The following is a 57,201-nucleotide window of genomic DNA, read 5'->3' as shown; positions in this document are numbered from 1 at the left end:
GCCCTCATGTTGTCAAGCTGCTCATCCCTCTCCTACTACACCCAGGCCGCGCAAGGCCAGCTGCAATTGCTGACCAATGCGCGTCCGATCGACGACTGGATCGCCGACAGCAACACCAACGTCAAGCTGCGTCATCGCCTCGAGTCGGCGCGCCAGATCCGCCGCTTCGCCATCCAGGAAATGAAGCTGCCCGACAACGGCAGCTATACCAACTACACCCATCTCGGCCGGCCCTACGTGTTGTGGAACGTGGTCGCCACGCCCGAGCTGTCGCTCAAGCCAGTCCAGTGGTGCTTCCCGGTGGCCGGCTGCGTGAACTATCGCGGCTACTACAGCAAGGCCGAGGCCCAGGCGTATGCAAAGAAACTGCGTGCGCAGGGCAACGACGTCGAGGTCGGGGGCGTGAGCGCCTATTCGACCCTGGGCTGGTTCAGCGATCCGCTGATGTCGACCTTCATCAATTATCCGGACGCCGAGCTGGCGCGCCTGATCTTCCATGAACTGGCGCACCAGGTGGTCTACGTGGCGGGCGATTCGCAGTTCAACGAATCGTTTGCCAGCGCGGTGGAGCAGGCCGGCGTGGAAGCCTGGCTCGAGCGCTTCGGCAATCCCCAGATGAACGAAGCGTACGAGCGCTACAAGAACCGCAAGAGCGACTTCCTGGCCTTGCTGCTGCGCTATCGCGGCGAGCTGGAGCGTACTTACAAGAGCATGGAGCCCGACAGCGTCAAGCGCGCGGCCAAGGCGCGCCTGTTCCTGGGGCTGCAGGATGATTACCTGGTGCTCAAGGCGAACTGGGGCGGCTACGCCGGCTACGACCGCTTCTTTGCCGAGCCGCTGTCGAACGCCCATCTGGCTTCGGTGGCGACCTATAATGATTTCGTGCCGGCGTTTCGCGTTTTGCTGCACCGCGAGAAGTCGTGGCGCGGCTTCTACAAGGCCGTCAACCAGCTGGCCAAGCTCGGCAAGGAAGAGCGTCATCGCGTACTCAAGCGCCTCGGCGCGAAGGCCACGCCGGGCACGCTGGTGGTGCAGCGCACCATGGGAGCCTCTCCGTAGAGGGCCGGTTCCAATCGCCGCAAAACCGCTTGCGTACAGGGGCGCTGCCCGATAGCATCACCACCAGCGATGGCAAAGGCATAAGCCACGTGCACAGGCGCGCCCGGCAAGCCCCTCCGGCCGCCCGACCAAAACGATAAAAATCGAGACAGAGGTGAGCGATGGACAAAATTTGGCTGCAGTCGTATCCCCCGGGCGTGCCTGCGGAGATTGATCCGGATCAATACCGCTCCTTGGTGCATTTGCTCGAAGAATCCTTCAGCAAGTATGCGGACCGCAAAGCCTATGTGTGCATGGACAAGTTCCTTACCTATGGCGAACTCGATGCGTATTCGAAGCGGCTCGCCGCCTGGCTGCAGAGCCGCGGCCTGGCCCCGGGCGCGCGCGTGGCGATCATGATGCCGAACGTGCTGCAGTATCCGATCGCACTGGCCGCCGTGCTGCGCGCCGGCTACACCGTCGTCAACGTCAATCCGCTGTACACCGCGCGCGAACTGGAGCACCAGATCGGCGACTCGGGCAGCGAAGCGATCATCGTGCTGGAGAATTTCGCCCACACCGTGCAGAGCGTGATGGGCAAGACCCCGCTGCGCCACGTGGTGGTGGCCAGCATGGGCGAGATGCTGGGCGGCGTAAAGGGCATGCTGGTCAACTTCGTGGTGCGCAACGTCAAGAAGATGGTGCCCGAGTTCTCGCTGCCGAACATGGTCACCTTCAAGGAAGCGCTGGCCCAGGGCGAGCGCATGCCGTTCAAGCCGGCCGAACTCAGAGGCGACGACGTCGCCTTCCTGCAGTACACGGGCGGCACCACCGGCGTCTCGAAAGGCGCCACGCTCACCCACCGCAACGTGATCGCCAACGTGCTGCAGACCGAGGCCTGGGCAGAGCCGTGCATGAAGCAGACCGCTGGCGAGCAGGTCACGATCGTGTGCGCGCTGCCGCTGTACCACATCTTCGCGCTGACCGCCTGCGCGATGTGGGGCATGCGCATGGGCGCCCTGAACGTCCTGATCGTCAATCCGCGTGACATTCCCGCCTTCGTCAAGGAACTGGCGAAGTACCGCGTCAACATGCTGCCGGCCGTGAACACGCTGTACAACGCGCTGGCCAACAATCCCGAATTCGCCCACCTCGATTTCTCGTCGCTGCGCATGTGCAACGGCGGCGGCATGGCGGTGCAAAAGCCGGTGGCCGACAAGTGGCGCGAGCTGACCGGGGTGGCCATCGTCGAAGGCTACGGCCTGTCCGAGACGTCGCCAGTGGCCACCTGCAACCGTGCCGACAGCAAGGAATTCACCGGCACGATCGGCCTGCCGGTGCCGTCGACCGACATCGCGATCATCGACGACGAAGGCCGCCACATGGCGCCGGGAGAGATCGGCGAGATCGCCATCCGCGGCCCGCAGGTGATGGCCGGCTACTGGAACCGTCCCGACGAAACCGCGAAGGTGATGACCGCGGACGGCTTCTTCCGCTCGGGCGACGTCGGCATCATGGACGCAGCCGGCTTCGTGAAGATCGTCGACCGCAAGAAGGACATGATCCTGGTCTCGGGCTTCAACGTCTATCCGAACGAGCTCGAAGGCGTGATCGCCGGCCATCCGGGCGTGCTCGAATGCGCCGTGGTCGGCGTGCCCGACGACCATTCGGGCGAGGCGGTCAAGGTATTCGTGGTAAAGAAAGACCCTGACCTTACGGCCGAGCAGCTGATGGACTACTGCAAGCAGCAGTTCACCGGCTACAAGCGACCGAAGTACATCGAGTTCCGCGACGAGCTACCGAAGACCAACGTCGGCAAGATCCTGAGGCGCGCGCTGAGGGACGAGAAAAAGCAGGCGGAGACCGTGACGTAAGCATTGTGATGGGACTGACCCGGCGAAAGCCGCCCCGTCGGGCGGCTTTCGCGTTTTATTGGAACCAACAAGGAAGGCAGGACAGATGGACAAATTTTGGCTCTCGTCGTACGAGAACGGCGTGGCGGCTCAGATCGATCCGACCCAGTACCGCTCGCTGACGCATCTGCTGGAGGAGGCGTTTCGCAAGTACGCCGACCGCAAGGCCTATGCCTGCATGGGCAAGTCCATCACCTTCGCGGAACTGGATGCGATGTCGCTGCGCATGGCTGCCTGGCTGCAGGCGCGCGGCCTGAAGCCAGGCGCGCGCGTGGCGATCATGCTGCCCAACGTGCTGCAGTATCCGGTGGCGCTGGCCGCCGTGCTGCGCGCAGGCTACGTGGTCGTCAACGTCAACCCGCTGTACACGCCGCGCGAGCTGCAGCACCAGCTGGTCGATTCCGGCGCCGAGGCGATCGTGGTGCTCGAGAACTTCGCCCACACGCTCGAGCAGGTGGTGCGCCAGACGAACGTCAAGCACGTTGTGCTGGCCACCATGGGTGACCTGCTGGGCGGCCTGAAAGGCACGCTGGTCAATCTGGTGGTGCGCAAGGTCAAGAAGATGGTGCCGGCCTATTCGCTGCCGGGCGCGGTCGGCTTCAACACGGTGCTGGCCGACGGCGCGAGCGAGACGCTCAAGCCGGTCGCGGTCGGCCACGACGACATCGCCTTCCTGCAGTACACGGGCGGCACCACCGGGGTGTCGAAGGGCGCGGTGCTGCTGCACCGCCACGTGATCGCCAACGTGCTGCAGAACGAAGCCTGGTTCGGGCCGACCCTCGCCAAGCTGAAGGCCGGCGAACAGCCGCAGTTCGCCTGCGCGCTGCCGCTGTACCACATCTATGCGCTCACGGTCTGCGCACTGCTGGGCCTGCGCACCGGCGGCATGAACCTGTTGATCCCGAACCCGCGCGACATCAATGGCTTCATCAAGGAGCTGAAAGGCTATCGCATCAACATCTTCCCGGCCGTGAACACGCTGTACAACGGCCTGCTCAACAACGACGATTTCGCCAGGCTCGATTTCTCGGGCCTGATGGTGTGCCCGGGCGGCGGCATGGCGGTGCAGAAGGCCGTGGCCGACAAGTGGCTCAAGACCACCGGCATCCCGATCGTCGAGGGTTACGGCCTGTCCGAGACCTCGCCGGTGGTGACCGCCAATCGCTGCGACATTACCGAATTCACCGGCACCATCGGCCTGCCGCTGCCCTCGACCGAGCTGCGCATCCTGGACGAGGCGGGCGCCGAAGTCCCGTTCGGCACCGCCGGCGAGATCGCCGTGCGCGGCCCGCAGGTGATGGCCGGCTACTGGCAGCGCGACGACGAGACGGCCAAGGTCATGACCGCGGACGGCTTCTTCAAGACCGGCGACATCGGCATCATGGACGACAAGGGCTATACCCGCATCGTCGACCGCAAGAAGGACATGATCCTGGTCTCGGGTTTCAACGTCTATCCGAACGAGGTGGAGGGCGTGGTGGCCGCGCACCCGGGCGTGCTGGAAGTGGCGTGCGTGGGCGTGCCTGACCAGAACTCGGGCGAGGCCGTGAAGCTGTACGTGGTGAAGAAGGACGCCGATCTCACCACCGAACAGCTCAAGGAATTCTGCAAGGACCAGCTGACCGGCTACAAGCGGCCCAAGTTCATCGAATTTCGCGAGTCCCTGCCGAAGACGAACGTCGGCAAGATCCTGCGGCGCGAACTGCGCGACGAGAAGAAGAGCGCGTGATCGGCGATTGCGCGATCATGCGCAACGCCGACAATTTACGTTAGCCCCCGCACGTCGTTCCCGCGCAGGCGGGAACCTAAGTACTGCGTGCGTTGCGATAACGCGGGCAAACTTGGGTTCCCGCCGAGGCGCCCGGCGAGGGCGGGAACGACGTTTTTGGGCTAACAAAAAGGGGAAACTTAGCGGTGCGCCACCAGCGACTCGAGCGGCGGCAGCTGGCGCGGCTTGCGGTCCGGGCCGGTGGCGACATAGGTCAGCGTCGCCTCGGTCACCTTGACCACCTCGGCCGCCAGGCGGTTGCGCTCGGCGTACACCTCGACGAAGACGGTGACCGAGGTGTTGCCGACCTTGGTGATGTCGGCGTAGAACGACAGCAGGTCGCCCACGAACACCGGGTTCTTGAACAGGAAGGAGTTGACGGCGATGGTCGCCACGCGGCCGTTGGCGCGGCGGGTGGCCGGCAGCGAGCCGGCCAGGTCGACCTGGGCCATGATCCAGCCGCCGAACACGTCGCCGTACACATTGGCGTCGGACGGGGCGGGCATGACGCGCAATTCGGGCATTTTTCCTGCCGGCAGACGTACCGTGGTCGGGATGGTGGGTGGGGCGTTTTCGGGCGTGGTCATCGTGAATTCTCGGTAAAAGCTACAATCGACCCGAATTGAACCATAAATCCAGAAGCCCCGTCATGCGCCGTAACTCCGCACCGCTCCCTCCCGATACCCAAGCTGGCCCCCGTAACGACTGGGCCACGCTGACAACGCTGTTCCCCTACCTGTGGGTCTACAAGTGGCGGGTGATGGCCGCCATGGCCGCGCTGGTCGGCGCCAAGATGGCCAACGTCGGCGTGCCGCTGGTGCTCAAGAAGATCATCGACGGCCTGGCGATCGACCCGGCGCACCCGCATGCGCTGCTGGTGCTGCCGCTCGGCCTGCTGGTCGGCTATGGCCTGCTGCGCCTGTCGATGACGGTCTTCACCGAGCTGCGCGAATTCCTGTTCGCGCGCGTGACCCAGCGCGCGGTGCGCACCATCGCGCTCAAGGTATTCCGCCACCTGCATGCGCTGTCGCTGCGTTTCCACCTGAACCGCCAGACCGGCGGCATGACGCGCGACATCGAGCGCGGCACGCGGGGCGTCAATTCGCTGATTTCGTATTCGCTGTTTAACATCTTGCCGACCCTGGTCGAGATCACGCTGGTGCTGGTCTACCTGGTGTTCAACTACGACATCTGGTTCACGATCATCACGGCGGGGGCGCTGGCGTCCTACATCACCTTCACGGTGATCGTGACCGAGTGGCGCACGCACTTCCGGCGCACGATGAACGAGCTGGAGTCAAAAGCCAGTACCCGTGCAATCGACTCGCTGCTCAACTACGAGACGGTCAAGTACTTCGGCAACGAGGACTACGAGGCGCGGCGCTACGACGAAGGCCTGAAGAACTACGAGAACGCCGGGGTGCGCTCGCAGACCTCGCTGTCGTTCCTGAACACCGGACAGTCCTTGATCATCGCCACCGCCGTCACGCTGATCCTGTGGCGCGCGACCGAGGGCGTCATTGCCGGCACCATGAGCCTGGGCGACTTGGTGCTGGTCAATACCTTCATGATCCAGCTCTACCTGCCGCTCAACTTCCTGGGCGTGATCTACCGCGAGATCAAGCAAAGCCTGGCCGACATGGAGCGCCTGTTCGGCCTGCTGGACCAGAACCGCGAAGTGGCCGACAGTCCCAAGGCCCAGGCGCTGGTGACGAAAGGCGCCGAGGTCGCGTTCTCGCACGTCGAGTTCAGCTACGAATCCAAGCGGCAGATCCTGTTCGACGTCGACTTCACGATTCCCGCCGGGACCACGACCGCGGTCGTGGGCCATAGCGGCTCGGGCAAGTCGACCCTGTCGCGGCTGCTGTTTCGCTTCTACGACGTCAACGGCGGCGCGATCCGCATCGACGGCCAGGACCTGCGCGACGTCACCCAGGAATCGCTGCGCGCCGCGATCGGCATCGTGCCGCAGGACACGGTGCTGTTCAACGACACGATCGAATACAACATCGCCTATGGCCGGCCCGGCGCCAGCCGCGCGGACATCGTGGCGGCGGCGCGCGCGGCCTCGATCCACGACTTCATCGAGAGCCTGCCGGACGGCTACGGGAGCATGGTGGGCGAGCGCGGCCTGAAACTGTCGGGCGGAGAGAAGCAGCGGGTGGCGATCGCGCGCACCTTGCTCAAGGATCCGGCGATCCTGATCTTCGACGAGGCCACGTCGGCGCTCGATTCGCGCTCGGAGCAGGCGATCCAGGCGCAACTGAAGGAGATCGCGAAGAACCGCACGACCCTGGTGATCGCGCACCGCCTGTCGACGATCGCCGATGCGCAGCAGATCATCGTGCTCGACCACGGCAGGATCGTCGAGCGCGGCACGCATTATTCGCTGCTGGCGGAGCAGGGCCTGTATGCGCAGATGTGGGAACGGCAGCTGGCGCGGCCCGACGAGGACGTGGCCTCGCCGCCGCTGGAAATGATGGAGGGCATGGACGGCGCGCCATCCATGCCGAAGGCGCACTCCTGACGGCTCAGGGCTTCTTGTAGACCACGCCGTCCTTCATCACGAACTTGACCTGCTCGAGCACCTTGACGTCCTTGAGCGGGTCACCCTCGACCGCGATGATGTCGGCCGCGAAGCCCGCTTCGATCGCGCCCAGGCGCTTCGGCTGGTCGAGCAGGATGGCCGCGTTCACGGTGGCCGCGCGGATCGCGTCGAGCGGCGTCATGCCCGCTTCGACCATGTAGCCGAATTCCTTGGCGTTCTCGCCGTGCGGGAACACGCCGGCATCGGTGCCGAAGGCGATCTTCACGCCGGCTTGATAGGCGCGGCCGAAGGTGGCTTGCAGCTGCGGGCCGATCGCGGCCGCCTTCGGGCGCACCAGGGCCGAATAGTAATTCGGATCCTTGGCCTTGTCCGCCACGTAGCGGCCGGCCGAGATGGTCGGCACGTACCAGCCGCCGCCTTTCTTGAACAGCGCGACGACCTCGTCGTCCATCAGGGTGCCGTGTTCGATCGAGTCGACGCCGACGCGCAGCGCGCGCTTCATGCCTTCGGCGCCGTGGGCGTGGGCCGCGACGCGGAAACCGTAGTCCTTCGCGGTGCTCACCACGGCGCGCAGCTCGTCCTCGGTGTACTGCGAGTTCTGGCCGCTGGCCGCCTGGCTCAGCACGCCGCCGGTGGCGGTGACCTTGATCAGGTCGGCGCCGTCCTTGTAGCGGGTGCGCACCGCCTGGCGCGCTTCCTCGGGGCTGTTCAACACACCCTCGACCGGGCCGGGCGTGCCGATCTTCTCGGACAGGAAGTGCGACAGGTTGTTGGTCGGGTCGGCGTGGCCGCCGGTGGTGGCCAGCGATTTTCCGGCGGTGAACATGCGCGGGCCCGGCACGTCGCCGGCGGCGATGGCGCGCTTGAGCGCGATGTTCAGGTTGTCGGCGGCGCCCAGGTCGCGCACCGTGGTGAAGCCGGCCATCAGGGTGCGCTCGGCGTATTTCACCGAACGGAAGGCCATGTCGGCCGGGTTGGCGGTCAGGCGGTCGCGGTAGGCGTCGACCGCCGGCTGGGTTTCGCTGGTCAGGTGCACGTGCATGTCGATCAGGCCCGGCAGGCAGCTGTGGCGCGACAGGTCGATGTTGCCGGCGGCCTGCGCCATCGGCCCCACCGACACGATGCTGCCGTTCTCGATCACGATGCTGACGCGCTCGCGCCATGCGCCTTTCTGGACGTCCAGCAGCCGGCCGCAGTCGACCGTCTGGGTGGCGGCGTGCGCGCCGTTCAGGGCCAGCAGCATGCCGGCGGCAACCATCTGTTTCATCTCTCGCTCCCTTTTTTCATTATTGACGCATAAAAAAAGGCCCTCCATCGCTGGAAGGCCCCGTTACTACAAGCAGCCGTTCGCCGTCTTCATCGCAGCGGCGAGACGGCCGGTTCCTTGTTCGGTTCCCCCAGGTCGCCCTCCCACTTGGCGACGACGGCGGTGGCGATGCCGTTGCCGATCACGTTGGTGGCCGAGCGCGCCATGTCCAGGAAGTGGTCGATCGCCAGCAGCAGCAAGAGGCCCGCTTCCGGGATGTCGAACTGGTTCAGCGTGGCCGCGATCACGACCAGCGAGGCGCGCGGCACGCCGGCCATGCCTTTCGAGGTCAGCATCAGCACCAGCATCATGGTGATCTGGGTGCCCAGCGACAGCTCGATGCCGTAGGCCTGGGCGATGAAGACGGCGGCGAAGGTGCAGTACATCATCGAGCCGTCCAGGTTGAACGAGTAACCGATCGGCAGCACGAACGAGGCCAGGCGGTTCTTGACGCCGAAGCGCTCCAGGCTTTCCAGGGTTTTCGGGAAGGCGGCTTCGGACGAGGCGGTCGAGAAGGCCAGCACGGTCGGGCCGCGCAGCTCCGAGATCAGGCGCAGGATGCGCGGGCCGATCACGGCCATGCCGATGCCGATCAGGACGATCCACAAGAGCGCGATGCCGAAGTAGAACTGGGCCATGAAGATGCCATAGGTCGACAGCACGCCCAGGCCGCTCTTGGCGATGATGCCGGCCACCGCCGCGAACACCGCGATCGGCGCGAAGTTCATCACGTAGCCGGTCAGCTTGAGCATCACGTGGGCGACGCCGTCGATGACGTCGATCATCGGCGTGGCGCGCGCGCCGACGGCGGCGGCGGCGGTGCCGAAGAACAGCGAGAACACCACGATCTGCAGGATCTCGTTCTTGGCCATGCCGTCGACGATCGAGGTCGGGATCAGGTGGGTGATGAAGTCCTTCAGCGTCAGGCTGCCGCTGGTGATGCCCGATTGCGCGTCGACCGGCGGCATCATGCCCGCCGCGAACAATGCATCGCCCGGGCGGAAGATGTTCACCAGGACCAGGCCCAGCGACAGCGAGATGATCGAGGCGATCACGAACCAGCCCAGCGCCTTGACGCCGATGCGGCCGACTTCCTTGGCGTCGCCCATCCTGGCGATGCCGACCACCAGGGTCGCGAACACCAGCGGCGCGATGATCATCTTGATCAGGCGGAGGAACATCGTGGTAATCAGCGACATCGTGTCGGAGAAGCTCGTCGCGCCCGCCGTGTCCGTATTGGCGTTGACCAGGTAGCCGACCACGATGCCGATCACCAGGGCGATCATGATGAAGGTAGTCAGGCGGTTTCGGTTGTTCATAAAGCTTCCTGTCGTGTGGACCTGTGCAGGGCCGGCAACGGCGGATCGCGCTGTCGCGGGCGGATTGTTCGGGCAGTGACCGGTTTTCGAGGACCGAAGGCCGGGCGATTCTGAAGATTATGGCAAGTTCCGCAGTATCCTAGGCACTGTTAGTGCTGTCAAGCATGCTTACAAGGTTGACGTAACGGCATGCCGGCTACCCCGTCGGTATTCTCGGGCGGTCAACGCCGATGCTCTTGCGTGGTGGATGAAACGCACCTCCGGGCCCGCCGCGCGGGTAAAATACGCCATTCGTTTTTCGAGATCCGCCATGTCCACCATCGAGACCCCAGACACCATCACCATCACCCGTCCAGACGACTGGCACCTGCACCTGCGCGACGGCGCGGCGATGGCCAGCGTATTGCCGCACACCGCCCGCCAGTTCGGCCGCGCGATCGTGATGCCGAACCTGAGGCCGCCCGTGACCACGGCCGCCGCCGCCCTGGAGTACCGCGCCCGCATCCTGGCCGCGCTGCCGGAGGGGATGCGCTTTACGCCCTTGATGACGCTGTACCTGACCGACAATACCGATCCGGACGAGATCCGCCGCGCCCAGGACACCGGCTTCATCCACGCGGTCAAGCTGTACCCGGCCGGCGCCACCACCAACTCGGACGCCGGCGTCACCGACCTGAAAAAGTGCTACAAGACGCTGGAAGTGATGCAGGAAGTGGGCATGCCGCTGCTGGTGCATGGCGAAGTGACCGACAACGAGATCGACCTGTTCGACCGCGAAGCCGTGTTCATCGAGCGCGTGATGCGCCCGCTGCGCCGCGACATGCCGGCCCTGAACGTGGTGTTCGAGCACATCACCACCAAGGACGCTGCCCAGTACGTGGCCGAGGCCGAAGGCCCGATCGCGGCCACCATCACCGCCCACCACCTGCTGTACAACCGCAACGAGATCTTCCGCGGCGGCATCCGCCCGCACTTCTACTGCCTGCCGGTGCTCAAGCGCGAAGAACACCGCCTGGCGCTGGTCACCGCCGCCACCAGCGGCGACGAGCGCTTCTTCCTGGGCACCGACTCGGCCCCGCACGCGGTGCACACCAAATACGCCGCCTGCGGCTGCGCCGGCTGCTACACCGCGCTGCACGCGATGGAGATGTATACCGAAGCCTTCGCCCAGGCCGGCGCGCTCGACAAACTGGAAGCCTTCGCCAGCTTCAACGGCCCGGCCTTCTACAACCTGCCGCGCAACGAGGGCACGATCACGCTCAAGCGCGAAAGCTGGACCCTGCCGGAATCGGTGCCGATGGGCGAACACCAGCTGGTGCCGCTGAACGCGGGCGAGAGCATCAACTGGAAGATGGTGTAAGCCGTACCGTGCTGCCGCCGATCGACTGGGCGCAGCGGTGGTACGACGCGGTGCGCCCGGCGTTCGAGCGCGCCGCGCCGCCGCCGGATGGCTTCGTCGAGGCCTTCAACGCGGCGGCGCGCGCGCTCGACCTGCGTAACGGCGCCGGCATGCCGCTGTCCTTCGTGCCGCAGGCCGCGCTGCCGGAAGGGGCGGCCTATGAAGAATTCATCGGCGCCACCGGCCAGGTGCCGACCCGCGACAACCTGCACGACTTCTTCAATGCGTTGGTGTGGCAGACCTTCCCGGGTATCAAGCGCGCGCTGAACGCGCTGCAGGCGGCGCAGATCGCGCAGGCCGGCGTCGGCAAGTCGCGCGGGCCGGCGCGCGATGCCGCCACCATCTTCGACGAGAACGCGGCCTTGCTGGTGGTGCGCGACGATGAAACCGGGCGGGCGCTGGTCGAGGACTTGCGTGCGCACCGCTGGCTCGCGGCCCTGTACGATCGGCGTGACGCGTTCGGCAAGGACGTCGAGGTCTGGCTGTTCGGCCACGCGCTGATGGAAAAGCTGGTGGCGCCGCGCAAGGCGATCACCGCGCATACGCGGGTGGTGTTCGCCGGCGACGATTACTTCGCGCTGGCGTGGGACGCGCGCCGCGCATGGCTCGACCGCGAGGTGGCCGCCAGCCTGGCGCATCAGGAACTGACGCCGGGCGCCTTCACGCCCCTGCAGGTGCTGGGCATTCCAGGCTGGTGGCCTGGGCAAGACCCGGAATTTTATCTGGATACGACTGTGTTCCGTCCGAAGCGGACGGCTTGAATTGGGAGCAGCCAATGGCTGAAACGGTACGCTGGGGAATACTCGGCACGGGCAAGATTTCGCGTGCCTTTGCCAATGCACTGAAGGACGTGCCGGGGGCCGTGCTGGCCGCCGTGGGCTCGCGCAGCCAGGACAAGGCCGCGGCTTTCGCCGCGGAATTCGGCGCGCTGGCCAGCTACGGCTCCTGCGAGCTGCTGGCCGAGGCCAAGGGCATCGACCTGATCTACATCGGCACGCCGCATCCGGAACATGCCGGCAACGCCTTGATGGCGCTGCGCGCCGGCAAGGGCGTGCTGTGCGAGAAGCCGTTTACGATGAACCTGCGCGAGGCCGAGCAGGTGGTGACCCTGGCGCGCTCGAAGCGCCTGTTCCTGATGGAGGCGATGTGGACGCGCTACCTGCCGGCCTACCTGGAAGTCAAGCGCATCCTGGCCTCGGGCGAGATCGGCGCCCCGCGCCAGATCGTCGCCGACTTCGGCTTCGCCGCCGCCTTCGGTCCCGAGCACCGCGTGTTCAACCCCGATCTCGGCGGCGGCGCGCTGCTCGACCTGGGCATCTATCCGCTGTCGGTCGCGGCGGGCCTCTTGGGCCCCGTGCTCGAGGTCCGTGCGCAAGCCCAGATGGGCCCGACCGGCGTCGACGTGCAGACCGGCTTCATGCTCAAGCATGAAGGCGGCGCCATGTCGGTGTGCAGCTGCTCCTTCCTGGCGCGCTCGCCGGCCGAACTGACCGTGTCGGGCGAGCGCGGCCAGGTGCGGATGAACACCATGTTCCACCGCGCGACCTCGGTCACCGTCAAGCTGCACGACGGCAGCGAGCGCACGATCGAGACCCCGTATCTCGGCAACGGCTACGTGCACGAGGCGATCGAAGCCCAGCGCTGCTGGCGGCAGGGGCTGCTGGAAAGCCCGTCGATGACGCAGGACGAGACGCTGGCGCTGATGGGCGTGATGGACGAGATCCGGCGCCAGATCGGCCTGCGCTACGCGGCCGACCGCGCCTGAGGGACGCGCCATGAAGCTCGGGAGCGTTACGCCGATCCTGCGCATCTTTGATGAGGCCAGGGCGCGCGAATTCTACGTCGACTACCTCGGCTTCACGGTCGACTGGGACCACCGCTTCGGCCCCGGCATGCCGCTCTACCTGCAGGTCTCGCGCGGCGGCTGCGTGCTGCACCTGAGCGAGCACCACGGCGATTGCTGCCCCGGCGCGGCGCTGCGCATCGAGGTCGACGACATCGATGGCCTGCATGCCGAGCTGGCCGCCAGACAATATGGCTATGCGCGGCCCGGGATCGAGGACACGCCGTGGGAGGCGCGCGAGCTGAGCGTGAAGGATCCGTTCGGGAACCGGCTGACGTTCACCGGCGGGTGATGGTGCCGGGCGGCCTGCGGCAGTGGTGAGGAAGCGCGCATATTGATGCGTAGCGGCTCTGCTACAGTAGGTCGACCTGTAGCGCCGGAGACGCCATGACGAATGAAACAAAAGTCGCTGTCCTGCTCGACTGCGACAACACCAACCCGGCAGTCGTCGCCCATGCCATGCGGATCGTCCCCAAGCTGGGAAGGGTCGTGATCAAGCGCGGTTACGGCAACCACGCCACCCTGGCCAATAAATGGCAAGAGACCCTCGTCCAGCAGGCGTTTACGCCTTGCCTTCAATACCAGTACGCTGCCGGCAAGAACACCTCGGATATCGCGCTCGCGCTCGACGCGCTGGAAGCCTTGTTCGATCATCGCGCCGACTGCTTCTGCGTCGTGACGAGCGACTCGGATTTTGTCTACCTGTGCCGCAAGTTGCGTGAGCGCGGCGCCACCGTGCACATCGTCGGCGAAGCGAAAACGCCGCTAGCGCTGCGCAACGCCAGTGACCAGTTTCACGAATGGACGCCAGAATCGCCGGCGTCCGAGCCGGTTCCAGGGGCGGCCATGGCGATCGAACCGACGCGCAAGGCCGGTGTGCCGCCGCCTGCACAGGGGAAGCGTCGTCCGAAAATGGTGGTCGAGGCCGTGGCGCTGCTGGCTGGCGATTCGTCTGAGGGCAAGGTCCATCTCGGCACGCTCGGGCAGTACCTGCGCCGCATCGACCCCGGTTTTTCTCCGGACGGTCATGGCTACTCCGGCTTGCTCGACATGCTGCGTGCCTACAACCGGCTTGCGCTGACCAAGGAAGACGGTGGTCATTACACCGTCAAGCTGGCGCCGGCGCAGTAAATCCAGCGCCCTTTCGTCACCGGACGGGGGCACTGCTACAGCCTCGCTACTTGTGTTGCGATTTCATGTCGGCGGCGTGGCGGCATCCAGCCGCCTGAACAGGTCACGATGCAGTTCCCGCGTGTGTTTCTCCATGTGCGTGCGCGCATGCCGGATTTCTTTCAACTCGCGCTGCGCCACCGCCTCCTTGCCATTGGCGAGCGCCCACAGCGCCAGTTCGACGCGCGCCTCGACGCTGCCGAAGCGGTCGACGACCGCCTCGAACTCGGCGCCTGCGTCTTCTGGCCGGCCGGCAGCGGCATAAGCCCGGCCCAGCGCCAAGCCGACTTCGTCGGCGCGAAAGTTCGGATGCTTCGACTGCAGCGGCGCCAGCAGCGCGATCGCCGCCGCCGGCTGCCCATGCGCCGCATTGGCGCGCGCCGCGCCCAGGATCACCTCGGGATCGCCCGCGAACGGTCCGTTCAGGCAGGCGTCGAAATGCCGCACCGCTTCCTCGGATTCGCCGGCGTCCAGCAGGGCGGCGGCCAGGCGCATCCGGTTGTGGGCGGTCGGGGTCAGGTCGAAGGCGTGCCGGGCTGCGCGCACGTCGCGGCCCGGGTCGAGGCTTTGCTGGAGCGCGCGACCGGCGATGCGCCCGCGGCGCTCGAGGCGCGAGGCCGGCAGGTATTCCACGACGAAGTAGGCAAGGCTGCCGAGCAGCGGGAAAGAGAAGAGGATCAGCAGCCAGTACAGCTGGCGGCGGTTGCGTACGGCATGGACCGCGAAGAAGAGGGCGATGAGGAAGTGCAGGCCGAGTCCAAGAAAGGGCATTGTCGGTTCCGTGTCGGGTGATGAACGAGTGACGCGACTTGCTGAGCGTGATATCGCGCTGCCGCCACGATAGCCGGAATCGACGGTGAAATTTCTAACCGATTGTCACGGCGCCCGCCTGTGAGATGGTTATCCAGCCTGGTTATCCACCACGGTTATCCACCGCAGCAGGTTCATCAGTCGGCCACCGGCGCATCCACGATGTGCCGCGCATCGAGCGCGCGGATGCGCGGCTCGACGTAGTAGCCGCCCGCCTCGACATAGGTGAGGCAGTAGCGCAGGCATACGGTGCATTGCTGGACCGCGCAGCGGTTGTAAGGAAAATGGTGGATGGCGATCGGCGCGTCCGGCGACCAGTAATTGGTCCCGTGCGGATGGTATTCGGCGAAGGTCGGATCACAGTACGGATCGCCGGCCAGCGTGCCGGCCGGGCGCATCTGCGCCTGTGGGAACGAGACCGGCGTGCGCGTCCACCCGGGGTAGCTGGCGACCTCGCACGTGCAGTCCTGCGTCACCCGCGCCATGGCCTGGGCCAGGGCAGTCAGTTCGTCGATGTTCAGCGCCTGTTCCTGCTTCATTGCGTGTCTTTCCTTATGTTGAACCGTCAGACCTTCAAGAACTCTTCCCGTCCGCCCAGCCAGCGCGCCAGGTGCGCATCGACCACCGCGATCTTCTCGGGCTTTTCGCCGTCGAGCAGGTATTGCGCCACGTCGCGCGCCCGGTCGACAAGCCAGCCATCGAGCTCCAGGTCGGCAAAGCGCAGCATCGCCTGGCCCGACTGGCGCGCGCCCAGGAACTCCCCCGGCCCGCGGATCTCCAGGTCGCGCCGCGCGATCTCGAAGCCGTCGGTGGTCTCGCGCATCGTCATCAGGCGCTGCTTGGCCACCTGGCCCAGCGGGCTCTGGTACAACAGCAGACAGACCGACGCCGCCGAACCCCGCCCCACGCGTCCGCGCAGCTGGTGCAGCTGCGACAGGCCGAAGCGCTCGGCATGCTCGATCACCATCAGGGACGCGTTCGGCACGTCGACCCCGACCTCGATCACGGTGGTCGCCACCAGCACGTGCACCTGGCCGGCCGTGAAGGCGTCCATCACTTCCTGCTTTTCGGCCGGTTTCATGCGGCCATGCACCAGCCCCACCTGCAGTTCGGGCAGCGACTCGGCCAGGGTTTCGTAGGTCTCGGTCGCGGTCTGCAGCTGCAAGGCTTCGGATTCCTCGATCAGCGGACAGACCCAGTACACCTGGCGGCCTTCGAGCGCCGCCGCGTAGACGCGCTCGATCACCTCGTCGCGCCGCATCTGGTCGATCGCGCGCGTGACGATCGGGCTGCGCCCCGGCGGCAGCTCGTCGATCACCGACACTTCGAGGTCGGCGTAATAGGTCATCGCCAGCGTGCGCGGGATCGGCGTGGCCGACATCATGAGCTGGTGCGGCACCAGGCCGTCGCTGCCCTTGTTGCGCAGGGTGAGGCGCTGGCCGACGCCGAAGCGGTGCTGCTCGTCGACGATCACCAGGCCCAGTTTCGCGAACTGCACCGTGTCCTGGATCAGCGCATGGGTGCCGATCACCAGATTCGCCTGGCCCGACTCGATCAATTCGTTGGAGGCGGCCTTTTCTTTTTTTTTGAGGCTGCCGGTGAGCCAGGCCACCTTGACCCCGAGCGGCTCCATCCAGGCCGCGATCTTGCGAAAATGCTGCTCGGCCAGGATCTCGGTCGGCGCCATCAGCGCCGCCTGGTAGCCGCTGTCGATCGCCTGCGCCGCGGCCAGCGCCGAGACCACGGTCTTGCCGCTGCCGACGTCGCCCTGCAGCAGGCGCTGCATCGGATAGCCTTCGCGCAGGTCGTTGCGGATCTCTTGCACCACGCGCTGCTGGGCGCCGGTGAGCTTGAACGGCAGCGCCGCCAGGAAGGCTTCCGACAGCCGGCCCACCGCTGCCAGGATCGGCGCGCCTTTGTCGCGCCGCGCGCGCTGCGCGCGCTTGAGCGACAGCTGCTGCGCCAGCAGCTCGTCGAACTTCATGCGCTCCCAGGCCGGGTGCGATTTTTCGCCCAGCGCATGCTCGTCGACGTCGGCCGGCGGATAGTGCAGCAGCTTCACGGCCGGCTCGAAGTCGATCAGCCCCATTTTCGTGCGGATGCCCGCGGGGACGGTATCGCTCCAGTCGATACGCTTCATCGCATCGGCGATCGCGCGCCGCAGCACCGTCTGCGACAGGCCTTCGCCGGCCGGATACACGGGCGTGAGCGAGGAGGGGAGCGGCGCGCCCTCGTTGACCACTTTATAGGCAGGGTGCACCATCTCGGCCCCGAAGAAGCCGTGTTTCAGTTCGCCGCGCGCGCGAATCCGCACGCCTTCGGCCATCTGCTTGACCTGGCTGCCGTAGAAGTTCATGAAGCGCAGCAGCAGGTCGCCCGATTCGTCGGCGATGGTCACCAGGAGCTGGCGCCGCGGTTTGAACGAGATTTCGTTCTTGGTCACCACGCCTTCGACCTGCGACACGTGGCCGCCGCGCAGGCAGGCCTCGCGGATCGACACGATCCGGGTCTCGTCCTCGTAGCGCATCGGCAGGTGCAATACCAGGTCCATGTCGCTGCGCAGTCCAAGGCGGGCGAGCTTGCTTTCGAGGGTCTTGGGTGGATTTGTGGTCTTGGAGGCGGGCATATCGCGGCAAAATGGCGCTCGCTGGCGTAAAATAGAAGGTTCGCCATCAGCGCTGGAGCCTGTATTGTAAAGCTGGCAGCGCTTATTTTCCCAGAATTGAGAATAATGTACTCGCTTTCCGATTTCGACTTCGAGCTGCCCCCCGAGCGCATCGCGCAATTGCCGCTGCCTGACCGCAGCGCCTCGCGCCTGCTCCAGCTCGACGGTGACCAGATCACCGACCGCCACTTCGCCGACATCGTCGGCCAGCTCCAGCCGGGCGACCTGCTGGTGATGAACAATACCCGCGTGCTCAAGGCGCGCTTCTTCGGCGTCAAGGAAACCGGCGGCCAGGTCGAGGTGCTGGTCGAGCGCGTGCTCGACAGCCGCTCCGTGCTGGCCCAGGTGCGCGCCTCCAAATCGCCCAAGCCGGGCAACCGCATCCGCCTGGCCGACGCCTTCGACGTCACGGTCGGCGAACGCGCGGGCGAATTCTTCACCTTGCAATTCGAAGGCGATGTGTTCGAACTGATCGACGCCCACGGCCGCCTGCCGCTGCCGCCCTATATCGAGCACACCGCCGACGAATTCGACGAGCAGCGCTACCAGACCGTGTACTCGAAGGAGCCGGGCGCGGTCGCCGCGCCGACGGCCGGCCTGCACTTCGACCAGCCCCTGCTCGACAAGTTGGCGCAAAAAGGCGTCAAGTTCGCCTATGTCACCCTGCACGTCGGCGCAGGCACTTTCCAGCCGGTGCGGGTCGAGGATTTGAGCGAGCACAAGATGCACACCGAGTGGTACACCATTTCGCAAGAGACGGTGGATGCGGTGCGCGCCGCGAAAGCGGCGGGCCGCGACGTGGTCGCCGTCGGCACCACCAGCTTGCGCGCGCTGGAATCGGCCTCGCAAAGCGGCGAGCTGGTCGCCGGCAGCGCCGATACCGCGCTGTTCATCACGCCCGGCTATCGCTTCAAGACTGTTTCGCGCCTGATCACCAACTTCCACCTGCCCAAGTCGACCCTGTTGATGCTGGTGTCGGCCTTTGCCGGTTTCGATCCGATCCGCAAGGCCTATGCCCATGCGATCGCCAACGAATACCGCTTCTTCAGCTATGGCGACGCCATGCTGCTGACGACGCAGTCACGCTGAACCCTACGTTAAAGAACACGATGCTCGAATTTACCCTGCTCAAGAAAGACACCAGCGGCCTGTCGCACGCCCGTCGCGGCCGCCTGAAGCTGAACCACGGCACCATCGAAACGCCGATTTTCATGCCGGTCGGCACCTACGGGTCGGTCAAGGCGATGTCGCCGGTCGAACTCAAGGAAGTCGGCTCGCAGATTATCCTCGGCAACACTTTCCACCTGTGGCTGCGTCCCGGCGTGGACGTGATGAACAAGTTCGGCGGCCTGCATCAGTTCATGGGCTGGGACAAGCCGATCCTGACCGACTCGGGCGGCTTCCAGGTGTTTTCGCTGGGCGCCATGCGCAAGATCACGGAAGAGGGCGTCAAATTCGCCTCGCCGATCGACGGCTCGCGCCTGTTCCTGTCGCCCGAGATCTCGATGCAGATCCAGCGCGCGCTGAACTCCGACATCGTGATGCAGTTCGACGAATGCACGCCTTACGAAATCGACGGCCGTCCGGCGACGAGCGAAGAAGCGGCCAAGTCGATGCGCATGTCGCTGCGCTGGGCCCAGCGCTCGATGAACGAGTTCAACGGTGGCGGCAACCCGAACGCGCTGTTCGGCATCGTCCAGGGCGGCATGTACGAGCACCTGCGCGACGAGTCGCTGGCCGGCCTGGAAGACATCAACTTCCCGGGCCTGGCGATCGGCGGCCTGTCGGTGGGCGAACCGAAGGAAGACATGAAGCGCATCCTGGCCCACGTCGGCCCGCGCCTGCCCGAGCACAAGCCGCACTACCTGATGGGCGTCGGCACGCCGGAAGACCTGGTCGACGGCGTGGCGAACGGCGTCGACATGTTCGACTGCGTGATGCCGACCCGCAACGCGCGCAATGGCTGGCTGTTCACCCGTTTCGGCGACGTCAAGATCAAGAATGCGCGCTACAAGGATGACAAGGCGCCGCTGGACGAGAGCTGCGACTGCTATTGCTGCAAGAATTTCTCGCGCGCCTATCTGCATCACCTGCACCGCTCGAATGAAATCCTGGGCGCCCGCCTGAATACCATCCACAACCTGCATTATTACCTCAAGCTGATGCAGGAAATGCGCGACGCCATCGATGCCGACCGTTTCAATGAGTTCCGCATCGCCTTCAATGCGGGCCGCGCACGCGGCGTGTAAGCGCTCGCTCAGTCGCCGAGCCCGGCGCTGTCGTATTGACGGTAGCGCCGGATTTTAATTCCAGCAGGCTCTTGTAATACCTAAAAGCAAGATCACCTATTCCCGGATTTGGTTTTCGGTGACTGGCCGATGCTAGAATACACCGCTTATTTTTTTAACTTCACCATCGGAGTTCCTTGTGTTTATTTCCAACGCTTACGCGCAAACCGCCGCCGCAGACCCGGGCATCATGGGCAGCCTGACGACCTTCCTGCCGCTGATCCTGATGTTCGTGGTCATGTACTTCCTGATGATCCGTCCTCAGCAGAAACGCCAGCGCGAGCTGAAAGCGATGATGGAAGCACTGGCCAAGGGCGACGAAGTCGTGACCGCCGGCGGCATCGTGGGTCGCGTCTCGAAAGTGACCGACGCCTACGTGACCCTGGAAATCGCGGCCGGCACCGAAATCACCGTGCAGAAGAACGCGGTGACCACCCTGCTGCCGAAGGGCACCCTGAAAGCCCTGTAAGAGCAAGCCCGTGCGGCCCGCGGGCCGCACTGCCCAACCTGAACGCCGGAACACTATGAATCGCTATCCCGTCTGGAAATACCTAATGATCGTCATCGCGCTGCTGCTCGGCGCGTTGTACACGGCGCCCAACTACTTCGGCGAAACGCCGGCGTTGCAGGTGACATCGGGCCGTTCGACCCTGAACATCACCAGCGCCTCCACTACCCTGGTCGAGGATGCGCTCAAGCGTGCCGGCATTGCCCATACCGGGATCTCCCTTGAAGGCAGCGGTCACACGACGTCCGTACGTGCGCGCTTTGCCGGTACCGAAGAACAATTCAAGGCCAAGCTGGCCCTGGAACGCGAATTGAACCGCGACCCGGCCAATCCCGATTACATCGTCACCGTCAACCTGGTCACCAATACCCCGGCCTGGATGGAAAAGATCGGCGCGGGGCCAATGAGCCTTGGCCTGGACTTGCGCGGCGGCGTGCACTTCCTGCTGCAGGTCGATACCCGGGCAGTGGTCGACAACAAGGTCAAGGCGCTGCAGGCCAGCGTGCGCAGCAACCTGCGCGACGAAAACGTGCGCCACGCCGGCATCGAGCGCGTGGGCGACACCATCGAAGTGCGCTTCCGCGACGCCGCGACCCGCTCCACCGCACGCAATGTGCTGACCACCCGTTCGAACGAGCTGAACTTTGCCGACGCCGCCGACGGCGCCGACCAGAAGCTGGTCGTCAGCCTCAAGCCCGACGCGATCAAGCGCAGCGTCGAAGAGGGCGTCAAGCAGAACATCGTGACCCTATCCAAGCGCATCAATGAGCTGGGCACCACCGAGCCGATCATCCAGCAGCAGGGCGCCGACCGCATCGTGGTCCAGCTGCCTGGCGTGCAGGACGTGGCGCGCGCCAAGGACATCATCGGCCGCACCGCGACCCTCGAGCTGCGCATGGTCGACCAGACCGTGACCCCGGGCACCGAACTGTCGGCGGCGATCCCGCTCAATTCCGAACTGTTCACCGAAGGCCGCGGCGCCCCGGTCGTGCTGTCGCGCGACATCATCCTGACCGGCGAGTACATCTCGAGCGCCACCGCCAGCTTCGACCAGAACCAGCAGCCGGCCGTCTCGATCGACCTGAACGGCGACGGCGGCCGCCGCATCCGCCAGGCGACCCGCGACAACGTCGGCAAGCGCATGGCCATCCTGCTGAAAGAGAAGGGCGTGTACAACGTCCTGTCTGCCCCGACCATCCAGAGCGAGCTGGGTTCGACCTTCCAGATCACCAATATGGGGACCTCGCAGGACGCCAACGAACTGGCGCTGCTGCTGCGCTCGGGCGCGCTGTCGGCGCCGATGGAATTCGTCGAGGAACGCGTGATCGGCCCGCAGCTGGGCGCCGAGAACATCGAGCGCGGCCTGCAATCGACGATCTGGGGCTTCGTGGCGATCGCGGTCTTCATGGTCCTCTACTACCACCTGTTCGGCGTGTTCTCGGCGCTGGCGCTGGCGGCCAACGTGCTGTTCCTGCTGGCCCTGCTGTCTCTCCTGGGCATCACCCTGACCCTGCCGGGCATCGCCGCGATCGCGCTGGCGCTGGGCGTGGCGATCGACTCCAACGTGCTCGTCAACGAGCGCATCCGCGAAGAGTTGCGCGCCGGGGCGCCGCCGCAGGCGGCGATCGCGGCCGGTTCCAAGCACGCCTGGGACACCATCGTCGACTCCAACGTGACCACCCTGATCGTTGGCCTCGCGCTGCTGATCTTCGGTTCCGGCCCGGTGCGCGGCTTCGCCGTGGTGCACTGCCTGGGCATCCTGACCTCGATGTTCTCGGCCGTCGTCGTGGCCCGCGGCTTCGCCAACCTGTGGTACGGCCGCCAGAAGAAACTGACCAAGATTTCGATCGGCACGGTCTGGCAGCCGGGCATGTCGCCCACCAAGAAGTAAGGACTCGAGACTGACATGGAATTTTTCAAGATCAAACGGGACATCCCGTTCATGCGCCACGCCCTGATCCTCAATGCGATCTCGGTGATCACCTTCGTGCTGGCGGTGTTTTTCCTGTTCAGCAAAGGGCTGAATTTCTCGGTGGAATTCACCGGCGGCACCGTGATGGAGCTGCGCTATCCGCATGCGGCCAACCAGGAAAAGATCCGCGACACGCTGCGCGGCATGGGCTATTCGCACCCCGAGGTGGCCAGCTTCGGCACCGCCCAGGACATCATGCTGCGCCTGCCGATCCTGGAAGGCGCGGAAGCGGCCGGCACCTCGGCGCGCGTCTTCAACGCCATCTGCGCCGCCGAAGGCGGTGCGCCAAAGCAGCGCCAGGTCACGACCGACAAGGGTGAGGTGGTCAATCACACCAGCTGCGCCAGCGCTTCCGGTGAAGAGCTGATCAGCCTGCAGCGGGTGGAGTTCGTCGGCCCGTCGGTCGGCGACGAGCTGGCCCAGAACGGCCTGAACGCGCTGATCATGGTCATCGTCGGCATCATGATCTACCTGGCGATCCGCTTCGAATGGAAGTTCGCCGTCGCCGCCGTGGTCGCCAACCTGCACGACGTGGTCATCATCCTCGGCTTCTTCGCCTTCTTCCAGTGGGAATTTTCGCTGACGGTGCTGGCGGCAACGCTGGCGGTGCTGGGCTACTCGGTCAACGAGTCGGTCGTCATCTTCGACCGGATCCGCGAGATGTTCCGCCGGCAGCGCCGGATGTCGACGGCGGAAGTCATCGACCACGCGATCACCAGCACCATCTCGCGCACCATCATCACCCACGGATCGACCCTGATGATGGTGATGTCGATGCTGTTCTTCGGCGGCTATGCGCTGCACTACTTCGCGATCGCGCTGGCCATCGGCATCCTGTTCGGCGTGTACTCGTCGGTGTTCGTGGCGGCGGCGGTGGCCATGTGGCTGGGCGTCAAGCGCGAAGACCTGATCAAGCCGGTCAAGGAAAAAGACGAGACCGACGGCGCGGTGGTCTGAGCCGCCGTCCCCCGCATGAACATGCCGCCCCGGCCCTGTCGCGGCGGCATGTTGTTTGATGCGACTCCGTTATACGGCGAATTTGACAGTGTTGTGTGTGGCAGCGCACGGATTTGCCTTTCTGGCGCGCCTATAGTGAACCTGTCTCTTTCAGGACATCCCTAGTTTTGGACTTCACCCGCTTCGGTAACGAAGCGGGTTTTTTTTGGCCGGCATTTCTTGCCTTGGATTGAGAATATTAAAAAGACATGTTCAGTGTGAAATGACGCACCGAGGGCCGGGCGCCGCTCGCATAAGATGGACTCGTCTCTTTCAGGACATTCCTAGTTTTGGACTTTACCCGCACCGGCAACGGCGCGGGTTTTTTTTGTCCTAGAGCTGCCAGGGATGCTTGATATCGCCGTCGAGCGCCGCATCCAGATAGGTCGCGGCGCTGATCAAGGCCAGGTGGGTAAACGCTTGCGGGAAGTTGCCGAGCAGCTCAGCCTGGTTGGTAAACTCTTCGGCATACAAGTGGACGTGGTTGCCGTAGGCGAGCAGCTTTTCCATATTGTTGCGGGCCTGGTCGATGCGGCCGGCGCGCGCCAGGCATTCGACGTACCAGAAGGAGCAGGCCGCGAACGCGCCTTCCTGGCCCTCGAGGCCGTCGTCGCGGTCGTAGCGCAGCACCAGCGCATCGTCGCCGAGCTGTTCGCCGATCGCGTCCAGGGTGGCCAGCCACTGCGGATCTGTCGAGCCGACGAAGCGCACCAGCGGCATCATCAGCAGCGCGCCGTCCAGGTCGCGCGAACCCTTGCTGCGCACGAAGTGGCCCAGCTCCTCGTTCCAGAACGTGTCCCAGATATAGCGCGAGATCTCGTTGCGCGTCGCGATCCAGCGCTCGAACGGCGCCCTGAGCGAGCGCTTGCCGGCCAGCCGCACCGCGCGGTCGACCGCCACCCAGCACATGAGTTGGGAATGCAAATGCTCGCGTGGCGGCTCGCGTCCTTCCCAGATGCCGGCATCCGGACGCTGCCAGTTTTCGCAGACAAAATTGACGACCTGACACACGCCGACCCAGTCGGCATGGGAAATCGCCTCGCCATATTTATTGCTGAGGTAGATCGAATCGAGCAGGGCGCCGAAGATATCGAGCTGCAACTGGGTGGCGGCGGCATTGCCGATGCGAACCGGTTTGGAGCCGGCGTAGCCCGCCAGGTGGTCGAGGTCGATTTCCTCCTTCACCGGGCTGCCGTCCAGCGCATACATGATGCGCAGGTGGCTGTCGGTCGAATCGTGCTTCGGCCGTTCGGCCGACCAGCGCGTGAACGCCTTGGCCTCGTCGACGTAGCCGAGCCGCATCAGCGCGTACACGGTGAACGAGGCGTCGCGGATCCAGGTGGCGCGGTAGTCCCAGTTGCGCGAACCGCCCAGCACCTCGGGCAGGCCGAAGGTCGCGGCTGCGACCATCGAGCCGTGGCGGCACGAGGTCATCAGCTTGAGCACCAGCGCCGAGCGGTTGACCGCTTCGCGCCAGCGGCCCTTGTAGGTCGAGCGTCGGGTCCAGTCCTGCCAGCGCCGCACGACTTCGGCGAGCAGGGCGTCGCGTGCGCTGGCATCGAGCGCCGAGTCGCCGTCCTCGTCGAGCACGAAATCCATCACGTCGCCGGCGCGCAAGACGATCGATGCGCCGGCGCCGCCGTCGGTTGCCGTGAAGTTGACCGGCGCCGACAAGCGCAGGCGCAGGCCGCCGGTGGCATCAGGGGTGGCGAATACCACATGGTCCTGCCCCACCGTGACGTCGGGTCGCTGGCGGGCGTAGTCGAAGCGCGGCTGGCAATTGATCCGGATGCGGGCTTCGCCGCTGCCGACCCGCACCCGGCGCACCAGGCGCGCCGCGCCATGGCCGAGTTCCTCGGGACCGGCCATGAAATCGATGAGTTCGACGTTGGACGTCTCGCCCAGCCACTGGGTCAGCAGCACATTGGTGTCGGGCACATAGGTCTGCACCACGCGCATGTCCGGGTCCTCGGGCGCGATGGTGAAGTGTCCGCCCTGCTCGGGGTCGAGCAGGGCGGCGAAGATGCTGGGACTGTCGAAGTCGGGCCAGCACAGGAAGTCGACCGTGCCGTCGAGCGCCACCAGCGCGATCGTGGCCATGTTGCCGATGGCGCCATGGTCGCCGATCGGGCGCGGCGGGCGGGTTGCCTTGAGTTCAGCCATTGTCTTCGAATCCTGGATAGAGCGACATGCCGCCGTCGACGTAGACCGTGGCGCCGGTCATGTAGTCGGCCAGGTCGGACGCCATGAACAGCGCCAGGCTGGCCACGTCGTCGGCCTCGCCGATGCGTCCATACGGAATCAGCTCGAGCAGCTTCTTGCCCGCCTCGCCTTCGGTGGCGTCCTCGTTGATCGGGGTGCGGATGGCGCCGGGCGCGATGCCGTTGACGCGGATGCGTTCCCGCGCCACTTCCTGGGCCAGCGAGCGCATGAACATGCCGATGCCGCCCTTGGACGCGGCATAGTTGACGTGGCCGGCCCAGGGAATCGTTTCATGGACCGAACTCATGCACAGGATGACGCCATTGGCGCGCATGCGGCCACGGTTGCCCTGGCGCCGAAAGCGCCGCACCGCCGCGCGGGCGCACAGGAACTGGCCGGTCAGGTTAACGTCGAGCACGGTCTTCCACTCTTCCAGCGACATGTCGGCGATCCGCGCATCCTTCTGCATGCCCGCGTTGGCGACCAGGATATCGAGGCCGCCGAAGGCCTGGTCGGTCTCGTCGAACAGGCGTGCGACGTCGTCCTCGCTGGACACATCGCACTGCACCGCCAGCGCCTGGCCGCCGGCTTGCTGGATTTGGCGCACGACTTCGTCGGCCTTGTCCTGGCTGCTGTTGTAGTTGACCACCACCTTGGCGCCGGCTGCGGCGAAGGCGATGCAGATGGCGCGGCCGATGCCGGAGTCGCCGCCGGTCACGAGCGCCACCTGGTCGTTCAGGCTGATTTTCATGAAATGTCCTCCAGAGCGTGATTGCGCCGGACGCGCTCTGCAGTCGCGTCCTGGCTGGACGACCTTAGCAGAAAGTAGGGATCGGACATGCACGCCTGGGTGGCGTGTGGTGCACGGCAAATGAAACGCGGAGCCTGGCCGATAGTGTGCGTGAGCGTACGGAGTGCGCCACGCCACCGGCATAAGATGAGGCTGTCTCTTTCAGGACATCCCTAGTTTTGGACTTGGCCCGCTCCTTACCGAGCGGGCGTTTTTTTTGACGCTGTCCTCGTTAGCTGTGGATGAGCATTGAACTGCTGAGCTGACCCGCGGTCCAATCCCGGTCGTCATCGATCGGGAGCGTACGATGAAAGCGCCGCAGTTTACGAAGCTGTTCGCCCAGCTGCTAAAGCTGAACCAGCCGCAGCGCCAGAAGGTGCTCGCCGCCCTGCATCCGGCAGCCGGGCTGGACCGGGTGACCGGCCTTATCGGCGAGATCCGGTCAAAGGGCCGGCGCTGCCCGGGCTGTGCCTGCGAACGTTGCCACCGGCATGGCCAGGCCAATGGTCTGCAACGCTATCGCTGCTGCGCGTGCGGCCGCACTTTCAACGACCTGACCGGCACGCCGCTGGCACGGCTCAGGCTCAAGGGCAAGTGGCTCGACTATCTGGAAACGGTGCTTGATTCCCGCTCGGTCCGCTCTGCGGCCAGGCGTGTCGGCGTGCACCGCAATACCGCCTTTCGCTGGCGTCATCGCTTTCTCGAGCGGGCCAAGGACGACCGCCCGGCGCGTCTTTCAGGCATCGTCGAGGCCGACGAGATGTTCCTGCTCGAATCGCAAAAAGGATCACGCAAGCTCGATCGCCAGCCGCGCAAGCGCGGCGGCAGGGCTGCCCTGCGCGGGATCTCGCATCATCTCGACTGCATCCTGGTGGCACGCGACCGCAGCGGCCAGACCATCGACGCCGTGACCGGACGCGGCGCCTTGAAGGCAGCGCAGCTGGTCAGGCACCTGCTGCCGAAACTCGATCCCCAGGCGCTGCTGGTAACGGACGCCAACGCCGCCTATGCCGCCTTCGCCCGTACCCACGGCATCGCGCATCAAGCGGTCAATCTCAGTGCCGGCGAACGGGTGCGCAAGGGCGTCGAGGGCGCCATCCATGTGCAGAATATCAACGCCTACCACCGGCGCTTCAAGGAATGGCTGGCGCGCTTCCATGGCGTAGCTTCATGCCGACTGCCCAACTACCTGGGCTGGCATTGGGCGCTCGATGGCGGGCGGGTACCATCTGTCGAGCAATTGCTGCGCATCGCATTCGGGGTCATCAACACCTAACGAGCACAGCGCCTTTTTTTTGGGGAACGGACGTCGCTTACAGCAGCGCCGACGTCAGGCTCTTGACTTCCTCGCTTGACTCTTCCAGCACGCCCTTGAGCGTGCCCGCGCCGAACACGAAGTCGATGGTCGCGGCCGCGGTATGGGTGGTGGCGCCGGGCGGCGCGAACAGCGGAGAAGGCAGGGGCGCCAGGTCGTTGGCCAGCAGCAGGGTGTCGCCCAGGGTTTCCGGCGGCAGCGCGCGCATGCCGTCCCACAGCGCCTCGATCGCGCTCATGACCGGCGCCGGGACGCCCAGCTTGTGCAGCACGCCGCGGCCGACGGCCGCTTCGCCATGGTCGAGCCAGGCGTCGAGGTTGTCGTCCAGCAGGCCAGGGAGGGCTTCGGCGCGCGACAGCAGGTAGAAGCCGCCGACCTCGTGCACGATGCCGGCGAACAGCGCGGTGTCGGGATCGACGAAGGACACGCGGCGCGCGATCACCTGGGCCAGCGCAGCCACGTGGGCCGAATGGGCCCATAGCTGGTCGGCCTTGTGACGCAGGCCCGGATCGCGGATCTCGCTGGCCAGCTGGCGCACGATGACCGAGGCCGCCAGGGCGCCCAGGGTGCGAAAGCCCACGCGCTGGACCGCCGCGCGCACGTTGGTGACGTCGTTGCCGCTGCGGTTATAGGCCACCGAGTTGGCGATCGCGACCGTGCGCGCCGCCAGTAGCGGCTCGGCCTGCACCAGGCGGGCGGCGGCTTCGATATGGCAGTCGGGTTCGCCCAGCGCCCGCTGCAGGGTCAGCGAGGCGTTGACGCTGGTGGGGAAGGCAAGTTCGCCGCGGCTGGCTTCGGCGGCAATGCTGTCGAGTGCGGAGACTGGGTCCATGAAAAAATTATACCCTCAACGCAACACCTTGCATGCAAAAATATTGCCCCACAGTATTGATTTCGGTGGGGCCGTGGCATCCAGGCGTCGTTACTCTTCGCTGAAGATGGCGTCGCAGCCTTCCTTCTGTTCTTCGAGGTTTTCCAGCTCGTCGACCAGGCCGAGGTCGAGCAGTTCCTCGACCGCGTTCATGTAACTATTGAGTTTGGTTGCACCGATGAGGCGATAGATCTCGCCCGTCTCGTTGCGCACGCCGATCAGCATCGGTTCCTGGCGCACTTCGTCCAGCGGGGCGACGTCGAGCAGGATGTTGCCGATGATGTGCTTGTCGAAATGGGCCGGCTTCTTGCCGTCGATGAGAGAAGTTTTCAAGGCGTTTCCTTCAGTTGGGAGGGGAATGGCGTCGGGTTGCCGCCCAGGTCGATGCAGCTGCCGTCGCCGTGGATGCGGGTGCGCAGCAGGTCGAGCGCCTGCTCGAGCGCGGCGAAATCGGCATCGCTGTAAGCGGTGAATAATTCTTTTCCACGTGCAATCACTTTTGGGAACACATTGCAGAACACCTGGTCGCCGGCCGGCGTCAGACGCACGAAGAACGATCGCTTGTCGTCGTTGCTGCGCTCGCGCAGCACCAGGCCTTTTTGTTCCAGCCGCTCGATGACGCCGGTCAGGGTGCCTTTGGTGATCAGGGTCCGTTCGCCCAGTTCCTTGTAGCTCATGCCGGTGGTATTGCCCAGGGTGGCGATGATATCGAACTGCGCATGCGTCAACCCGTGCTGGCGTACGGCATCGCCCGAGACGCGCTCGAAGCCCTGCATGCACTCGGCCAGCAGCCGGACGCTTTTTAGATATCGTTCCCCCATGGGCCGGGATTATAGCCGCCCACCGCGCCTTCCGTTGCCCGCTACGCAATATCTCCATGGTGCAACACGCCCGGAACGGCGCTATTGTTCTCCGGTATGATAGACGACCATGTCCAACCACGTCCGCCGCGAATTTGCCTTCCCCGCCATGGCATCGACCGTCCGTTGCGATGCAGCCTGACCTGTCCGTGCTGGCGCAGGAACGGCCGTTGCGCGTCCTGCTGGTCAATGCCGGCGAGCCCGATGCGCTGACCTGGTCCGGGCTGTACCAGCCGCTGCGCCTGGCGGCCAAGGTGCTGGGGCCGGACCGGCTGCACGTCGACGTGCGCGGCCCGGACAAGTTCATGAGCGACGCCGGGCGCCACTGGCACCTGGTGCTGCTGGTGGCCGACGAGGCCGAGGCCGCCCTGCGGCCGGCCAATCTGCGCGCGCTGGTCGAGCGCTGCCGCGCCGCGCCGTATTGGGGCGGGGTGGGGGCCGGGGTACTGTGGCTGGCCGATGCCGGCGTGCTGCACGGCGCCCGCGCCGCGCTGCCCTGGGCGCTGTATCCGGACGTCAATGCCCAGGCCGAGCAAGCCCTGCTCAGTCCCCACCTGTACGAGTTCGACGGCCACCGCCTCACCTGCTGCGGCGGCGCGGCCAGCATCGACTTCGCCCTGATGCTGGTCGAGCTGCTGTTCGGCGCCACGGTCCAGGCCCAGGTCAAGGAAACCCTGTGCATCGACCGGGTGCGCGGCCCGGACGAGCGCCAGCGGGTGGCGCTGCAGGCCCGCTTCGGCGTCCTGCAGCCGAAGCTGTCCGAGGCGGTGGCGCTGATGGAGGCGAACATCGAAGAGCCGCTCTCGACCGACGAGATCGCCCAGCTGGCCGGCGTCTCGCGGCGCCAGCTGGAGCGCCTGTTCAAGCAATACCTGGGCAGCCTGCCGTCGCGCTACTACCTGGAGCTGCGCCTGCGCCGCGCACGCCAACTGCTGCTCGACACCAATCACTCGATCGTGCAGGTGGGGCTGATGTGCGGCTTTTCGTCCGGATCGCATTTCTCGACCGCATTCGGTTCGCTGTTCGGCAATACGCCACGGGAAGAACGGCAGAGAAAGCTTGCTCAATAGTCAAGCAGCGTCAAAAATGAAAATGCCTGTCGCACTTCTAAAAGAAGTTGTCAGGAAGCGTTTCTATAATGGCCCGATCATGCGGTGATTCCATCCCGCGCCACCCACACTGATTGGATGAGGAAAAGAAGCCATGAACGCAAAGCTTGATTCGGGTATCGCCACGCGGCCTGTCACTCGGCAGACCTTCGACGAGGTCCTGGTTCCCACCTATGCTCCGGCCGAGATGGTGCCGGTGCGCGCGTCGGGCCTCGACCTGTGGGACCAGGAAGGCAAGCATTACCTCGACTTCACCTCGGGCATCGCCGTCACCGCCCTGGGCCACGCCAATCCGGAAGTGATCGAAGCGCTGACCAGGCAACTGAACACCCTGTGGCACGTCGGCAACGGCTACACCAACGAGCCGGTGCTGCGCCTGGCCTCGGCCCTGATCGACGCCACCTTCGCCGAACGCGCCTTCTTCTGCAACTCGGGCGCCGAAGCCAACGAAGCGGCCCTCAAGCTGGCGCGCAAATACGCGCACGGCAAGTTCGGCCCGCACAAGTCGCGTATCGTCTCCTGCCTGTCGTCGTTCCACGGCCGCACCCTGTTTACCGTCTCGGTCGGCGGCCAGCCGAAGTACACCGAAGGCTTCGAGCCGCTGCCGCAAGACCTCTCCCACATCCCGTACAACGACATCGAGGCGGCGCGCGCCGCCATCCTCGATGACGTCGCCGCCGTGATCGTCGAGCCGATCCAGGGCGAGGGCGGCGTCATCCCGGGCAACCCGGACTACCTGAAAGCGCTGCGCGAGTTCTGCGACAAGACCGGCGCGCTGCTGGTGTTCGACGAAGTGCAGTCGGGCATGGGCCGCACCGGTTCGCTGTTCGCCTATGAACAGATGGGCGTGGTGCCGGACGTGCTGACCTCGGCCAAGGCGCTGGGCAACGGCTATCCGATCGGCGCCATGCTGACCACCACCGAGATCGCCCAGTACCTGGCGGTCGGCACCCACGGCACCACCTACGGCGGCAATCCGCTGGCGTCGACCGTGGGCCTCAAGGTTCTCGAGCTGATCAACCAGCCGGCCTTCCTGGGCCGCGTCAAGGAAGCCAGCGCCAGGGTCATGGCCAATCTGCAGCAGCTGGCGGCGGATTATCCGAACGTGTTCGGCCAGCCGCGCGGCATGGGCCTGCTCATCGGCCTGCCGATGGCCGAAGGCTTCAAGGGCCGCTCGAAGGACTACACCAAGCTGTGCGAAAAGCTGGGACTGATGCTGCTGATCGCAGGTCCCGACGTCGTGCGCCTGGCGCCGGCGCTGGTGGTGTCGGACGAGCAGATCCTCGAGGCCGACCGCATCATGCGCGCGGCGGTGGCGGAATTCACCGGCGCCTGATCGCCAGGCTCCGGTCGCGGCCGGCCCGCCTGCGAGGGCGGGCCGGCCGCGGGCATCGTCTCCACATATTGTCTCCACCTACGTTTCGCCAGGGAGTACCCATGTATGTTGTCCGTGCGGTAGATCGCGCCGATATCGGCGCGCTGGAAGCGATGGCTGCCCTCTCGATGCCGGGCGTGCACACGCTGCCGCGCACGCGCGAGGGCGTCAACGCGGCGGTCGAGCGCTCGATCGCCTCGTTCGCGGCCCAGGTCGATATCCCGAGCGAAGAATCGTATCTGTTCGTGCTGGAAGACCTGCGCTCGCGCGAAGTGGTCGGCACCGCCATCATCCACGCCTCGGCCGGCTCGAACGGCACCTATTTCGCCTTCCGCAACGACGTGATCCAGCAGGTCTCGCGCGACCTGAACATCAGCCACAGCGTGCATGCGCTGACCCTGTGCTCCGAGCTGACCGCCTATTCGCAGCTGTCCGGATTCTTCCTGCGCCACCGCGACAGCGCCGGCGTCGAGGCCGCGCTGCTGTCGCGCGCGCGCCTGCTGTACGCCATGCTGGCGCCGCACCGCTTCGGCGACCGCTTCTTCGTGCCGCTGGCCGGGCGCCTGGACAGCGACGGCGAGTCGCCGTTCTGGAATGCGCTGGGCCGCAAGTTCTTCAAGATGGATTTCCTCGAGGCCGAGCGCCTGATCGAGGGCGCCCGCAACCGCACCCTGATCGTCGAGCTGATGCCGCACTACCCGGTCTACGTGCCGCTGCTGCCGGGCGACGCCCAGGCCGCGCTGGGCCAGATCCATCCCGGCGGCCAGATGGCCTTCGACCTGCTGGCGCAAGAAGGCTTCGAAGCCGACGAATACATCGACATCTTCGACGGCGGCCCGATCCTGCAGGCGCACAGGAACGCGCTGCGCTCGTTCTGCGCCTCGCACCGGCTGCGCGTGGGCGCGGGGCCCGAATCCGGCCCGCCCTTCGCAGCGGACGTGGAACCGGTCGACTACGCCGTGGCCACCATCGACAATGGTTTTCGCGCCGTGACCGTGCGCACGGCGCCGATCGAACATGCGCACACCATCGCGTTGCCGCGCGACGTCCAGCAGGCGCTGGGCGTGGCGCCGGGCGACGAAGTGGTGTGCGTGCGCATCCAGGGAGAACCCGCATGCTCGTGATCCGTTCCGCCAAGTCCTCCGACCTCGACGCCCTGATCGAGATGGCGCGCCAGGCCGGCAGCGGCATGACGACGCTCAAGCCCGATCCCGCGATGCTGGGCCAGCGCCTGGCCACGTCCGAGGCGTCGTTCGCCGAAACCGTCCCGCCCGAGCAGCGCGACTACATGTTCGTGCTCGAGCACACCGGGCCTGCCGGCGAGGCCCGCAGCATCGCCGGCGTGTGCGCGATCAAGGGCGCGGTCGGCCTGACCGAGCCGTTCTACAACTACCGCATCGGCACCCTGGTGCACTGCAGCCGCGAGCTGAACGTGTTCACCCGGATGGAGACGCTGTACCTGTCGAACGACCTCACCGGCTCGACCGAACTGTGTTCGCTGTTCCTGCTGCCGCAGTACCGCGCCGGCTTCAACGGCAAGTGGCTGTCCAAGAGCCGCTTCCTGTTCATCGCCCAGTTCCAGCACCTGTTCACCGAAAAGATCATCGCCGAGATGCGCGGCTACCAGGACGAAACGGGCAATTCGCCGTTCTACGAAGGCCTGGGCCGCCACTTCTTCAAGATGGACTTCAACCACGTCGACGACCTGACCGCGATCGGCAAGAAGTCCTTCATCGCCGAGCTGATGCCGCGCCAGCCGCTGTACGTCGACTACCTGCCGCAGTCGGCGATCGACGTGATCGGCAAGGTGCACACCTCGACCCAGCCGGCGCGGCGCCTGCTGGAGCAGGAGGGCATGCACTACGAGGGCTACGTCGACATCTTCGACGCAGGTCCGGTGCTGCAGGGCCGCGTGTCCGAACTGCGCGCGGTGCGCGACAGCGTGCTGGCGGTGGCGGCCGAAGGGCTGCCGGTCGAGGATCACGCCGGGGCCGAACCTGCGCCGGACACCGAGCACATGCTGGTGTCGAACACCCGCCTCGGCGACTTCCGGATGATCCTGACCCGCGCCGTGCCGGGCGCCGCCAGCGTCGTGCTCAAGCCCGAGGAGCTGGCCCAGCTGGGCTGCCGCGCGGGCGACAAGGTGCGTACCCTGACACTCAATACCAGGAAGACTTCCCATGGCTAATCTCTCGAACTACATCAACGGCGAGTGGCTCGCCGGCAGCGGTCGCGAACTGGCCACCGTCGATCCCTCGACCGGCCGCCAGACCTGGACCAGCAACGAATCGACGCAAGAAGACGTGGCGCGCGCGGCCCAGGCGGCGCGCGACAGCTTCGAGGCCTGGGCGCTGCGCCCATTGGAAGAACGCATCGCCATCGCCACGCGTTTTCGCGACCTGCTGAAGGAAAACGCCGAGGAACTGGCGGCGACCATCGCCGAGGAGGTTGGCAAGCCGCTGTGGGAAGCGCGCACGGAAGTGGCGACCATGGCCAACAAGATCGACATCTCGGTGCAGGCGTACGGCGCCCGCACGGGAGAGAGCGCCAGCAAGGTCGCCGACGGCAGCGCCGTGCTGCGCCACCGTCCGCACGGCGTGTTCGCCGTCTATGGTCCCTATAACTTCCCCGGCCACCTGCCGAACGGCCACATCGTGCCGGCCCTGATTGCCGGGAACACGGTGGTGTTCAAGCCGAGCGAGTACGCGCCGCGCACCGCGGTGAAGACCGTCGAATTATGGGAGAAAGCCGGCCTGCCGAAGGGCGTGCTCAATCTGGTCAACGGCGGCCGCGAGACCGGTATCGCGCTGGGACGGGAGCCGCTGGTCGATGGCGTGCTGTTCACCGGCAGCAGCCAGACCGGCGCGGCCTTGCATCAACAGTTCGGCGGCCAGCCGGGCAAGATGCTGGCGCTGGAAATGGGCGGCAACAATCCGCTGGTCGTGTGGGATCTCAATGACAACCCGCTCGATATCGACGCCGCCGTCCACCACACCGTGATGTCGGCCTTCATCTCGGCCGGCCAGCGCTGCACCTGCGCGCGCCGCCTGGTGATCCAGGACAACGAGGCGGGGCAGGCCTTCCTGAAGCGTCTGGTCGAGGTCGCGGCGAACCTGCAGGTCGGCCCGTCGAACGCCGAGCCCCAACCGTTCATGGGGCCGGTGGTCTCGAGCGCCGTCGCGGCGCGCCTGGTGCAGGCGCAGGCCGACATGGCGACGAAAGGCGGCACGATCCTGCTGCAGATGCGCCAGCTCGACACCAGGGCCGGTTTCGTCACCGCCGGCATCGTCGACACCACCGATGCCATCGGCATCCCGGATGAAGAATGGTTCGGCCCGCTGCTGCAGGTGATCCGCGTGAACGACTTCGACCACGCCCTGCGCGTGGCCAACGCCACCGAATTCGGCCTGGCTGCCGCGTTGCTGTCGCCGTCGGAAGACTTGTGGAAGCGGTTTGCCGTGCGCGCCAGGGCCGGCATCGTCAACTGGAACCGCCCGACCACGGGCGCGGCCAGCTCGGCGCCGTTCGGCGGCGTCGGCAAGTCGGGCAACCACCGTCCGAGCGCCTATTACGCGGCCGACTACTGCGCCTATCCGGTGGCCTCGATCGAGACGGCCGAACTCGAGATGCCGGCCAGGCTGTCGCCTGGCCTGGTCTTCCCGGCGCAAGGAGCTTGAAGCATGCGTGACGCCCGTGAATTCAACTTCGACGGCCTGGTCGGCCCGTCGCACAACTACGCCGGCCTCTCGTTCGGTAACGTCGCCTCGTTCAGCAACGTGCGCTCGGCCTCGAATCCGCGCCAGGCCGCGCTGCAGGGTCTGGCCAAGATGCGCGAACTGGCCGCGCGCGGCTTCGCCCAGGCGGTGATGCCGCCGCAGGGCCGGCCGAACTTCCGGTTGCTGCGCAGCCTGGGCTTCTCGGGCCTTGATTCCGATGTGTTGGCGCGCGCCTGGCGCGAAGCGCCGGTGATCCTGGCCTGCGCCTGGTCGGCCGCGCCGATGTGGACCGCGAATGCCGGCACCGTCAGCCCATCGGCCGACTCGCTCGACGGCCGCGTGCACTTTACCGCCGCCAACCTGAACAACAAGCTGCACCGCGCCGAAGAGCACCTGCAGGCGACCCGCACCCTGCGCGCGATCTTCGCCGACGCCAATCACTTCGTGGTGCATGACGCCTTGCCGTCGGTGCCGGCCTTCGCCGACGAGGGCGCCGCCAACCACACGCGCTTTGCCGCCAGCCATGGCGCGGCCGGCGTCGAGTTCTTCGTCTATGGCCGCGTGGAGTTCGACCCATCGGCGCCGAGCCCCAGGAAATACCCGGCGCGCCAGACGCTGGAAGCCTCGCAGGCGATCGCGCGCCTGCATGGCCTGGACCCGGCGCGCACCGTGTTCGCCGCGCAGAATCCGGACGTGATCGACCAGGGCGTGTTCCACAACGACGTGATCGCGGTCGGCAATGGCAACGTGCTGTTCTACCACGAGCAGGCGTTCGCCGACGAACAGGGCACCCTGGACGCGCTGCGCCGGGCCCTGGCCGGCGTCGATACCGAGCTGCAGGCGGTGCGCGTGGCGAGCGGCCAGGTGCCGGTGGCCGACGCCGTGGCCAGCTACCTGTTCAACAGCCAGCTGCTGTCCAAGCCGGACGGCCGCATGGCGCTGGTGGTGCCGCACGAATGCCGCGAGAACGCGGCCGTGTCGAACTACCTGGCCGGCCTGGTCGCCAGCGGCGGCCCGATCGACGAACTGGTCGAATTCGACCTGCGCCAGAGCATGCGCAATGGCGGCGGACCGGCCTGCCTGCGCCTGCGCGTGGCGCTGACCGCCGAAGAAGCCGCCGCCATGCACCAGGGCGTGATCATGACCGAGGCGCTGTATGCGCAGTTGGTGGCCTGGGTCGAGCGCCATTACCGCGACCGCATCGAGCCGAAGGACCTGGCCGATCCGCAGCTGGCGCTCGAGTGCGCGACGGCGCTGGAAGAACTCACCCGCATCCTCCGATTGCCGGGGTTATACGATTTGTAACGATGTAGTAGTCGGGCGGGAAGATCCCTGTCCTCGAATGTAAGCCTAGAAAAGCAGGGCCGCGTCGGGCCACGAGCCCGAGACGCACCAGGCACCCAACTTTGGAGAAGCAAGATGAAAGACATGCCCCACGATTTGCGCAACCAGACGCTCGCTCTGGTCGGTGCAAACCAGTCCGCCGACAGCGCGCAGGTCAATACCCTGATCGCCGCCTGGCTCGGTTCGCTCGACGACGAAGACCTGGCCGGCACCGCGCCGCACAGCCTGGCGCCGGTGCTGGTGGAAGGGTTCTCGCAGCTGGCCAGGCGCAGCGGTCCCGGCGCCCAGATCGCCACCATGCGCTACTCGGACGGCCGCGGCGGCATCGCCACCGCGCTCTTGATTCTGAACGACGACCGCCCCTACCTGGTCGACTCCTTCGTCATGGCCTTGCGCCGCGAACGTCTCACCGCCGCCGGCGTGATGAACGCCGTGCTGCCGGTGCGCCGCGACGGACAAGGCGCGGTGGCCGGGGTCGGCGAAGCCGGCAGCCCGCTGGAATCGATCGTGCTGTGCCTGCTGAACGATGAATTGCAGTTCGAAGAACTGGACAAGCTGACCGCGCGCCTGCGCATGGTCGCCAGCGACGCCGCCACCGTGCAGCGCGACGCCGTCGCCATGGGCGACCGCCTGACCGCCGTGGCCGCCGCCGCCGCTGCCGCCGGCACCCCGGAAGGCCAGGAAGTCGCGGCCTTCCTCGAGTGGGCCAAGAACGAGGGCTTCGAGCCGTTCGGCTATGCCTACTACGTCGTCAAGCCGGGCGCGCGCGAACTCGAACGCGACATCCCGAGCCGCATCGGCGTGCTGAAGGATACCGCGCACCCGGTCTACGGCACTTGCCTGGCCAGCATTCCGGGCGACTTCGAGACCCTGTCGCTGCGCGCCGAAAACCTGTCGATCGTCAAGGCCGACGTGGCCGGCACCCTGCACCGCGACGCGCCGCTGGACTTCATCGGCGTGCGCGACCTGGATGCGCAAGGCAAGATCCTGGGCGAGCACTGCTTCATCGGCCTGTTCACCCGCGCCGCCACCTCGACCCCGCTGGCGCGCCTGCCGTTCGCGCGCGGCCGCGTGGCGCGCGTGCTGACGATCGCCGGCGTGCGCCAGGAAGGCTTCCGCGCCGAGAAGTTCATCGAGATCCTCGAGTCGCTGCCGCGCACCGAAGCGCTGGAAGCCGAGCCCGAATGGCTGGCCGAAGTCTGCAGCGCCGTGGTCTCGCTGTACAAGCAGCCGCGCGCGAAGGTCTTTGCGCGACGCGACGTCTACCAGCGCCACCTGAACGTGCTGGTCTACCTGCCGCGCGAGCGCTTTTCGGCCGCGGTGGCCGCCAGCCTGGCCGGCGCCCTGAAGGAAAGCGCGGGCGCGCGCGAGGTCGACGTCCAGACCCTGGTGGCCGACGGCCCGCTGGCGCGCGTCTACCTGATCGCGCACGCCGCGCGCTATCCGCTCGACCTGGAAAGCGACATCCAGCGTCCGCTGCTGGGCGTGCTCGATGGCTGGCACGACCGTTTCGCCGAGTTGATCAACTCGGTCGACGACAGCCGCCAGCGCAGCCTGATGCGCAAGATCGTGCCGACCCTGCCGGTCAACTTCGTGACCGCGACCGCGCCCGAAACGGCGTTTCGCGACGTGCATGCGCTGCTCACCAAATGCCGCCCCGACCGCGTGACCGCGCGCATCGAGAACGAGGACGCCGCCGGCGCCTCGATCCGCCTGTATTCGAGCGAGACCGTGCCGTCGCTGTCGCGCATCCTGCCGGCGCTGCAGAACGCCGGCATCGCGGTCGACCGCGAGCAGACCTTCCGCCACACCGGCCTGGACGGCGTGCGCCGCTACGTGACCGCGCTGACGGTCGATGCCGAGAGCGCGGCCAAGCTGGCCAAGCCGGGCATCGCCCCCGTGGCCGAAGAATTGTTCAGTGCCCTGTTCAACGACGAAGCCGAAGACGGCCGCATGAACGGCCTGACCATCGAAGGCGGCCTGTCGCTGCGCGAAGTGCAGCTGGTGCGCGCCTACATCAGCTACTGGCGCCAGCTGGGCTCGAAGTTCTCGGTGCGCTACATGGCCGAGACCCTGCGCACCCAGCCGGCCCTGGTGAAGGAGTTCGTCGCCGGCTTCATCCAGCGCTTCGACCCGAGCCTGAGCCTTGATCAGCGCAACGAAGGCAGCAGCAGGCTGACCTCCCTCAAGACCGGCTTGCCGAGCGTGAACCACGCCGACACCGAAGAAATCATGGGCGCGCTGGTCGACTTGGCGCTGGCCACCGTGCGCACCAACTACTTCCAGAACAGCGGCGAAAAGATCATCTTCAAGGTCGACACCAGCAACCTGGCGCTGGCGCCGGAGCCGCGTCCCTACCGCGAGATCTATGTGTTCTCGCGCCGCTTCGAGGGCGTGCACCTGCGCGGCGGCCCGGTCGCGCGCGGCGGCCTGCGCTGGTCGGACCGCATGGAAGACTACCGCACCGAGGTGCTGGGCCTGGTGAAGGCGCAGATGGTCAAGAACGCCGTCATCGTGCCGGCCGGCTCGAAGGGCGGCTTCGTGTGCAAGCAGATGCCGACCGGCGCCCCGCGCGAGGTCGTGGCGGCTGAAGGCGAAGCAGTCTATCGCCTGTTCATCGCCAGCCTGCTGGAAGTGACCGACAACCGCGTGCAGGGCGCGATCGTGCCGCCCGCGGCCACCACGCGCCATGACGGGGACGATCCTTACCTGGTGGTGGCCGCCGACAAGGGCACCGCGACCTTCTCCGACATCGCCAACAGCATCGCGGTCGAGCGCGGCTTCTGGCTGGGCGACGCCTTCGCCTCGGGCGGCTCGAACGGCTACGACCACAAGAAGATGGGCATCACCGCCAAGGGCGCGTTCGAGGCGGTCAAGCGCCACTTCTACGAACTGGGCCACGACCTGGCCAACAACCCGATCACCATGACCGGCGTGGGCGACATGTCGGGCGACGTGTTCGGCAACGGCGTGCTGCTGTCGCGCCAACTGAAGCTGGTGGCCGCGTTCGACCACCGCCACATCTTCCTCGATCCGACGCCCGACGTGGAAGTGTCGTTCAAGGAGCGCGAGCGCATGTTCGCGCTGCCGCGCTCGTCGTGGGAAGACTATGACAAGAACCTGATCTCGCCAGGGGGCGGCGTGTACCCGCGCAACGCCCGCTCGATCGCGCTGTCGCCGCAGATCCGCGAAGTGCTGGGCATCGAAGAGACGGCGCTGGCGCCGCAGGAACTGATGCACCGCATCGTCAAGGCCCCGGTCGACCTGTTCTACAACGGCGGCATCGGCACCTACATCAAGGCCTCGACCGAGACGCACGCCCAGGTGAAGGACCGCGCCAACGACGCGATCCGCGTCAACGGCAACGAGCTGCGCTGCAAGGTGGTGGCCGAGGGCGGCAATCTGGGCGCGACCCAGGCCGGCCGCATCGAATTCGCGCTCGCCGGCGGCCGCATCTTCACCGATGCGATCGACAATTCGGCCGGCGTGGATTGCTCGGACCACGAAGTCAACGTCAAGATCTGGCTCGACACCGAAGTCAACGCCGGCAAGCTCCCGGCGTCCGACCGCAACCGCATCCTGAACGAGATGACGGGCGAGATCGAGCGCCTGGTCCTGCGCGACAATACGCTGCAGACCCATTTGCTGACGCGCGAAGTGCAGGCGCAGGCCAATAGCGCGGTGGTCGACGGCTACATGGCCCTGATCGGCAACCTGGAAGCCGAAGGCGCGGTTTCGCGCGAGCTCGAACAACTGCCGCTGGACGCCGAACTGCAGCGCCGCAAGTCGCTGGGCCTGGGCCTGACGGCGCCGGAACTGGCGGTGGTCATCGCCAACGTCAAGAACCGCTTCAAGCGCACGCTGGCGGCGCTGCCGCTGACCGACGAAGTATGGGCCGATTCGCTGCTGCGTCCCTACTTCCCGGCCCAGCTGGTGGCGACCCGCGATCCGCTGGACCATCCGCTGGCCAACACCATCCTGGCCACCGTGCTGGCCAACGAGGCGGTCAACCGCTGCGGTCCCCTGATGCTGCGCGACCTGGCGCTGGAACACCGCATCGACGAGACCGAAGTGGTCAAGGCATGGGCGCGCGCCTGGGCGGCGCTGCACCTGGCGCCGGTATTCGAGGCGCTCGACGCCGACGCGCTGGTGGTGCCGCGCGACGTCTCGGTCTCGGTCGACAACCGCAGCCGCGCCATGCTGCGCGCCACGGTCGAAGGCGTGCTGTCGCTGCCGGCCAATTCGGACGGCCTCAAGGAACTGTCGACCTTGTTCGCCGAGGCCGACCAGAGCCAGGCGCCGCAGATCCGTTCGGAAGCCGACGGCCACACCGGCCTGCCGGCGCCGTTCGCGGCGGCCTGGAAGGCGGTCGAGATCATCGAGTCGCAGGCCTCGTTCCTGTTCGCCGCCGTGTCGGTGCAGCGTCCTGCCGGCATGACCCTGCTGCAGTTCCTGCAGATCGGCACCGTGCTGCGCCAGAAGGTCGGCATCGACACGCTGGAACTGGGCCTGAAGCTGCCGGCGCAGAGCAAGTCGCAGGAACAGCTGCGCAACTACGCGCTGCAGTCGCTGCGCCGCGCCCAGCAGCGTTTGCTGCTGCAGGTGATCGAGCGTGCCGGCAAGGATGGCGAGAGCGGCGGCAATATGGAAGCGGCGGTCGAGGAAGTGATGGCCGCGCGCGGCCTGACCGGCTTCGCCCAGCCGGCCGACCTGGAGCAGGCGATGCTGGACGTGTGGGCCTTGTCCGAAGGCCTGAGCCCCGAACGGCTGGCGGCCTGAGTCATGAGCGCATTGCCTGAAGCAGTGCGCGCGCTGGCCGAGGCGGATTTCGCCGCGGTCGCGCAGCGCTTCGAGCGCGCCGGCTTCGCGGTCGCGCAGCCGGCGTCCGGCGTGCTGACCGTCAAGGCGGCGCTGCCGGATGCCGGCCGTCCCAGCGTGCTGGTGTCGGTCGGCGTGCATGGCGACGAGACCGGGCCGATCGAGATGGTCGCCTGGCTGGTCGAGGCGCTGTCGCGCACGCCGCAAGCGCTGGCGGTGGACTTGATGCTGTGCGTCGGCAACATCGACGCCATCCGTGCGGCCAGGCGCTTCGTCGATGCGGACCTGAACCGCATGTTCCGTCCCGAGCGTGGTGCGCTGGCCGGAACCTTCGAGGCCGGCCGCGCCGACGTGCTGATCGACGTCACCCGCGCCTTTTTCGAAGGCAGCGGGCCGCGGCGCTGGCACCTCGACCTGCACACGGCGATCCGGCCCTCGCACTATCCGATGTTCGCGATCGTGCCCGAGCTGATCGAGGACCGGGCGCGCGACGCCCTGATCGCGTGGATGGGCGAGGCCGGGATCCAGGCCATCATCATGAATCCGGCCTCCGCCGGCACCTACAGCTATTTCACGTCCGAGCACCTCGGCGCGGCCGGCAGCACGGTCGAGCTGGGGCGGGTCGGCACGCTGGGGCAGAACGACCTGTCGCAGTTCGCGGATGCGTCGGGCGCGCTGGAGCGCTTGCTGCGCGGCCAGCCCGCGCAAGCGGCAAAGGCCGCGCCGCACGTGTTCGCGACGGCGCAGTCGATCACCAAGCTGTCCGATGCGTTCAGCATGCGCGTGGGTCGCGAGACCTGGAACTTCACGCCGCTGCAACGGGGCGAGGTGATCGCCGTCGATGGCGACACGGTCTACCGGGTCGAGCACGACGAGGAGCTGGTCGTGTTCCCGAACCCCGACGTGCGCGTCGGTTTGCGCGCCGGGATCATGGTGGTGCGGATTGACTAGCAAGCGCAGTTGGCACAGGCGCGCCGCGGCGCGCCGAGCTGCCTTCTGCACGAATCCGCCCGCCGGGCTAGACTGGTGATTCCCGATCTGCAGGAGTCATCATGAGCAAGCTGTTTTCCCCGTATTCCCTGGGCTCACTCGAGCTGTCCAACCGCATCACCATCGCCCCGATGTGCCAATATTCGGCCGTCGACGGCCTAGCTACCGACTGGCACATGATCCACCTCGGCAGCCTGGCCCTGTCCGGCGCCGCGCTCCTGATCATCGAAGCCACGGCCGTCACCCCCGAAGGCCGCATCTCTCCGGACGACCTGGGCCTGTGGTCCGACGCACATGCCGCCGCCCTGGAACCGGTCATCGCCGCGATCCGCCGCCATTCCCCGATCAAGGTCGCCGTCCAGCTGGCCCACGCCGGCCGCAAGGCGTCGAGCGAAGCGCCGTGGGAAGGTGGGGCGAACATCCCGCCCGACCAGCCGCGCGGCTGGCAGACCGAAGCCCCGTCCGCCGTGCCGCATGCCGACGGCGAGACCGTGCCGCTGGCGCTGGACGACGCGGGACTCGCGCGCGTGAAGGACGCCTTCGTGGCCGCCGCCCGCCGCGCCCAGGCGCTGGGCCTGGACTCGATCGAGCTGCACGGCGCCCATGGCTACCTGCTGCACCAGTTCCTGTCGCCGCTGGCCAACCACCGCGACGACGCGTATGGCGGTTCGCTGGAAAACCGCATGCGCTACCCGCTTGAGGTGCTGGCCGCCGTGCGCGCGGCGGTGCCGGGGATGACGGTGGGGATGCGCATCTCGGCCACCGACTGGGTCGAGGGCGGCTGGGACCTGGAGCAGAGCGTGCGCTTCGCCCACGCGCTCAAGGCCCAGGGCTGCGACTTCATCCACGTCTCGACCGGCGGCGTCTCGCCCCTCCAGAAGATTCCGGTGGGGCCGGGCTACCAGATCGAATTCGCCGAGCGCATCAAGCGCGAGACGGGCTTGCCGACCATCGGCGTGGGCCTGATCACCGAGGCGCGCCAGGCCGAGGAGATTCTGCAGCGGGACCAGGCCGACGTCATCGCCCTGGCGCGCGCCATGCTGTACGACCCGCGCTGGCCCTGGCATGCGGCGGCCGAACTGGGCGACCAGGTGGTCGCGCCGCCGCAGTACTGGCGTTCGCAGCCGCGCGAGCACAAGGAACTGTTCGGCGAAACCCGGCTGGGCCAGCGCTGATCCGTTCGCCCGCGCCTCGAACTCGGGCGCGGGCGGTATCCGCATGGTTGGCCACCCGGCCCGGCGCCGCAGCGGCGGCGCCCCTTCATCCTGATGCATCTTATTAAACAATTTATTGCGGGGGAGGCGGACTCACCTATAATCGCATCTTCGTTTTGAGACTGTTGAGCTGCGGCCGTCGCCGCGATCACTACCGCGCATCGAAGGACTCGCCGTGAACCAGACCCTGGGCCAGAAGCTGTTACGTACCAAATCGGCGGCAAGCCATCACGAGGAGACCGCCAGCGTCGGCGTCGCCGGCGCCGTGCCCGGCCTGCATCGTTCGCTCGGCCTGTTCCCCCTGACCATGATCGGCGTGGGCGCCACGATCGGCACCGGCATCTTCTTCACGATGGTCGAAGCGGTGCCGAAGGCCGGTCCCGCGGTCGTGCTGTCGTTCCTGCTGGCGGCGCTGACCGCCGGCCTGACCGCGCTGTGCTACGCCGAACTGGCCGGCCGCGTCCCGGCCTCGGGTTCCTCGTATTCCTTCGCCTACGCCACCGTCGGCGAATTCGCGGCCTTCGTCGTCGCCGCCTGCCTGCTGCTCGAATACGGGCTGGCGGCGAGCGCGACCTCGATCGGCTGGTCCGACTACCTGAACAACTTCCTGATGAATGCCTTCGGCTGGCAGATACCGGAGCAGCTACGCTCGCCGATGTTCGTCTCGGACCACCATGCCGTGAGCTTCCATCCGGGGAACATCAACCTGCCGCCGATCCTCCTGGTCATCATGTGCGGCTTCCTGCTGGTGCGCGGCGCCAGGGAATCGGCCACCACCAACGCCATCATGGTGATCATCAAGCTGGCGATCCTGGTGTTCTTCGCCGCGATCGCCTTCACCGGTTTCGACGCCAACAACTTCGAGCCCTTCTTCAACACGAACGAGGCCTCGGGCTACGCAGGCATGGCCGGCGTGACCGCCGCCGCCGGCACCGTGTTCTTTTCCTTCATCGGCCTGGACACCATCGCCACCGCCGGCGAAGAAGTGAAGGACCCGCGCCGCAACGTGCCGATCGGGATCCTGGCCGCCCTGATCATCGTGACCGTGTTCTACATGCTGGTCGCGGTGGCCGCCATGGGCGCCCAGCCGGCCCATATGTTCGAAGGCCAGCAGGCCGGCCTGTCGGTGATCCTGCAGAACGTCACCGGCCAGGCCTGGCCGGCGCTGGTGCTGTCGGCCGGCGCCGTGGTGTCGGTGTTCTCGGTGACCCTGGTGACGATCTACGGCCAGACCCGCATCCTGTACGCGATCAGCCGCGACGGCCTGATCCCGCAGGTGTTCCAGAAGGTGAGCGCGCGCACCCAGGCGCCGGTGAAGAACACCATGATCGTGTGCGTGGTGGTCGGGCTGGTGGCCGGCAGCGTCGACGCCACCTTCTTGTGGGATATGGTGAGCATGGGCACCCTGACCGCCTTCATGGTGGTCTCGATCGCGGTGCCGGTAATCCGCAAGCGCCAGGGGCCTGATGCGCCGCCGGGCTTTCGCGTGCCGTTCGGCCCCTACGTGATCCCGGGCCTGTCGGTGCTGGCCTGCCTGTACATCATGAAGGACCTGTCGCCCGCGACCTTCCGCGTGTTCTTCATCTGGATGGCGGTGGCGGTCGTTGCCTACTTCGGATACGGCATGCGCAACAGCCGCCTGAACAAGGCCAGGTAAGTTGGCAACCAGGATGGACAAGTTCGAACGACGGCGCGACCGTTTCGCGCTGTTCGACGGCATGGACAGCCCCGCGGTCAACCTGTGCTTTCCGCTCGAGCTGCCGGACTTTCGCCCGTGGTGCAAGGCGCAGGGCCTGGCGCCCTTCCACGTGCTGCTGTGCGCGGCGCTGCGCTCGGTCCTGAAGATCGAGAATTTTTGCTACCGCATCCACGACGACGACGTGATCCGCATCGAGCGCCTGATTCCGTCGTTCACCGTCAAGAACCGCAACGACGACCTCAATTTCGCCACCTTCGACTGGTCCGACGACCTGCGCGAATTCGTCGCGCGCGGCCGCGCGGCCGGCCTCGAGGCGATGGGCATGACGGGTTTGAACCAGCGCTACGCCACGCTGTCGCCGCGCGACGCCAAGGACCAGGTGTTCGTCACCTGCATTCCGTGGCTCGACTTCACCTCGATCCAGCATCCGACCACGCGCGTCGGCCGCTCGGACATTCCGTCGCTGGCCTGGGGGCGCTTTCGCGACGGGGCGGACGGCAAGCTCGTGCTGCCGTTCTCGGTGCAGGCCCACCACGGCTTCGTCGACGGGTTCCACATCTACCAGCTGGGCCAGCAGATGGCGGCCGAACTGGCGGCGATGATGCGCGCCGCTTCGCCGGCGGCCGCGTAGTCTTTCAGCGCCGAAGGAATAAACTGCGCAACATCCCATGAAAAAGGCCGCGCCCCTTGCGGTGACGCGGCCTGTATGGGATGCAGGAACGATTACTGCACGTTCATCTCTTTGAGCAGATTATCCGCCTTGTCGACTTCCTTCATATTCCACAGCATGTAGCGGCTGTCGACCTGGATCGAGCGGGTCATGGCCTTGTTGAAGTCCCAGTCCGAGATGATCGAATCCAGGGTGCCGTCGAAGGCCAGGCCAATCAGCTCGCCCTTGGCGTTCAGCGCGGCCGAACCCGAATTGCCGCCGGTGATGTCCAGCGTCGCCAGGAAGTTGACCGGCAGGGTCCTGAGTTTCGGGTCCTGATACTTGCCGAAGTTCTTCGCCCGGATCGCGGCCAGCTGGTTGTCCGGTGCGTCGAACTCGCCTTCATCGGTGTGCTTGGCGGTCACGCCGGCCACGGTGGTGAAGGCGGTCCAGCCGGTGGTGCCGTCGGCGCCCACGTCGCGGCCGGCGATCTTGCCGAAGGTGACGCGCAGCGTGGAATTGGCGTCCGGGTAGACGGCCTGGCCACGGCTGTTCATGTAGGCGATCTTTGCCTTCATATAGTTGCCGTAGGCTTGCTGGATCTTGCCGGCGGCTTCCTCGCCTTTTTCCTCGTCCTTGATGTCGGCGTCGTACATCGCGACCGCGGCCTTGATGAAGCTGTCGTTCGATGCCTTGAACTCGGCCGGCGACTTCTTCAGCCACGCGGTGCGCTCTTCCTTGTTGGCCAGCCTGGAGCCGGCATAGATGCGGTCCAGCGCCGACTTCAGCTCGGCTTCGCTCATGCCCGGCTTGATGCCGAGGGCGGCGTCGAACGCCGCGTCATGCTCGGCGGCCGGCTGCGCGTTGTACTGCTTCAGGAAGTTCAGCACCAGCGCCTTGTCGACTTTTTCGTCGTAGGTGCGGTCCTGGCCTTCGATGACCGAGGTCAGGCGCGGCAGGTCGCGTTCCTGGTAGCCGGTCTTGCGCTCGGTGTCCGGCTTGGCGCGTTCGTTGGCCAGGCGGTACAGCGTGCGCGCCGAGGTCAGGAACTTCGGCTGCGAGTAGGTCAGGAAGAAGCCCTTTTTGGTGCCGGCGTCGCGCTCGGCGATCAGCTTTTCGGCCGCTTCGATGTCGGCGCCGTATTGCGCCTTGCGCGATGCATCGGCGTTCACCCAGGCCTTGAGCGCGTTGTGCTCGGCGGTCTTGCGCTGCAAGAAGTCGCTGTTCTGGTACGAGACCAGCATGCCCTTGCGGTTCTTGTAGTAGTTGTTCACGCCGGCGATCTGGCCGGCATATTTCAGGCGCGCGGCCGGATCGTTCCTGGTCTCGCGGTCGATGATGGCCAGGGTCTCGCCGGATGCCCGCACGAAGGCCGGGTAGTTCCAGTCGAAGGTGAACGCCACTTCGGACGGCAGGCGGTGGCGGTTGGTGCGGCCAGGGTAGCCCAGCACCATCACGAAGTCGCCTTCCTTGGCGTGGTCTTGCGCCAGCTTGATGACGTGCTTCGGCTTGTACGGCACGTTGTCCTTCGAGAACTCGGCCGATTTGCCGTCGCGGCTCACATAGGCGCGGTAAAAGCCGTAGTCGCCGGTGTGGCGCGGCCACATCCAGTTGTCGGTGTCGCCGCCGAACTTGCCGACGCCTTCGGCCGGCGCATGCACCAGGCGCACGTCGCGGATCTCGAGCTGCTTCAGGCGGTAGAACTCCAGGCCGCCGTAGAAGCTGGCCACGGTGCAGCGGTAGCCGGCATCCTGTTCGCAGGCCGCCACCAGGGTCTTCTGGTTCTTCTCGATGGCGTCGATGCGGGCCTTGCCGGTCAGCTTGGCAACCACAGGGGTGATGATCTGGTTGGTGACGTTGGTGACCTCGTCGGTGACGAAGATGCGGCTGCCGGGCGCGGCCGGCAGTTCGTCGGCCATGGTCTTGGCCAGGAAGCCGTTCTTGAGCAGGTCGCGCTCCGGGGTCGAATTGACGGCGATGCTGTTGTAGACGCAGTGGTGGTTGGTGACCACCAGGCCTTGCGGCGACACGAACGAAGCCGAGCACCCGCCCAGGCTGACGATGGCGCCCATCGGGAACTCGGTCAGGCGGGTCAGGTTGGCCGGATCCAGCTTGAGGCCGGCGGCTTTCAGTTGCTTGGCTACTTGTGGCAGCTGTTGCGGCATCCACATGCCTTCGTCCGCGTGGGCGGCGAAGCTGCTCAGGATGGCGAGCGAGAGAAGGGTCTTTTTCATGCGCGTGATCTGGTTGGGATGGGATACTCGGATTGGAAAGCGTCCATGAGTATCGTTAATCCCATGATGGATCGTCAACCGCTATTTCGAGCGCGCAATCAAAAACCCTTTTTTCGTCAAATGGCCGTGGTTTGTTCCATCTTTATTACAGCTGCTTGTCCACCAGCGAGGCCGCCCATGTCGCCAGGCGCTGCCACCATGGCCGCTTGGCGAACTTGTGTTCGGTCACTGGCGTCGCCCGGGCCCAGTCGTGTTCGTAGATCTCGCTCATCTGCATGGCGAAGCCTTCGTCCATCACGTTCAGGTTGGCTTCGTCGTTGATGCTGAACGAACGGTTGTCGAAATTGGTCGAGCCGACCGACACCAGCAGCTTGTCGACGATCAGCGTCTTGACGTGGTACATGGTCGGCTTGTACTCCGAGATCTGCACGCCGGCGTCGAGCAGCTCCGGCCAGCGGTCGCGCGAGGCTGCCTTGACCAGGTCGGAATCGATGATCGGGCCGGGCGTGATCAGGCGCACGCGCACACCGCGTTTCGCCGCCGCGATCAGGGTGCGGATGGTCAGGTCGTCCGGCACGAAATAGGCCGCCGACAGGTCGATCGTTTCGCGCGCGGCGGTGATCGACATCAGGTACATCAGGTGCATGCTCTCGCTGCCGCCGGTCGGCGAGCTGGAGAACATCTGCGCCGGCATCGTGCCCTTCGGCTCCAGCGCCGGGAAATAATCGGGCCCGTCCAGCACCACGCCGGTGGCCTTGACCCAGTTGTCGTTGAACACCGCCTGGATCTGGCCGACGACCGGGCCTTCCACGCGGAAGTGGCTGTCGCGCCAGTGATCTTCGTCTTCGGCATTGCCGAGCCACTGGTCGGCGATGCCGACGCCGCCGGTGAAGCCGATCTTGCCGTCGATGACCAGCAGCTTGCGGTGGGTGCGGTTGTTCATGCGCGCCAGCTTCCACCAGACCGGCTTGTGGTAGCGCTGCACGCGTACGCCGGCTTTCTTCATCTCGTCCACCAGCGCATTGTCCATCTTCATGCTGCCCATGAAGTCGAGCATGACGTGGACCTTGACGCCGGCGCGTGCGCGCTCGGACAGCGCTTCGGAGAATTCCTTGCCGATCGATTCCGACCAGTAGATATAGGTTTCCAGCGTGATCGTCTTTTCCGCCTGGCGGATCGCGGCCAGCATGGCCGGGAAGATCTCGTCGCCATTGACCAGGGCATCGACCTTGTTACCTTCGAGAATCGGTGGTCCCAGCAGGACGCCCATCGAGCGCCGGAATTGCGGGTCGTGGGTATCGTACTGCCGCGTCAGCTGCCGCTCGATCTGCTTTTCGCTCGGCATGAAATTCAGCGCCAGCACACCGAGTACCAGCGTCGCGGCGATCGTGATCAACACTGTCCAGAACATTTTTGAGCTCATCAATAAAACCACAGAGGAAAAAAAACCAACGCCGCAGCGTTGGTTTTTAGGAATAGCGCCTTGCCCGCATTAACGAACGCGGCCGCGACGCAGCAGGTTGACGATGGCCAACAGGATGACCGCGCCCAGGAACGATACCAGGAGCGAAGCGACGCTGAAGTCGTCCGAGTTGATGGTGCCGGTGCCAAACAGCGGCGACAGCAGCCAGCCGCCCAGGAAGGCGCCGATGATACCAACGACCACATTAAGAATGATGCCTTGCTCTGCGTCGGTCTTCATGACCATGCTGGCAAGCCAGCCAAGGATGCCGCCGACGACGATCCAGATGATGAATAACATGGTGCTTCCTCCTCAAGTTGAAAGACATACTCCCAGGCCCAACAATTGCCGTGACCATGGGAAAAAGTCTAGAGATGCTCCCCCATCAAGTCGGTGCGGCAACTCACGTTAGATAGCGTTTTTGCATCGCTGTTCATGCACCGGCCCGGTGTCATCTCACTGTTGCTGCGGAATACGGCGGGTCAGCGCCGAAGGGTGCGTGAACGAACAGAGCCATAAGGCAGAGCGGAATAAGGTGGACGTCCCTGGCAGTGCCGCTTCACAGCGCCTGGCCACCCATCTACCAGAAAGGATTCGTCATGAGCAGCTTCGACACCAATCGTCAGAACCAGAACCAGCGCATGGTCACGGGCCTGTTCCCCGACCGCGCCAGCGCCGAGCGTGCCTATGGCACCGTGTCCGACCGCGGCTACAGCCGCGACGACGTCAACCTGATGATGTCCGACGCTACCCGCCAGACCCACTTCGCGGATAAAGATACGGAACTGGGCAGCAAGGCGGCCGAAGGCGCGGGCATCGGCGCCGGCATCGGCGGCACCATCGGCGCCGTGCTGGCCGGTATCGCTGCCGTGGGCACGACCCTGGTGCTGCCGGGCCTGGGCGTGGTCGTCGCTGGTCCACTGGCGGCGGCCCTGGCCGGCGCCGGCGCAGGCGGCATCACGGGCGGCCTGATCGGTGCGCTGATCGGCGCCGGCATTCCCGAAGAACGCGCCGCGCACTATGAAGAAGGCATCAAGAACGGCGGCATCCTGATGGGCGTGCATGCCCGCTCGGACGAGGACGCGGCCCATATCGAGGAAAACTGGACCAAGCAGGGCGGCTCGCACGTGATCGGCGCCGGCCTGGGCATCGCGGGCGGCGCGGCGCTGGGCGCCACGGTCGGCACCGTGGCCGGTCCGATCGGCACCGTGGCCGGCGCCGTGGTCGGCGGCGTGGCTGGCGGCATCGCCGGCAAGGGTGTGGGCGAAGTGGTCAATCCGAAGGCCGGCGACGACCTGGCTGAACACCACCTGGCCAAGGGCGTGGGCGCCGGCACCGGCGCGGCCGCCGGTGCGGCGGTCGGCGCCGTGGGCGGCCCGATCGGGATGGCGGCGGGCGCCGTGGTCGGCGGCCTGGCCGGCGGTGCGGCGGGCCGCGGCGCGGGCGAGGTCGTCAATCCGAAAGCCAGCGACGAACTGCATGACCATAACCTGGCGCAGGGCGTGGGCGCCGGCGGCGGCGCCACCGCGGGCGCGATCATCGGCGCCGCGGCCGGCCCGCTGGGCGTGGCGGCGGGCGCGGCGATCGGCGGCCTGGCGGGCGGCGCAGCCGGCAAGGGCGTCGGCCACATGGTCAATCCGCACGAGGAAAACGAGTACTGGCGCACCCAGTACCAGACTCAGCCGTATTACTCGCCGGGCTACACCTACGACGACTATGAGCCGGCCTATGCGCTGGGCTACAACAGCTATGGCAAGTACGATGGCGGCTATGACGCCAACGAAAGCCACCTGGCCGGCGAGTGGGAACGCTCGAAGGGCAACTCGCGCCTGCAGTGGGACCAGGCCAAGGCGGCCACCCGCGCTGGTTGGCACCGCGTCGAGCGCGCGATTCCGGGCGATTTCGACCGCGACGGACGCTGATCGCACGGCGTTGAAACGCACGTAAAAAAGCCCCGCCGGCTTGTCCGGCGGGGCTTTTTACATGGGGTTTTTTATATGATGCGATCGATTGTGCGACCGATCAGCGCTTGACGGCTTCGACCTGGATCGCCAGCTTCACTTCCGGCGAGAAGTTCGGCAGGCCGAAGCTGATGCCGAAGTCGTCGCGCTTGAAGGTGCCCACCACGTCGGCGCCGCAGGCTTCTTTCTTGAGCATCGGGTGCATGATGCACTTGAACTTGTTGATCTGCAGGGTCAGCGGCTTGGTCACGCCGTGCAGGGTCAGCTCGCCGTCGACCGAGGTCGGCACGTCGCCGGTGTACTTGATCGACTTCGACTTGAAGGTCGCGGTCGGGTACTTGGCGGCATCGAAAATGTCCGGCTTCTTGGCGTGCTCGTTCATCTTTTCATGGCCGAAGTCGATGCTGTTGATGTCGACGGTGATGTCCAGCGAGCCGGTCTTGGCTTCGCGGTCCAGGGTCACGGTGCCGCTCGACTTGTTGAACTTGCCGCGCCATACCGACAGGCCCATGTGGTCGGCTTCGAAGCTCGGGTAGGTGTGGTTCGGCTCGATGTCATAGGTGACCGGCGCGGCGAAGGCGGTGCTGGCGGCGAGGGCGGCGGCGGCCGCGATCAGGTGCTTGATCTTCATGTGGTGATGTTCCCTTTTGTGAGTGGGTGGTGAGGTGTGGTGAGGTGTGTGATTGGGGTCAAGGCGCCGCGGTGACGCGGAACTTGATCACGACTTCGTCGGCGACCATGCTCGTGTCCTTCCACTCGCCTTCGCCGATGTTGAAGGCCAGCCGCCTGATCGGCAACTGACCCTCGAATACCTGTTTGCCGCCTTCGGCCTTGACCGCCAGCGGGAAGCTGACGTCGGCGGTTTTCCCTTTCAGGGTCAGCTTGCCCGACACGGTCAGCTTGCCGGCGCCGTTTGGTGCGATGCTGGTGGACACGAAGCTGGCCTTAGGGAATTGCGCGGAATTGAACCATTCCTTCTTGGCGACTTCCTTGTTGTACATCGGGTCGCCGATGTCGAAGCTGGCGGTATTGATCTCGACGCTCGCTTTCGAGGCGGCCGGCTTGGCCGCGTCATAGTCGATGCTGGCGCTGAAGCTGCGAAACGGCGCTTCCACCGGCACGTTCATCTGCTTGAACACGGCCGAGACGCTGCTCCTGGCCGGGTCGGTCTTGAGCGGGACGGCGGCGGCGATGGCGCTGGCGCCGACCAGGGTTGCCACCAGCAGAGCCTTGAATGGGTTCATCGTTTTTCCTTCGGGGTAGGGATGGGGAGCATGCGCTGCATCACGCCGTCGCGGTCGACCAGCAGGTGCTTGAACGCGGCCAGCACGTGCAGGGCCACCAGGGCGGCCAGCAGCATATTGAGCCAGTAGTGCACGTCGCGCAGCACGGCGCGCAGCGCGGGATCGGGCCCGATCAGCACCGGCAGCGGGATCTCGCTGAAATAGACGACCGGGAAGCCGGCCGCCAGGCTGAAGAAATAGCCCGACAGCGGCACCGCGAACATCAGCACGTACAGCAGGCCGTGCAGGCCATGCGCGGCGCCGCGCTGCCAGGCCGGCATGGCGTCGGCATACTGCGGCGGGTGGTTGAACAGGCGCCACAAGAGGCGCAGCGCCGCCAGGCCGAGCACGGTGACGCCAGCCCATTTATGCCAGTTGGTGTAGCGGATCTTGGCCATGCTGATGCCCTGGATGTCGGTCATGACCAGGCCGAGCGTGAAGGTGCCGACGATGGCGATGGCGATCAGCCAGTGCAGCACGATTGCGGGCATCGTATAGCGGCGCATGTTTGTGTTCAGGCAATTAGTACGAGTTAGAACTAACCAACTATAGCAAAAAAGCGCTCACGCTGCTGCCGGGCTTGAATTTCTGTCGCAACACTAGCACGGACTTGTAAAAAACGCAGTATCCGGCGCGACCGCATGACCAGCCGGCGATGAATTTTTGTTGCTGATTGTTGCCTTGGCCTCGTGTCGGTCACGGGGGCGGCCGCCTGTCTGGCCGGCGGCCGTCGCCATGCCTTCTTGCATGGCGCTGGACGCGCGCGTCGGCGTGATGTACCGCGCGCGGTGCGAGCCGCGGGCGGGTGGGGAGCTGAGGTGGGTTACTGAGGTAGGTTACTGAGGCGATGCCGCCGCAGCGGCGGCATCGATCGACGCGGTGTCAGATATCGGCCGCCAGCTTTGCCGCCAGGCCGGTGTAGTTTGCCGGCGTCATCGCCAGCATCAGGTCCTTGGCTTCCTGCGGCACGGCCAGGGTCTCGATGAACTCGCGCAGTGCGTCGCGCGTGATGCCCTTGCCGCGGGTCAGTTCCTTCAGCTGCTCGTAGGGATTGGCGATGCCGTAGCGGCGCATCACGGTCTGCACCGGCTCGGCCAGCACTTCCCAGTTCGCATCCAGGTCCTGCTCCAGGCGGGCGGCGTTGACTTCGAGCTTGTTCAGGCCGCGCAGGCAGCTGTCGTAGGCCAGCAGGGCGTAGCCGAAGCCGACGCCGATATTGCGCAGCACCGTCGAATCGGTCAGGTCGCGCTGCATGCGCGAGACCGGCAGCTTGTCGGCCATGTGGCGCAGCATCGCATTGGCCAGGCCCAGGTTGCCTTCCGAGTTCTCGAAGTCGATCGGGTTGACCTTGTGCGGCATGGTCGACGAACCGATTTCGCCGGCCCGCAGCTTCTGCTTGAAGTAGCCCAGCGACACATAGGTCCAGATGTCGCGGTTCAGGTCGAGCAGGATGGTGTTGGTGCGCGCGATCGCGTCGAACATCTCGGCCATGTAGTCGTGCGGCTCGATCTGGATCGTGTACGGATTGAAGCTCAAGCCCAGGCGCTGCTCGATCACGTTCTTCGAGAAGCTTGGCCAGTCGAATTCCGGATACGCCGACAGGTGCGCGTTGTAGTTGCCGACCGCGCCATTCATCTTGCCCAGGATCTCGACGTCGGCGATGCGCTTGACCGCGCGTTGCAGGCGCGCGACCACGTTGGCGAATTCCTTGCCGAGCGTCGTCGGGCTGGCGGTCTGGCCGTGGGTGCGCGACAGCATTGGCAGCGCCGCGTTGGCGTGGGCGATCTCGGTCAGTTTCGCGATGATGGCCTGCAGGGCCGGCAGCAGCACGCCGTCGCGCGCGCTTTTCAGCATCATGCCGTGCGAGGTGTTGTTGATGTCTTCCGAGGTGCAGGCGAAGTGGATGAACTCGCTGGCCGCGACCAGTTCCGGCACGTCCTTGACCTGTTCCTTGAGCCAGTATTCGACCGCCTTGACGTCATGGTTGGTGACCGCTTCGATTTCCTTGATGCGCGCGGCATCCTGTTCGCCAAATTGCGCGGCGAGCTTGTCGAGGTGAGCGATCGCGTCAGCCGAGAACGGCTTGATCTCGGCAAAGCCGGCCTGCGACAGCGCCTGCAGCCACGCGATCTCGACCTTCACGCGGTGGTGCATGAAACCAGTTTCCGACAGGATCGGGCGCAGCTTGTCGGTTTTCGAAGCGTAACGGCCGTCGAGCGGGGACAGGGCCGACAAGGTAGGGGACAGGGCGGTAGAGGTCATGGCAGCAGTGGCGGTCAAAAACGCGGATTTTACCACCGGACGGGCGGCGAACCCTTGCGCATGCTGCGGTGCACGACTGTGTTGGGGCGGCGACAGCGCAGGTTTTGCTGCAGGGCCCGATGTTATACTGGGCTTCGATTCCCAACTGCGACCTCCCATGAAACTCATCGGTTCTGTCACCAGCCCCTACGTCCGCAAGGTCCGTGTCGTGATGGCGGATAAAAAGCTCGACTATTCCTTTATTCAAGAGAACGTCTGGGCCGCCGACACCACCATCCAGCAGACGAATCCGCTGGGCAAGGTTCCATGCCTGGTGATGGAAGACGGCAGCACCCTGTACGACTCGCGCGTGATCGCCGAATACCTCGACACGCTCACCCCGGTCTGCAAGCTGCTGCCGCCGAACGGCCGTGACCGGGCCGAGGTCAAGGTCTGGGAAGCCCTGGCCGACGGCGTGCTCGACGCCGGCATCCTGGTGCGCCTGGAAACCACCCTGCGTCCCGAAGCCCAGCAGAGCCCGGAATGGATCGCCCGCCAATGGGGCAAGGTGCACGCCGGCCTGCGCGTGATGTCCGAGCGCCTGGGCGAGTCAAGCTTCTGCGCCGGCAACCACTATTCGCTGGCCGACGTCGCCGTCGGCTGCGCCCTGGGCTGGATCGCCTTCCGCTTCCCCGACATCGACTGGCGCGGCGACTATCCGAACCTGGCCCGCCTGTTCGATAAATTGTCCGAGCGTCAGTCGTTCAAGGACACCGTCCCCTCCCTCGCATGAACGGCGCGCCGGGCATGTCCACTGCCGTGGTGTTCGGCGAAGCGCTGGTCGACGATTTTCAGTCCGAGCAGGTCGTCGGCGGGGCGCCGTTCAACGTGGCGCGCCACCTGGCCGCCTTCATGGCGAGGGTAGCGGTCATTACCCGCATTGGCGAGGACAAGAACGGCCGGCTGGTGCGCGCCGAATTCGAGCGCTTCGCCATGAGCGAGGCCGGCCTGCAGCTCGACCCGCTCGAAGAAACCGGCCGCGTGGTGGTCGAGCGCGGCCCGCGCGGCCACCGTTTCACGATCCTGCCGAACCAGGCCTACGACTTCATCGACCGCGCCGCGGCGGTGGCGAGCATGGACGGTGTCGCGCCGGGCATCGTCTATTTCGGCATGCTGGCCCAGCGCCACGAAGTGGCGCGCGGCGCGCTCGAGGCGGTGCTGGACAGGGGCGCCGGCACGGTCCTGCGCTTCCTCGACCTGAACCTGCGCGATGGCCAGTACGACGAGTGCGGCGTCACCCGCTCGCTGCAGGCGGCGAACGTCGTCAAGGTCAACGAAGAAGAATTGCAGGCGCTGCTCGGCTGGTACTGCCAGATCAAGCCCGACGATCCGCCGCTGGCGGCCGACGAGGTGCATGCCTCGTGCCAGGTTTTGCTGAAGATGTTCTCGCTCGACGCCCTGATCGTCACCCTGGGCCACCGCGGCTCGGCGTACTTCGACAGCGAGGGCCGGGTCCTGTCCCAGC

Annotated in this window: 47 protein-coding genes (2 of these 47 only partly in view); 29 read left to right on the top strand and 18 right to left on the bottom strand. The window is 65.9% G+C overall.

From position 1 onward, the window contains the following. The 3 genes from ACZ9AQ_RS18195 to ACZ9AQ_RS18185 all read left to right on the top strand — a co-directional run. On the top strand, positions 1-1,059 hold the 3' portion of the coding sequence (locus tag ACZ9AQ_RS18195; RefSeq protein ID WP_429205851.1) for an aminopeptidase. 18 nt of this gene lie to the left of the window's left edge; 1,059 of the gene's 1,077 nt are visible here — the last part of the coding sequence; its start codon lies beyond the left edge, outside the window; it ends in the stop codon at positions 1,057-1,059. Between the two features lie 161 nt (positions 1,060-1,220). After that, on the top strand, positions 1,221-2,912 hold the full coding sequence (locus tag ACZ9AQ_RS18190) for a long-chain-fatty-acid--CoA ligase (protein WP_429205834.1): 1,692 nt from the start codon (positions 1,221-1,223) through the stop codon (positions 2,910-2,912). An 85-nt stretch (positions 2,913-2,997) separates the two neighbouring features. Continuing rightward, positions 2,998-4,680, top strand: coding sequence for a long-chain-fatty-acid--CoA ligase (locus ACZ9AQ_RS18185; RefSeq protein ID WP_429205832.1), 1,683 nt, complete (start codon positions 2,998-3,000; stop codon positions 4,678-4,680). 179 nt (positions 4,681-4,859) lie between these two features. Here the strand turns inward: ACZ9AQ_RS18185 and ACZ9AQ_RS18180 are convergent, their stop codons facing one another. After that, on the bottom strand, positions 4,860-5,306 hold the full coding sequence (locus tag ACZ9AQ_RS18180; RefSeq protein WP_429205831.1) for an acyl-CoA thioesterase: 447 nt from the start codon (positions 5,304-5,306) through the stop codon (positions 4,860-4,862). Positions 5,307-5,368: 62 nt separating this feature from the next. Between ACZ9AQ_RS18180 and ACZ9AQ_RS18175 the strand changes: the two genes are divergently transcribed. Beyond that, positions 5,369-7,246, top strand: coding sequence for an ABCB family ABC transporter ATP-binding protein/permease (locus ACZ9AQ_RS18175; protein WP_429205829.1), 1,878 nt, complete (start codon positions 5,369-5,371; stop codon positions 7,244-7,246). Positions 7,247-7,250: 4 nt separating this feature from the next. Here ACZ9AQ_RS18175 and ACZ9AQ_RS18170 read toward each other — a convergent pair whose 3' ends face one another. Together ACZ9AQ_RS18170 and ACZ9AQ_RS18165 are read right to left on the bottom strand one after the other, a co-directional pair. Beyond that, positions 7,251-8,534, bottom strand: a complete 1,284-nt coding sequence (locus ACZ9AQ_RS18170) for a metal-dependent hydrolase family protein (RefSeq protein WP_429205828.1) — start codon at positions 8,532-8,534, stop codon at positions 7,251-7,253. A gap of 89 nt (positions 8,535-8,623) precedes the next feature. Continuing rightward, entirely contained in the window at positions 8,624-9,892 is a 1,269-nt protein-coding gene (locus ACZ9AQ_RS18165) for a dicarboxylate/amino acid:cation symporter (protein ID WP_429205826.1), read from the bottom strand. 310 nt (positions 9,893-10,202) lie between these two features. On the opposite strand from ACZ9AQ_RS18165, the gene pyrC reads away from it, so the two are divergent. The 5 genes from pyrC to ACZ9AQ_RS18140 all read left to right on the top strand — a co-directional run bounded on the left by pyrC (position 10,203) and on the right by ACZ9AQ_RS18140 (position 14,265). Further along, on the top strand, positions 10,203-11,252 hold the full coding sequence (pyrC, locus tag ACZ9AQ_RS18160; protein WP_429205824.1) for a dihydroorotase: 1,050 nt from the start codon (positions 10,203-10,205) through the stop codon (positions 11,250-11,252). A gap of 8 nt (positions 11,253-11,260) precedes the next feature. Continuing rightward, positions 11,261-12,052 carry a DUF3025 domain-containing protein gene (locus tag ACZ9AQ_RS18155; RefSeq protein WP_429205822.1) on the top strand — a complete coding sequence of 264 codons (792 nt, stop codon included), beginning with the start codon at positions 11,261-11,263 and terminating at the stop codon, positions 12,050-12,052. Between the two features lie 14 nt (positions 12,053-12,066). After that, a complete protein-coding gene (locus ACZ9AQ_RS18150; protein ID WP_429205821.1) occupies positions 12,067-13,056 on the top strand; it encodes a Gfo/Idh/MocA family protein in 990 nt (329 codons plus the stop codon). 10 nt (positions 13,057-13,066) lie between these two features. Next, complete coding sequence (locus ACZ9AQ_RS18145) at positions 13,067-13,426, top strand: glyoxalase superfamily protein (RefSeq protein WP_429205819.1); 360 nt, start codon at positions 13,067-13,069, stop codon at positions 13,424-13,426. A gap of 95 nt (positions 13,427-13,521) precedes the next feature. Then, positions 13,522-14,265: an NYN domain-containing protein gene (locus ACZ9AQ_RS18140; protein ID WP_429205817.1), complete on the top strand. Its 744-nt coding sequence runs from the start codon at positions 13,522-13,524 to the stop codon at positions 14,263-14,265. 63 nt (positions 14,266-14,328) lie between these two features. On the opposite strand, the gene ACZ9AQ_RS18135 is transcribed toward ACZ9AQ_RS18140, so the two are convergent. The 3 genes from ACZ9AQ_RS18135 to recG form a co-directional block, all read right to left on the bottom strand. Beyond that, complete coding sequence (locus ACZ9AQ_RS18135) at positions 14,329-15,075, bottom strand: hypothetical protein (RefSeq protein WP_429205816.1); 747 nt, start codon at positions 15,073-15,075, stop codon at positions 14,329-14,331. A gap of 176 nt (positions 15,076-15,251) precedes the next feature. Then, on the bottom strand, positions 15,252-15,653 hold the full coding sequence (locus tag ACZ9AQ_RS18130) for a hypothetical protein (protein WP_429205815.1): 402 nt from the start codon (positions 15,651-15,653) through the stop codon (positions 15,252-15,254). Between the two features lie 26 nt (positions 15,654-15,679). Beyond that, complete coding sequence (recG, locus tag ACZ9AQ_RS18125; RefSeq protein WP_429205813.1) at positions 15,680-17,740, bottom strand: ATP-dependent DNA helicase RecG; 2,061 nt, start codon at positions 17,738-17,740, stop codon at positions 15,680-15,682. A gap of 105 nt (positions 17,741-17,845) precedes the next feature. On the opposite strand from recG, the gene queA reads away from it, so the two are divergent. The 5 genes from queA (at position 17,846) to secF (ending at position 23,504) form a co-directional block, all read left to right on the top strand. Continuing rightward, positions 17,846-18,868 carry a tRNA preQ1(34) S-adenosylmethionine ribosyltransferase-isomerase QueA gene (gene queA / locus ACZ9AQ_RS18120; RefSeq protein WP_429205812.1) on the top strand — a complete coding sequence of 341 codons (1,023 nt, stop codon included), beginning with the start codon at positions 17,846-17,848 and terminating at the stop codon, positions 18,866-18,868. A gap of 20 nt (positions 18,869-18,888) precedes the next feature. After that, positions 18,889-20,028 carry a tRNA guanosine(34) transglycosylase Tgt gene (gene tgt / locus ACZ9AQ_RS18115; RefSeq protein WP_429205810.1) on the top strand — a complete coding sequence of 380 codons (1,140 nt, stop codon included), beginning with the start codon at positions 18,889-18,891 and terminating at the stop codon, positions 20,026-20,028. Positions 20,029-20,206: 178 nt separating this feature from the next. Then, positions 20,207-20,536 (top strand): preprotein translocase subunit YajC, encoded by a 330-nt coding sequence (yajC, locus tag ACZ9AQ_RS18110; protein WP_429205809.1) that lies wholly within the window; start codon positions 20,207-20,209, stop codon positions 20,534-20,536. Positions 20,537-20,591: 55 nt separating this feature from the next. Continuing rightward, the gene (secD, locus tag ACZ9AQ_RS18105; RefSeq protein WP_429205808.1) at positions 20,592-22,466 is read left to right on the top strand and encodes a protein translocase subunit SecD; all 1,875 of its coding nucleotides are present in this window, start codon (positions 20,592-20,594) and stop codon (positions 22,464-22,466) included. Positions 22,467-22,481: 15 nt separating this feature from the next. Next, positions 22,482-23,504, top strand: coding sequence for a protein translocase subunit SecF (gene secF, locus ACZ9AQ_RS18100; protein WP_429205807.1), 1,023 nt, complete (start codon positions 22,482-22,484; stop codon positions 23,502-23,504). A gap of 372 nt (positions 23,505-23,876) precedes the next feature. Here the strand turns inward: secF and ACZ9AQ_RS18095 are convergent, their stop codons facing one another. Together ACZ9AQ_RS18095 and fabG are read right to left on the bottom strand one after the other, a co-directional pair. Continuing rightward, positions 23,877-25,706, bottom strand: a complete 1,830-nt coding sequence (locus ACZ9AQ_RS18095; RefSeq protein WP_429205806.1) for a glycoside hydrolase family 15 protein — start codon at positions 25,704-25,706, stop codon at positions 23,877-23,879. After that, a complete protein-coding gene (fabG, locus tag ACZ9AQ_RS18090; RefSeq protein WP_429205805.1) occupies positions 25,699-26,496 on the bottom strand; it encodes a 3-oxoacyl-ACP reductase FabG in 798 nt (265 codons plus the stop codon). Before fabG ends, ACZ9AQ_RS18095 begins: the two co-directional genes overlap by 8 nt. A 346-nt stretch (positions 26,497-26,842) precedes the next feature. On the opposite strand from fabG, the gene ACZ9AQ_RS18085 reads away from it, so the two are divergent. Beyond that, a complete protein-coding gene (locus ACZ9AQ_RS18085) occupies positions 26,843-27,811 on the top strand; it encodes an IS1595 family transposase (protein WP_429205803.1) in 969 nt (322 codons plus the stop codon). Positions 27,812-27,848: 37 nt separating this feature from the next. On the opposite strand, the gene ACZ9AQ_RS18080 is transcribed toward ACZ9AQ_RS18085, so the two are convergent. The 3 genes from ACZ9AQ_RS18080 to ACZ9AQ_RS18070 all read right to left on the bottom strand — a co-directional run bounded on the left by ACZ9AQ_RS18080 (position 27,849) and on the right by ACZ9AQ_RS18070 (position 29,542). Then, complete coding sequence (locus ACZ9AQ_RS18080) at positions 27,849-28,682, bottom strand: HDOD domain-containing protein (protein WP_429205801.1); 834 nt, start codon at positions 28,680-28,682, stop codon at positions 27,849-27,851. Positions 28,683-28,772: 90 nt separating this feature from the next. After that, positions 28,773-29,054, bottom strand: coding sequence for a hypothetical protein (locus tag ACZ9AQ_RS18075; RefSeq protein ID WP_429205799.1), 282 nt, complete (start codon positions 29,052-29,054; stop codon positions 28,773-28,775). Then, the gene (locus ACZ9AQ_RS18070; RefSeq protein WP_429205797.1) at positions 29,051-29,542 is read right to left on the bottom strand and encodes a MarR family winged helix-turn-helix transcriptional regulator; all 492 of its coding nucleotides are present in this window, start codon (positions 29,540-29,542) and stop codon (positions 29,051-29,053) included. The genes ACZ9AQ_RS18075 and ACZ9AQ_RS18070 overlap by 4 nt, the downstream gene beginning before the upstream one ends. Before the next feature lie 170 nt (positions 29,543-29,712). Here ACZ9AQ_RS18070 and ACZ9AQ_RS18065 point away from each other — a divergent pair, with 170 nt between their 5' ends. The 11 genes from ACZ9AQ_RS18065 to ACZ9AQ_RS18015 all read left to right on the top strand — a co-directional run bounded on the left by ACZ9AQ_RS18065 (position 29,713) and on the right by ACZ9AQ_RS18015 (position 46,477). Continuing rightward, entirely contained in the window at positions 29,713-30,651 is a 939-nt protein-coding gene (locus tag ACZ9AQ_RS18065; protein ID WP_429205795.1) for a GlxA family transcriptional regulator, read from the top strand. A gap of 133 nt (positions 30,652-30,784) precedes the next feature. Beyond that, the gene (locus tag ACZ9AQ_RS18060) at positions 30,785-32,026 is read left to right on the top strand and encodes an acetylornithine/succinyldiaminopimelate transaminase (protein WP_429205793.1); all 1,242 of its coding nucleotides are present in this window, start codon (positions 30,785-30,787) and stop codon (positions 32,024-32,026) included. A gap of 101 nt (positions 32,027-32,127) precedes the next feature. Continuing rightward, complete coding sequence (locus ACZ9AQ_RS18055) at positions 32,128-33,189, top strand: arginine N-succinyltransferase (RefSeq protein WP_429205791.1); 1,062 nt, start codon at positions 32,128-32,130, stop codon at positions 33,187-33,189. Beyond that, the gene (astA, locus tag ACZ9AQ_RS18050; RefSeq protein ID WP_429205789.1) at positions 33,180-34,253 is read left to right on the top strand and encodes an arginine N-succinyltransferase; all 1,074 of its coding nucleotides are present in this window, start codon (positions 33,180-33,182) and stop codon (positions 34,251-34,253) included. Before ACZ9AQ_RS18055 ends, astA begins: the two co-directional genes overlap by 10 nt. Beyond that, positions 34,246-35,742 (top strand): succinylglutamate-semialdehyde dehydrogenase, encoded by a 1,497-nt coding sequence (astD, locus tag ACZ9AQ_RS18045; protein ID WP_429205788.1) that lies wholly within the window; start codon positions 34,246-34,248, stop codon positions 35,740-35,742. The genes astA and astD overlap by 8 nt, the downstream gene beginning before the upstream one ends. Positions 35,743-35,745: 3 nt before the next feature. Next, positions 35,746-37,086, top strand: coding sequence for an N-succinylarginine dihydrolase (astB, locus tag ACZ9AQ_RS18040; protein ID WP_429205786.1), 1,341 nt, complete (start codon positions 35,746-35,748; stop codon positions 37,084-37,086). 114 nt (positions 37,087-37,200) lie between these two features. Further along, complete coding sequence (locus ACZ9AQ_RS18035; RefSeq protein ID WP_429205784.1) at positions 37,201-41,904, top strand: NAD-glutamate dehydrogenase domain-containing protein; 4,704 nt, start codon at positions 37,201-37,203, stop codon at positions 41,902-41,904. Between the two features lie 3 nt (positions 41,905-41,907). Beyond that, on the top strand, positions 41,908-42,894 hold the full coding sequence (locus ACZ9AQ_RS18030) for a succinylglutamate desuccinylase (RefSeq protein WP_429205782.1): 987 nt from the start codon (positions 41,908-41,910) through the stop codon (positions 42,892-42,894). A 101-nt stretch (positions 42,895-42,995) separates the two neighbouring features. Next, positions 42,996-44,108, top strand: coding sequence for an NADH:flavin oxidoreductase/NADH oxidase (locus ACZ9AQ_RS18025; RefSeq protein WP_429205780.1), 1,113 nt, complete (start codon positions 42,996-42,998; stop codon positions 44,106-44,108). Positions 44,109-44,322: 214 nt separating this feature from the next. Continuing rightward, complete coding sequence (locus tag ACZ9AQ_RS18020) at positions 44,323-45,804, top strand: APC family permease (protein ID WP_429205778.1); 1,482 nt, start codon at positions 44,323-44,325, stop codon at positions 45,802-45,804. Positions 45,805-45,817: 13 nt separating this feature from the next. Beyond that, positions 45,818-46,477, top strand: coding sequence for a CatA-like O-acetyltransferase (locus ACZ9AQ_RS18015; protein ID WP_429205777.1), 660 nt, complete (start codon positions 45,818-45,820; stop codon positions 46,475-46,477). 92 nt (positions 46,478-46,569) lie between these two features. On the opposite strand, the gene ACZ9AQ_RS18010 is transcribed toward ACZ9AQ_RS18015, so the two are convergent. From ACZ9AQ_RS18010 to ACZ9AQ_RS18000, 3 genes are all read right to left on the bottom strand, one after another. Next, the gene (locus ACZ9AQ_RS18010; RefSeq protein WP_429205775.1) at positions 46,570-48,729 is read right to left on the bottom strand and encodes a S46 family peptidase; all 2,160 of its coding nucleotides are present in this window, start codon (positions 48,727-48,729) and stop codon (positions 46,570-46,572) included. Positions 48,730-48,874: 145 nt separating this feature from the next. After that, a complete protein-coding gene (gene cls / locus ACZ9AQ_RS18005) occupies positions 48,875-50,140 on the bottom strand; it encodes a cardiolipin synthase (protein ID WP_429205773.1) in 1,266 nt (421 codons plus the stop codon). An 81-nt stretch (positions 50,141-50,221) separates the two neighbouring features. Then, positions 50,222-50,491 (bottom strand): GlsB/YeaQ/YmgE family stress response membrane protein, encoded by a 270-nt coding sequence (locus ACZ9AQ_RS18000; RefSeq protein WP_123067791.1) that lies wholly within the window; start codon positions 50,489-50,491, stop codon positions 50,222-50,224. 299 nt (positions 50,492-50,790) lie between these two features. Between ACZ9AQ_RS18000 and ACZ9AQ_RS17995 the strand changes: the two genes are divergently transcribed. After that, entirely contained in the window at positions 50,791-52,113 is a 1,323-nt protein-coding gene (locus tag ACZ9AQ_RS17995) for a hypothetical protein (protein WP_429205771.1), read from the top strand. Positions 52,114-52,213: 100 nt separating this feature from the next. Here the strand turns inward: ACZ9AQ_RS17995 and ACZ9AQ_RS17990 are convergent, their stop codons facing one another. The 4 genes from ACZ9AQ_RS17990 to purB all read right to left on the bottom strand — a co-directional run bounded on the left by ACZ9AQ_RS17990 (position 52,214) and on the right by purB (position 55,697). Beyond that, positions 52,214-52,783, bottom strand: a complete 570-nt coding sequence (locus ACZ9AQ_RS17990; protein WP_429205769.1) for a YceI family protein — start codon at positions 52,781-52,783, stop codon at positions 52,214-52,216. A 58-nt stretch (positions 52,784-52,841) separates the two neighbouring features. Continuing rightward, the gene (locus ACZ9AQ_RS17985; protein ID WP_429205767.1) at positions 52,842-53,396 is read right to left on the bottom strand and encodes a YceI family protein; all 555 of its coding nucleotides are present in this window, start codon (positions 53,394-53,396) and stop codon (positions 52,842-52,844) included. Next, on the bottom strand, positions 53,393-53,941 hold the full coding sequence (locus tag ACZ9AQ_RS17980; RefSeq protein WP_429205766.1) for a cytochrome b: 549 nt from the start codon (positions 53,939-53,941) through the stop codon (positions 53,393-53,395). The genes ACZ9AQ_RS17985 and ACZ9AQ_RS17980 overlap by 4 nt, the downstream gene beginning before the upstream one ends. Positions 53,942-54,317: 376 nt before the next feature. Further along, positions 54,318-55,697 (bottom strand): adenylosuccinate lyase, encoded by a 1,380-nt coding sequence (purB, locus tag ACZ9AQ_RS17975; protein ID WP_429205764.1) that lies wholly within the window; start codon positions 55,695-55,697, stop codon positions 54,318-54,320. 157 nt (positions 55,698-55,854) lie between these two features. On the opposite strand from purB, the gene ACZ9AQ_RS17970 reads away from it, so the two are divergent. Together ACZ9AQ_RS17970 and ACZ9AQ_RS17965 are read left to right on the top strand one after the other, a co-directional pair. Beyond that, positions 55,855-56,469 (top strand): glutathione S-transferase C-terminal domain-containing protein, encoded by a 615-nt coding sequence (locus tag ACZ9AQ_RS17970; RefSeq protein ID WP_429205762.1) that lies wholly within the window; start codon positions 55,855-55,857, stop codon positions 56,467-56,469. 14 nt (positions 56,470-56,483) lie between these two features. Then, positions 56,484-57,201, top strand: partial view of a PfkB family carbohydrate kinase gene (locus ACZ9AQ_RS17965; RefSeq protein WP_429205760.1) — the 5' portion only. The gene runs 209 nt beyond the window's last position; the window shows 718 of its 927 coding nt (coding positions 1-718); it begins with the start codon at positions 56,484-56,486; its stop codon lies off the right edge, out of view.

This window comes from Massilia sp. UYP34 (assembly GCF_056279385.1).
The sequence above is the reverse complement of the archived record's forward strand: the minus strand, read 5'-3'. Positions and strand labels throughout refer to the sequence as shown.

Excerpts from the sequence above, each read along its gene's own strand:
- ACZ9AQ_RS18190 (WP_429205834.1), top strand. The coding sequence starts at position 1,221 with ATGGACAAAATTTGGCTGCAGTCGTATCCCCCGGGCGTGCCTGCGGAG.
- ACZ9AQ_RS18185 (WP_429205832.1), top strand. The coding sequence starts at position 2,998 with ATGGACAAATTTTGGCTCTCGTCGTACGAGAACGGCGTGGCGGCTCAG.
- ACZ9AQ_RS18180 (WP_429205831.1), bottom strand. The coding sequence starts at position 5,306 with ATGACCACGCCCGAAAACGCCCCACCCACCATCCCGACCACGGTACGT.
- ACZ9AQ_RS18175 (WP_429205829.1), top strand. The coding sequence starts at position 5,369 with ATGCGCCGTAACTCCGCACCGCTCCCTCCCGATACCCAAGCTGGCCCC.
- ACZ9AQ_RS18170 (WP_429205828.1), bottom strand. The coding sequence starts at position 8,534 with ATGAAACAGATGGTTGCCGCCGGCATGCTGCTGGCCCTGAACGGCGCG.
- ACZ9AQ_RS18165 (WP_429205826.1), bottom strand. The coding sequence starts at position 9,892 with ATGAACAACCGAAACCGCCTGACTACCTTCATCATGATCGCCCTGGTG.
- pyrC (WP_429205824.1), top strand. The coding sequence starts at position 10,203 with ATGTCCACCATCGAGACCCCAGACACCATCACCATCACCCGTCCAGAC.
- ACZ9AQ_RS18150 (WP_429205821.1), top strand. The coding sequence starts at position 12,067 with ATGGCTGAAACGGTACGCTGGGGAATACTCGGCACGGGCAAGATTTCG.
- ACZ9AQ_RS18145 (WP_429205819.1), top strand. The coding sequence starts at position 13,067 with ATGAAGCTCGGGAGCGTTACGCCGATCCTGCGCATCTTTGATGAGGCC.
- ACZ9AQ_RS18140 (WP_429205817.1), top strand. The coding sequence starts at position 13,522 with ATGACGAATGAAACAAAAGTCGCTGTCCTGCTCGACTGCGACAACACC.
- ACZ9AQ_RS18135 (WP_429205816.1), bottom strand. The coding sequence starts at position 15,075 with ATGCCCTTTCTTGGACTCGGCCTGCACTTCCTCATCGCCCTCTTCTTC.
- ACZ9AQ_RS18130 (WP_429205815.1), bottom strand. The coding sequence starts at position 15,653 with ATGAAGCAGGAACAGGCGCTGAACATCGACGAACTGACTGCCCTGGCC.
- recG (WP_429205813.1), bottom strand. The coding sequence starts at position 17,740 with ATGCCCGCCTCCAAGACCACAAATCCACCCAAGACCCTCGAAAGCAAG.
- queA (WP_429205812.1), top strand. The coding sequence starts at position 17,846 with ATGTACTCGCTTTCCGATTTCGACTTCGAGCTGCCCCCCGAGCGCATC.
- tgt (WP_429205810.1), top strand. The coding sequence starts at position 18,889 with ATGCTCGAATTTACCCTGCTCAAGAAAGACACCAGCGGCCTGTCGCAC.
- secD (WP_429205808.1), top strand. The coding sequence starts at position 20,592 with ATGAATCGCTATCCCGTCTGGAAATACCTAATGATCGTCATCGCGCTG.
- secF (WP_429205807.1), top strand. The coding sequence starts at position 22,482 with ATGGAATTTTTCAAGATCAAACGGGACATCCCGTTCATGCGCCACGCC.
- ACZ9AQ_RS18095 (WP_429205806.1), bottom strand. The coding sequence starts at position 25,706 with ATGGCTGAACTCAAGGCAACCCGCCCGCCGCGCCCGATCGGCGACCAT.
- fabG (WP_429205805.1), bottom strand. The coding sequence starts at position 26,496 with ATGAAAATCAGCCTGAACGACCAGGTGGCGCTCGTGACCGGCGGCGAC.
- ACZ9AQ_RS18085 (WP_429205803.1), top strand. The coding sequence starts at position 26,843 with ATGAAAGCGCCGCAGTTTACGAAGCTGTTCGCCCAGCTGCTAAAGCTG.
- ACZ9AQ_RS18080 (WP_429205801.1), bottom strand. The coding sequence starts at position 28,682 with ATGGACCCAGTCTCCGCACTCGACAGCATTGCCGCCGAAGCCAGCCGC.
- ACZ9AQ_RS18070 (WP_429205797.1), bottom strand. The coding sequence starts at position 29,542 with ATGGGGGAACGATATCTAAAAAGCGTCCGGCTGCTGGCCGAGTGCATG.
- ACZ9AQ_RS18065 (WP_429205795.1), top strand. The coding sequence starts at position 29,713 with ATGCAGCCTGACCTGTCCGTGCTGGCGCAGGAACGGCCGTTGCGCGTC.
- ACZ9AQ_RS18060 (WP_429205793.1), top strand. The coding sequence starts at position 30,785 with ATGAACGCAAAGCTTGATTCGGGTATCGCCACGCGGCCTGTCACTCGG.
- ACZ9AQ_RS18055 (WP_429205791.1), top strand. The coding sequence starts at position 32,128 with ATGTATGTTGTCCGTGCGGTAGATCGCGCCGATATCGGCGCGCTGGAA.
- astA (WP_429205789.1), top strand. The coding sequence starts at position 33,180 with ATGCTCGTGATCCGTTCCGCCAAGTCCTCCGACCTCGACGCCCTGATC.
- astD (WP_429205788.1), top strand. The coding sequence starts at position 34,246 with ATGGCTAATCTCTCGAACTACATCAACGGCGAGTGGCTCGCCGGCAGC.
- astB (WP_429205786.1), top strand. The coding sequence starts at position 35,746 with ATGCGTGACGCCCGTGAATTCAACTTCGACGGCCTGGTCGGCCCGTCG.
- ACZ9AQ_RS18035 (WP_429205784.1), top strand. The coding sequence starts at position 37,201 with ATGAAAGACATGCCCCACGATTTGCGCAACCAGACGCTCGCTCTGGTC.
- ACZ9AQ_RS18030 (WP_429205782.1), top strand. The coding sequence starts at position 41,908 with ATGAGCGCATTGCCTGAAGCAGTGCGCGCGCTGGCCGAGGCGGATTTC.
- ACZ9AQ_RS18025 (WP_429205780.1), top strand. The coding sequence starts at position 42,996 with ATGAGCAAGCTGTTTTCCCCGTATTCCCTGGGCTCACTCGAGCTGTCC.
- ACZ9AQ_RS18015 (WP_429205777.1), top strand. The coding sequence starts at position 45,818 with ATGGACAAGTTCGAACGACGGCGCGACCGTTTCGCGCTGTTCGACGGC.
- ACZ9AQ_RS18010 (WP_429205775.1), bottom strand. The coding sequence starts at position 48,729 with ATGAAAAAGACCCTTCTCTCGCTCGCCATCCTGAGCAGCTTCGCCGCC.
- cls (WP_429205773.1), bottom strand. The coding sequence starts at position 50,140 with ATGTTCTGGACAGTGTTGATCACGATCGCCGCGACGCTGGTACTCGGT.
- ACZ9AQ_RS18000 (WP_123067791.1), bottom strand. The coding sequence starts at position 50,491 with ATGTTATTCATCATCTGGATCGTCGTCGGCGGCATCCTTGGCTGGCTT.
- ACZ9AQ_RS17995 (WP_429205771.1), top strand. The coding sequence starts at position 50,791 with ATGAGCAGCTTCGACACCAATCGTCAGAACCAGAACCAGCGCATGGTC.
- ACZ9AQ_RS17990 (WP_429205769.1), bottom strand. The coding sequence starts at position 52,783 with ATGAAGATCAAGCACCTGATCGCGGCCGCCGCCGCCCTCGCCGCCAGC.
- ACZ9AQ_RS17985 (WP_429205767.1), bottom strand. The coding sequence starts at position 53,396 with ATGAACCCATTCAAGGCTCTGCTGGTGGCAACCCTGGTCGGCGCCAGC.
- ACZ9AQ_RS17980 (WP_429205766.1), bottom strand. The coding sequence starts at position 53,941 with ATGCGCCGCTATACGATGCCCGCAATCGTGCTGCACTGGCTGATCGCC.
- purB (WP_429205764.1), bottom strand. The coding sequence starts at position 55,697 with ATGACCTCTACCGCCCTGTCCCCTACCTTGTCGGCCCTGTCCCCGCTC.
- ACZ9AQ_RS17970 (WP_429205762.1), top strand. The coding sequence starts at position 55,855 with ATGAAACTCATCGGTTCTGTCACCAGCCCCTACGTCCGCAAGGTCCGT.